The organism is Streptomyces sp. NPDC001858 (assembly GCF_053594615.1).
This window is the reverse complement of record NZ_JBSFEV010000013.1, coordinates 1-56,041: the sequence shown is the minus strand read 5'-3', so window position 1 is coordinate 56,041 and position 56,041 is coordinate 1. Positions and strand designations below refer to the sequence as shown.

Sequence of the window (56,041 nt, the reverse complement as noted above, 5' to 3'; positions counted from 1 at the left end):
GCCGGAGGGCACCCCGGCCCCCGCTGAGCTGGCCAGAATGGCGCGCTCCGGACTGGCCGCCGCGGCGCGTGTCGCCCGCTGGGCCGACAACGCCCTCGGCCCCGGCCGAGACGCCGCGACCACCGACGGCAAGGCCACGCTCTCCCACACGACCGCCGAACGGGCCGCCAGTGATCTGGGCCTGACCACGGATCGGATCCGCGCCGACTGGGACACCGCCCGCCTCGCGGGTCTCGTCGAGGTGCACGGCGACAGCGCGCGCCCCGGCTGGCGGCTGCGCGCCTGGGACCGGGACGACAGCGCCGTCCTGCGCGGCTGGGTCGCCCTGTTCGACGCCTGGTCGCTCGCCTCCCCGGAGCCCGGGGACCAGGAGCCCGCCGCGGTCGCCGAGGTCGTCTCGGCCATGCCCCAGGTGCTCTCCTTCCTCCAGCTGTCCGCCGGGCCCGTCCCCGTGGAACAGCTCCTGGACCTGCTGCGCCAGCGCGTCACCGAACTGCGCACCGAGCGCTGCGAGGTCCCCTACGGCGCCGGGTCCGAAGCCGCGACCCCGCTCGCCTCGGTCCCCGTCGCCGAGGCCGACCCCGCGGAGCCCGCGCAGGACGCCGAACTCGCCCCCCTCCTCGACTGGGCGCTGCACGCCCTCGGCTCCGTGGGCGCCCTCACCTACGGCACCGGACACGCCACCCTCACCCCGCTGGGCAGCTGGGCGGTCTGGGTCAAGCTGGAGCAGATCTGCGTCGCCGCGCAGAGCCCCGCCGGCAACATCGAGCAGTCGGCCGAGGGCATGCTCCGCGGCTGCGCCCAGCTCCGCCCGAACGCGGCCCGCGCCGAGTACCGCGCCTGGCTCGCCGCCCGCACCGTCGGCAGCGCCGTCGGCGAGCTGCTGTTCGCGGCCCGCGGTGACGACGCCCTGCTGCGCGGCCTCGCCTTCGAGGCGCTGCGCGTCGTCGGCGCCCCCGCCGAGCCCGACGTCCGCGCGGTCGTCGACGAGCCCGCCCTGCGGCCGTACGCGCTGCTGTGGCTCGCCGAACACGACGGGGTGGACCCGGAGGACGCCCACGAGGTGCTCACCCGGGAGGAGGCCACCTGGCTGTGGGTCGACACCGCCGCGGCCGTCGCCGACCACGGCGAGGCGCCGATGCTCGTACGGCACCTGGAGTCCGCGCTGCAGCCGACCGTGCCCGCCCTGCTGACCGAGGTGCGTGCCGTGGGGCACCCGCGCACGGTGCAGGTGCTGGTGGCGCTGGCCGCCGCGCATCCCGACCCGGCGCTGGCCAAGGCCGTCCGCCGGGCCGCCTTCCAGGTACACACCGGAGGCAGCTGACCGCCGGAGCCGTCACCGGAACCGTCACCGGAGCCGTCACCGGACCCGGAGCAGTAGCAGTAGCCGTGCCGTAAGCCGTGGCCGGAGAGCCCCGACGGGGCTCTCAGCCCTGTATCTCGGGCGCGTACGTGCCGAAGCTCCACAGATTGCCCTCGATGTCCCGGGCCATGTAGTCCCGGGAGCCGTAGTCCTGGTCCGTCGGGGGCATCAGGATCTCCGCGCCGTGCTCCACGGCCCGCCGGTGGTGTGCGTCCACGTCGTCCACCACGACGTACACGCCGGTCGTGCCCGCGTTCTTCATCGCCGTGTCGAAGACGCTGCCGGTGCCCTTCGAGCCCAGCATCACCGCGCCGTTGCCCTGCACCAGCTCGGCGTGCACGACCGAGCCGTCCTCCCCTTCGTAGACGGACAGCTCGGTGAAGCCCAGGGCCTCCGTGAGCTGCCGGATCGCCGCCTTCGCGTCGGCGTACAACACCGTCGGGTAGATGCTCGGACGCCCGCCGTTCGTGCCTGCCATGCCGATCACTCCCTTGTGCCCATGCCGGATCCTGCCGGATCTGTCACTTCGCCCACCTGTCGCCCAGCATGGCACCCGGCACTGACAACGACCCGTGCTCCGGGAACGCCCCCCGATCCGTGATCGAACACCTGAACCGAAAAAAGTCCTTGCATGGTCCCGTTAGACTGGCGTCATGGCCATTCTCCTCGCGCATTAGACGGCGGGAACGTCCTCAGCCGCCCATCCCGCCAACGACCCCGCACTGGAGTCTGTCCGTGATCTCCGCCTCCGGCATCGAGCTGCGCGCCGGTGCCCGCATCCTCATCGAGAACGCCTCCTTCCGAGTGGCCAAGGGCGACCGGATCGGTCTCGTCGGGCGCAACGGCGCCGGCAAGACCACCCTCACCAAGGTCCTGGCCGGCGAGGGCATCCCGGCCGGCGGCCAGGTCACCCGCTCCGGCGAGGTCGGCTACCTCCCCCAGGACCCCCGCACCGGCGATCTCGACACCCTCGCCCGCGACCGCATCCTCTCCGCGCGCGGGCTGGACACCCTGATCCGCAAGATGCGCGAGAACGAACAGCGGATCGCCAACGGCAGCGGCGCCACCCGCGACAAGGCGATGCGCCAGTACGAGCGCCAGGAGACGGAGTTCCTCACCAAGGGCGGCTACGCCGCCGAGGCCGAGGCCGCCACCATCGCCGCCGCGCTCAACCTGCCCGACCGGGTGCTCGGCCAGCCGCTGCACACCCTGTCCGGCGGTCAGCGCCGCCGCGTGGAACTGGCCCGCATCCTGTTCTCCGACGCGGACACGCTCCTCCTCGACGAGCCGACCAACCACCTCGACGCCGACTCGATCGTCTGGCTGCGCGACTACCTCAAGACCTACCGCGGCGGCTTCATCGTGATCTCCCACGACGTCGACCTGGTCGAGACGGTCGTCAACAAGGTGTTCTACCTGGACGCCAACCGCTCCCAGATCGACGTCTACAACATGGGCTGGAGGCTCTACCAGCAGCAGCGCGAGGCCGACGAGAAGCGCCGCAAGCGCGAGCGGCAGAACGCCGAGAAGAAGGCCGCCGCACTGCACTCGCAGGCCGACAAGATGCGCGCCAAGGCCACCAAGACGGTCGCCGCGCAGAACATGGCCCGCCGCGCGGACAAGCTGCTCTCCGGCCTGGAGGCGGTCCGGCAGGCCGACAAGGTCGCCAAGCTCCGCTTCCCCGAGCCCTCGCCCTGCGGCAGGACCCCCCTGATGGCCGAGGGCCTGTCGAAGTCGTACGGCTCCCTGGAGATCTTCACCGACGTCGACCTGGCCATCGACAAGGGCTCCCGGGTCGTCATCCTCGGCCTCAACGGCGCCGGCAAGACGACCCTGCTGCGGCTGCTGGGCGGGGTGGAGACGCCCGACACCGGCGAGGTCGTCCCCGGTCACGGCCTCAAGCTCGGCTACTACGCGCAGGAGCACGAGACGCTCGACCCGGAGCGCACGGTCCTGGAGAACATGCGCTCCGCCGCCCCCGACCTGGACCTGGTCGAGGTCCGCAAGACGCTCGGCTCGTTCCTGTTCTCCGGCGACGACGTCGACAAGCCCGCCGGCGTCCTGTCCGGCGGCGAGAAGACCCGGCTGGCCCTCGCCACCCTCGTGGTCTCCTCGGCCAATGTGCTGCTCCTCGACGAGCCGACCAACAACCTCGACCCGGCCAGCCGTGAGGAGATTCTCGGCGCGCTGCGTACCTACAAGGGCGCGGTCGTCCTCGTCACCCACGACGAGGGCGCGGTGGAGGCGCTGCAGCCCGAGCGGATCATCCTGCTGCCCGACGGGGTCGAGGATCTGTGGGGTTCCGACTACGCGGATCTGGTCGCTCTGGCCTGATCGAATGCGTGATCCACAGCGTTGGATCATTCGTCTGGATCATTCGGCCTACCGGTGATCCATCATCTGTGTGAGATCTCCTCGTATCGAGGTGTGTCGTACATCGATTTCTCGGCCGATCCCTTTGTCGACAAGGGATCGGCCGTTGCGCGTCTCTGACCTGCTACTTCTCGGAACAACCCGTTCGGCCCCACGAACGACACTGGGTGGAATCACAGATTCCATTTGTGGGTGTGCGCTCCTGTCGTCAAAACCATGTCGCACGGACCTTGCCGAATGGGTGGCCATCGGGCCCCGGAGGGGTGATCATGAGGGGACCAGAGCGCACTTCCCATGAGGAGGCACGGGTGGCCGAGACTCTGAAGAAGGGCAGCCGGGTAACCGGCGCCGCGCGCGACAAGCTCGCGGCAGACCTGAAGAAGAAGTACGACTCCGGTGCGAGCATCCGGGCGCTGGCCGAAGAGACCGGCCGCTCGTATGGCTTCGTGCACCGGATGCTCAGCGAGTCGGGCGTCACGCTTCGTGGGCGTGGCGGGGCGACGCGAGGCAAGAAGGCTGCCTCGTCCTGACCCCCGGGCGGCCCGCCGGCTTCGATGGTGGCCACCCGGTCGTTCTTCCGATCGGCCGGGTGGTTACTGTGCAGTCACTTAGCTGACCGCTAGCTGACCGCACCCATCGGAGGCGCCCCATGGCCACGCCCGACCAGGAACTCGTTCCCCTGCTCGACAAGGACGGCGTACGGCTCACCGTCGACGACGCGCTCGCCACGGTGACGCTGGCCAACCCTGCCAAGCGCAATGCGCAGAGCCCCGCGATGTGGCGGGCGCTCGTCGAGGCCGGGCGGCTGGTGCCGGGCTCCGTCCGCGTGGTGGTGCTGCGCGGCGAGGGCAAGTCCTTCTCCGCGGGGCTCGACCGGCAGATGTTCACGCCCGAGGGGATCGAGGGCGAGCGGTCCTTCATCGATCTCGCACGCAGTGGCGACGCCGAACTCGACGCCGCCATCGCGGAGTTCCAGGAGGGCTTCACCTGGTGGCGGCGCAACGACCTCGTGTCCATCGCCGCCGTTCAGGGCCACGCCATCGGCGCGGGCTTCCAACTGGCCCTCGCCTGTGACCTGCGCGTCGTCGCCGACGACGTGCAGTTCGCGATGCGCGAGACCAGCCTCGGCCTGGTGCCGGACCTCACGGGCACGCATCCCCTCGTCTCGCTGGTCGGCTACGGCCGCGCGGTCGAGATCTGCCTGACCGGCCGGTTCGTGCACGCCGAGGAAGCGGTGAGCACCGGGCTCGCCAACCTCGCCGTGCCCGCGCCGGAGCTCGACGCGGCCACGCGCGAGCTGGCCGCGGCCGTCCTCGCGGCGCCCCGGGAGGCCGTCATCGAGACGAAGGCCCTCCTGCGCGGCGCGGCCGACCGCACCTACGACGACCAGCGCACCGCCGAACGAGCAGCCCAGTCCCGCCGCCTGCGCGACCTGGCCGGCATCGGCGAGTAGCGCCCCCCGCATGCCGGCATCCGCGTGACCGCGTCCGGCTGCCCGCCGGTGACAGCCCTTCGCGAGCCGACGGCAGCGGCTGTGCCCACGGCAGTCAGTTCGCTGCCGTCACCAGTACCGCGACCGTCGGGTGGTCCGGCAGTGCCTCTGCGACCGCCGTGCGGACCGCTCGGGTCACGGTCAGGGCCGGGTGGTCCGCGGCGACTGTGATCTCCACGCGTGCGTGGCGGCGCGGCAGCGCGGCTGCCGTGGTCGCCACCTGGTGCTCCTCGATGCGGACGGCCCGGCCGAGGACGCCGCTCGTGCCCGTCACGCCCGGCACGGACAGTGCCGCCGCGGCCGCGAGCGCCTCGTCCCCGCTCAGCGCGGGCCCGGCCGGTACCGGCGCCGGGGACTGTTCGGGCTCGGCCGCCGGGACCTCGTCCAGAAGCGCCGTCACCTCCAGGTCCACCTCCGACACCACCAGCCCCAGCCGGTCCGCGGCCGCCGCCAACGCGTCCCGCAGCCGGGAGGCCGCCGTCGGCAGCGGCTCGGACGGCCCGGCCGCGCACTCCGCCGTCACCCGCAACGGCCCCGGCGCCAGCCCGCTCGGCGGAACCGGCACCACGGACTCGAACTCCGCCTCCGCATCCGCCGGCCCCAGCCGCAGCGTGCCCAGCCGCACGCCCGGCACCGTCCGCACCGCCCGCCGCAGCACCGCCTGCGCCGCCGCCTCCGTGATCCACGCGCCGTCGCGCGGTCCGCCCAGCGGGAGCAGCCTGCCGAGGCCAAGCTGATTCCGTACCGCGCTCGTCCATCCGTCCGCAGTCATTGCTCCAGCCTGCCGCATCACCTGAGCGCGGTCGGGCAACCGCGCTTACCGTGGTTGAAGGGACGAGAGCCGAACCGGATGTGAGGACCTACGGCGATGACCGATCAGGCGGAACAGAACCGGACGCAGACCCCCGAAGGCGGCGCCGAGCCGCTGCAGACCCGCAAGGCCGTCAGGCGCGGCGGCGGGGCACCGGCGACCCGTGGGCGGACCACCATCGCCGACGGAGTCGTGGAGAAGATCGCAGGCCTCGCGGCGCGGGACGTGCTCGGCGTCCACGCGATGGGCAGCGGGCTCAGCCGCACCTTCGGCGCCGTGCGCGACCGGGTGCCGGGCGGCTCGAAGTCCGTGACCCGAGGAGTGAAGGCCGAGGTCGGCGAGGTGCAGACCGCGCTCGACCTGGAGATCGTCGTCGACTACGGCGTGGCCATCGCCGAAGTCGCGCAGGCCGTGCGGGAGAACGTGATCGCGGCCGTGGAGCGGATGACGGGCCTGGAGGTCGTCGAGGTCAACATCGCGGTGAGCGACGTCAAGCTGCCCGACGAAGAGGACGAGGAGCCGGAGCCTCGCATCCAGTGACGCACCTACGGCCGGGTGACCGGACCGTCGAGGGGAGAGCACGTTGAGCATGGCCGTGGTCGGCATGATCGCCGGCATGGCGCTGGGCTTCGCCGGGTACTTCGGCGGGTTCGGGGCCTTCTTGCTGGTGGCGGCACTGGGCGCCATCGGGTTCGTCGTCGGCCGGTTCCTGGAGGGGGACCTGGAACTCGGCGACTTCTTCCGCACCCGCGACGACCGCCGGCGGTGACGTCCGTGACCGAGGGCAGTGCGGGGGGCGACGCCGTCGGCACCGGCTCCACCGTCGTCCCGGCGGGGCAACGCGGCGCGACCCGGATCGCCGACCGGGTCGTGGCGAAGATCGCCGCTCAGGCGGCGCGCGAGGCGGTCGGGCCGCTGCCGCCCGACGCCGGGCGCCCGCACGCCAGCGTCGTCGTGCGCCCCCACCCCCCGTCGCGTCCGGGCGGCGGGACCTCCGTCGAAGCCGCGCACGTCCGGGTCCAGCTGGAACTCGACTATCCGACCGACATCGGCGCCCGTTGCCACGAGGTGCGTCGTCATGTCACCGAGCGGGTAGGCGCGTTGGTGGGAATGGAGGTTCCGGAGGTCGCCGTCCAGGTCGAACGGCTGCACCTGACCTCGGCCCCCGGCACGGTACACGGGAGGACGCGATGAGCGAGCCCGGAAGCTTGCAGGGCAGCAACAGCGGCACGGCGCCTGTTCTGGAGAAGGAGCCGCCGCCACCGGACGACCACCACCCGGGCCGGGGCGGGCCCGCGGGCCACCGCTTCTGGTCGGCGCGCCGCGTCCCGGCCGGCATCGTCGCGGTGGCGCTGCTCGTCGTCGCGGGCGCCTTCCTCTACGACGTCGCCGCCGTCCGCGCCGACCGGGAGGCCATGGCCTGGCGCAGCGAACTCGCCCGGCAGCTCGCCGAGCGCCCCCTCGACGACATCTGGGTGCTGGTCGGCGCCGGCGTCGCGGCGGCCCTCGGCGCCTGGCTGATTCTGCTGGCCGTCACCCCGGGGCTGCGGGACGTCCTGCAGATGGACCGCCCGCAGCCCGACGTCCGCGCCGGCCTCCAGCGGGCCGCCGCCGCGCTGGTGCTGCGCGACCGGGCCATGGAGGTCGCCGGCGTGCAGTCGGTACGGGTCCGGGCCGGCCGCCGCAAGGCCGACGTCCGCGCGGTCTGCCACTTCCGCGACCTGGACGACGTACGCGCCGACCTGGACGCCGTCCTCACCCACGCGGTCCGCGGCCTGGGCCTGACCCGGCCGCCCGCGCTCTCGGTCCACGTACGGCGACCCGGGAAGAAGGGGTGAGCGCGATGCCCGCGACCGTGAACCGCGTGCTCCTCGGCCTGACCGGACTGCTGCTGCTGGCCGTCGGCGGCTCGGTGCTGGCCGTCGGCCTGGGCGCCTCCCCGCCGTCCTGGTGGATCCACGACGGCCGCCACGACGTCCTCCTCAGCACCGCCGAACGCACGCGGTGGCGCGACGAGGCCTGGTGGTGGCCGACGGTCATCGCCGTCCTCGCCCTGCTCGTCCTGCTCGCCCTGTGGTGGCTGACGGCGGTCCTGCGCCGCCGTCGGCTCGGCGAGGTCCTCGTCGACACCGGCGACGGCGCGGGAGCCCTGCTGCGGGGCCGCGCCCTGGAGGGCGTGCTCACGGGCGAGGCGGGCCGGGCGGACGGCGTCGCCCACGCGCACGTGGCGTTGACGGGCCGGCGGGAGGCGCCGCAGGCACGGGTGCGGCTCCTGCTGGAACCCCATGTGGACCCGGCGACCGTCCTCGACGAGCTCACGGCACAGGCGCTGACGCACGCCAGGAACTCGGCGGCCCTGGAGGCCCTTCCGGCCGAGGTCCGGCTGAAGGCGGCCAAGCACAAGGCGGAAAGGGTCAGTTGACCGCCGCCGCCATCGAGGGGTCGGTCAGAACCCGTGCCGCATCCCGCCGTCCACCGGCAGCATGACGCCCGTCAGGTAGGAGGCGGCGGGGGACAGCAGGAACGCCGCCGCGCGGCCGAACTCCTCCGCGGTCCCGTAGCGCCGCAGCGGGATGCGGGACTCGATCGCGGCCCGGGTGGCCGCCGGGTCGGCCGAGAGCGCGTCCAGTTCGCGCACCCGGTCGGTGTCGATCCGGGACGGCAGCAGCCCGATCACCCGGATCCCGCGCGGCCCCACCTCGTCGGCCAGCGACTTGGCGAACCCCGCGAGCCCGGGCCGCAGCCCGTTCGAGATCGTCAGCCCGGGGATCGGCTCGTGCACCGAGGCCGACAGCACGAACCCGATGACCCCGCCGGCCTCCAACTCGGCGGCGGCCGCCCGCGCGAGCCGGACCGCGCCGAGGAACACCGACTCGAACGCGGTCTGCCACTGCTCGTCCGTGCTGTCCGCGACGAACCCGGGCGGCGGCCCGCCCACACTCACCAGCACCCCGTCGAACCCGCCGAAGGCCTCCCGGGCCGCGGCGATGAGCCGGGCCGCCGTCTGCGGATCGGCGTTGTCCACGGCGACGCCGACGGCGTTCGGCCCCAGCTCGGCGGCCGCCTCGGCGGCCCGCCGGTCGTCACGGCCGGTGAGCACCACCTTCGCGCCGTCCGCGACCAGCTCGCGCGCGGCGGCGTTGCCCAGGCCGCGCGTGGCCCCGGTGACGACGTACACCCGGTCCTTCAGTCCAAGATCCATGGCCCCTATCCTGCCTCCTCGCCGCCGAACAGGGCGAAGGCGGTGTGCACCAGACCGATGTGGCTGAAGGCCTGCGGGAAGTTGCCGAGGTGCCGGCGGGCCACCGGGTCGTACTCCTCCGCCAGCAGCCCCACGTCGTTGGCCAGGCCCACCAGTCGCTCGAACAGCTCCCGCGCCTCCTGCGTACGGCCCGTCATGTGCAGCGCGTCCGCCAGCCAGAACGAGCAGGCCAGGAAGGTGCCCTCGGCGCCCGGCAGACCGTCGACGGCCGCGCCCTCCGTGCTGTAGCGGCGTACCAGGCCGCCGTGCCCGAGCTCCGCGCGGATCGCGTCGACGGTGCCGACGACGCGCGGATCTTCCGGCGGCAGGAAGCCGACGCGGGGGATGAGCAGCAGGGAGGCGTCCAGGTCGGCCGAGCCGTAGTACTGGGTGAAGGTGTTGCGCGCCGCGTCGTAGCCCTGCTCGCACACCTCCTGGTGCACTTCGTCGCGCATCGCCCGCCAGCCCGCCAGGTCGCCGCGAAGCTCCGGGCGCTCCTCCAACGCGCGGACGGCCCGGTCGGCGGCCACCCACACCATCACCTTGGAGTGCACGAACTGCCGCCGGCCGCCGCGCACCTCCCACAGTCCCTCGTCCGGCTGCCGCCAGTTCTCGCTCAGCCAGTTCATCAGCGCGCACTGCACCGCCCACATGTGCGGCTTGGTCGACATGCCGGCCGTGCGGGCCAGCGACAGCGAGTCCATGACCTCGCCGTAGACGTCCAGTTGCAGCTGGTCCACCGCTCCGTTGCCGATGCGCACGGGCCGGGAGCCGCCGTAGCCGGACAGCCAGGGCAGGTCGCACTCGGGCAGCCGGCGCTCGCCCGCCAGCCCGTACATGATCTGCAGGTCCGCCGGGTCGCCCGCGACGGCCCGCAGCAGCCAGTCGCGCCACGCCTCGGCCTCCTCGTGGTAGCCGGCGGCGAGGGTGGCGCCGAGGGTGAGGGTGGAGTCGCGCAGCCAGCAGTAGCGGTAGTCCCAGTTGCGGATCCCGCCGAGCTCCTCGGGCAGCGAGGTGGTGAGCGCGGCGACGATGCCGCCGGTCGGGGCGTAGGTGAGGGCCTTGAGGGTGATGATCGAGCGCAGCACGGTGTCCCGGTGAGGCCCGCGGTAGCGGCAGCGGGCGGACCACGCCTGCCAGTCCTCGACGCTGACGCGCAGCGCCTCCCAGGGGTCCACCAGCGGCGGGCGCGTCTCGTGCGAGGGGTGCCAGGTCAGCACGAAGGCGACCGACTCGCCCTCGGCGACGGTGAACTCCGAGAGCGTGCAGAAGTCCTCGCCCCAGGTGCGCACGGCCGGTTCGCTGCGGAACCAGGCCGCGTCCGGACCGGCGACGGCCACCCGATGCCCGTCCACCCGGCGCATCCACGGCACGACCCACCCGTAGTCGAAGCGCAGGCGCAGGATGCTGCGGACGGTGACCTCGCCGCGCAGCCCCTCCACGACGCGGACGACGTCGGGGGCCTCGTCGCGCTGGGGCATCAGGTCGGTGACCCGGATCGCGCCCTCGGCGGTCTCCCACTCGGTGTCCAGGACGAGCGTGTCGGGCCGGTAGGCGCGCCGGGTGCAGGGACCCTCGACGTCCTTGGGGGCGATGCGCCAGTGGCCGTTCTCCTCGTCGCCGAGGAGGCGGGCGAAGCAGGCCCCGGAGTCGAAGCGGGGCAGGCAGAGCCAGTCGACGGAACCGTCCGTGCCGACCAGGGCCGCGGTCTGAGCGTCGCCGATGAGGGCGTAGTCCTCGATGCGGGGGTGCATGGCATTGCGAGTTCCCGGCGGACCGGGGCGGCAATCAGGCGTGCGGCCTGGCGAGTGACGCCAGGTTTACCGGCGCGCCGGCCCGCGGGCGAGGGCCGGGCGAAGTCGGCTGCGGTGCGGCAGCGGGCCAAGGGGCGCGGGGAACTGCGCGACCGGCCACGACGGCGCATCGCGGCACGTCCAGCGGAGCGCTCAGACCGTTGCCGGTTCGGTCTCTTCCTTCGGCTGGGCGGCCGCCTGCGCACGGTCGCGGGACTCGCGGCGGACCAGGATCACCCAGCCGACGGGGACGCCCACCGAGAACAGCCACCACTGGATGGCGTACGCGTAGTTCAGGGCCGCGTCCTCGTTGCCGGGCCGGCCGAGCAGCTCCGGGCTGTCGCCCTTCGGCTCGGGCGCGGTCTGCGCGATGTAGCCGCCGAGCACCTCGACGCCGAGGCGCTCGGCTTCCTGCTCACTGTTGATCAGCATGATCTGCCGGTCCGGCAGTCCCTTGAGGTCCTTGATGCCGCTCGCCGAGGTCGTCTCGTCGGGCATCAGCCGCCCGGTGACCGTGATCCGGCCGCTCGGCGGCGCGGGGATCTTCGGGAACGCGGTCTGGCTCGGACCGTCCGCGGGGATCCAGCCCCGGTTGACCAGCAGCACCTTGCCGTCCGTCAGGACGAACGGGGTGAGCACGTGGAAGCCGACCGTCTCGTCGGCGTTGACCCGGCGCCTGACGACGACCTCGTGCGCGGTGTCGAACGCGCCGGTGGCGGTCACCCTGTGGTACCGCTCGCTGCGGGTGACGGTGTGGCCCGGAGTGGTCAGCGTCTCCACGGGCACCGGCTCGGCGCCCAGGGCGTCGGAGACCAGTTGGTTGCGCGCGGTGCGCTCGTCGTAGCGATGCATCTGCCAGAAGCCCAGCCTGATCATCGTGGGGATGAGGAGGAGGGAGACCAGCGTGAGGATCACCCACTGCCGGGACAACAGGAAGCGGTACACCCCACGACCGTACAACTCGGTCGTGGGGCGCATCAGGCCGGGTACCGGAAGCAGGCCCTCCGGGGGCGATCTTCGGATGTCTCAGGGGCCGGGTCGGCTCATACTCCGGGTCAGCTCATACTCGGTCGATGATGCCCACCCTGCCCTCCGCGCGGGCGCAGTGCGCACCGCAGTACCAGTGCCCCTCGACCTCGACGCCCTGTCCGATGATCTGGACCCGGCAGTGCTCGCAGATCGGTGCCATGCGATGAATCGCACAGGAGAAGCAGTCAAAAACATGCACAGCGCCCTGAGCGTGGACTTCGAAGGTCATACCGTAGTCATTGCCGCATACTTCGCATCTCGCCATGCGGCACAGGGTGAGCCGTCGTTCCCGCGCGGGCGAGCGGGCGGCGGGCGAGTCGCGTGCCAATCACCCGTACGTACGGGTCGCCCCCGCGCGGGTCAGTCGTCGGCGCTCTCGACATCCCGCAGGAGCTGTCCGAAGGCCGCCTCGTCCACCACGGGCGTCCCGAACTGGCGTGCCTTCACCACCTTCGACGTGCCCGAGTCGGGATCGTTGGTGACAAGAAGGCTGGTCAGTCGCGAGATGCTGGTCGCCACATGCAGCCCCGCCTCGGCGGCCCGGTCCTCCAGCAGTTCGCGCTCGATCGAGGTGTCGCCGGAGAACGCGACCCGCATGCCCTGCTTGAGCGGTTTGTCGTCCTCGTACCGGCCGGGGTTGGGATACGGACAGGCGGGCCGCTTGCGGGACGGCCGCCAACTGCTCGGCCGATAGCTGCCGTAGCCGCCCTGCCCGCCGCCAAGACCGCTCGCCTGCCGGCCGATCACGGGCGCGGGCCGGTCGGACCACTCCGTCAGCGGCCGGCACTCCAGCAGCGGCAGCCGGACACCGCCCGCCGCGGCGGCCCGCAGACTGGGCCGGAACGCCTCCGCGAGCACGCGCGCGTCGTCCAGCGCGTGGTGCGCCCGCTGCTGGACGACGCCGAAGTGGGCCGCCAGCGACTCCAGCTTGTGGTTGGGCAGCGGCAGGCCCAGCTCCTTGGACAGGGCGATGGTGCACAGCCGTTGCCGCACCGGAGCCTCGCGCTCCGCGCGCGCGTACTCGCGCGCGATCATCTGCCAGTCGAAGACGGCGTTGTGCGCGACGAGCACCCGCCCGTCGAGCCGGGCGGCGAACTCCTCGGCCACGTCCTGGAAGAGGGGCGCGCCTTCCAGCACCTGGCTCGTCAGACCGTGTATCCACACCGGCCCCGGATCCCGCTCCGGATTGACCAGCGTGTACCAGTGGTCCTCGACCTCACCGCGCGCGTCCAGCCGGTAGACGGCGGCGGAGATGATCCGGTCGTCCCGGGCCAGGCCGGTGGTCTCCACGTCAACGACCGCGTACCCCTGGGGATACGCGGTCGGCCACTCCGTGGGGGAGGACGCTGTCGTCGTGTGGTCTTCGAGCATGGTCACTGAGGATACGGGCCCCCACCGACACCTTGCCGCACCTGCCCCCGACTCAGGCCGGGAAAGCGCCGGGAAAGCGCCGAGGGAGGGCCGGGGAAGGGCCGGGGAAGGGTCGGAGAAGCCGTCGGCGTCGTACGGGAGTTCGTGGTGCGCACGCGCGCGTGTGTGAGCGGCCGTCGACTGACGGCGGGGCAACTCAGGAAGGACCGTGAACGGTTGGCCGCGGAGGGGGTCAGGGCGAGGGTCGGTGCGGGACGCGTTCCCCCCGGGATGCCATCCTCCCAGCTGTGACGGAACAAACCCACGCAGAGGCTCACGACGGCTCGCTCGGATCCCGGCTGAACTGGCTGCGGGCCGCGGTCCTGGGCGCCAACGACGGCATCGTCTCCACCGCGGGCCTCGTCGTCGGCGTCGCCGGCGCGACGGACGACCGCTCGGCGCTGCTGACGGCCGGCCTCGCCGGTCTGCTCGCCGGGTCGATGTCCATGGCGGCGGGGGAGTACGTCTCCGTGTCGACCCAGCGGGACTCCGAGAAGGCCGCCCTCGCCCTGGAGCGCCGGGAGCTGCGCGAGCAGCCGGACGCCGAACTGGACGAACTGACCGAGCTGCTGGAGGAGCGGGGCCTGACCCGGGAGGTGGCCCGGGAGGCCGCCGTCCAGCTCACGGAACGGGACGCGTTGAAGGCCCACGCGCGCGTGGAGCTCGGCATCGACCCCGACGACCTCACCGACCCCTGGCACGCGGCCGTCGCCAGCTTCTTCGCCTTCACGGCCGGCGCCCTGCTCCCCCTTCTGGCCATCGTCCTGCCCCCGACGGACTGGCGCCTCCCGGTGACCGTCCTCTCGGTCCTGACGGCACTGACCGTCACGGGCTGGAGCAGCGCCCGCCTGGGCGCGGCCGCCCCCCGCCGCGCAATCCTGCGGAACGTGGGCGGCGGCGCGCTGGCGATGGGGGTGACGTATCTCGTGGGGTCGGTGCTGGGGGCGGCCGGGGTGGGGAACTGAGCATGGATCCTGGCAACAGGACCCACTCCCGCTCGGCCCATGGCAACGGTCAGGAGGAGGCAGGACGACGCGCTCCGGGACGGACCGTCCGCCGACGCGGCTGTCGGTACGGCGCTACGAAGCGGACGACGAGCGGGCCGTGCTCGACCTGGTCAACGCCGACCGGCTCACCGGCCAGCCCGAGACCACCCGGGCGATGCTCGCCGAGACCCTGGCCGGCCGGTCGCCCGTGGACGGTGACTGGTGGGCCGAACTTGAGGCGCCCGTGGCCACGCCCGCCGACGGCGTCGAGAGGGTTTCCGGCGATCGCCGGCGGGAAGTCGCGTCACCGCTTGGGCCGGCCATTGGCGGAGATCGCCAACAAGCAAGCGCATACCGCTGCGAATACTTGTGGGTAACAACGTCTAGCCGCAGCCCACCAGCGGTTCTACGGTGCCTGCATGCCGAACCTGCCCGATGTCGTGCTGTGGTCGATACCCGCCTTCGTGCTGCTCAACGTGGTCGAGGTGATCAGCGTCCGGATCCATCCCGACGAGGACGCGGCCGGATACGAGACGAAGGACGCCGTGACCAGCGTCGGCATGGGGCTCGGGAGTCTCGTCTTCGACTTCGTCTGGAAGATCCCGATCGTCGCGATCTACACGGCGATCTACGAACTCACGCCCCTGCGCGTCCCCGTCCTGTGGTGGACGCTCCCGCTGATGCTGCTCGCGCAGGACTTCTTCTACTACTGGTCGCACCGCGGGCACCATGTCATCCGCGTCCTGTGGGCCTGCCACGTCGTCCACCACTCCAGCGAGAAGTTCAACCTCACCACCGCCCTGCGCCAGCCCTGGACCACGCTGACCGTCTGGCCGTTCTACGTCCCGCTCGTCGCCGCCGGCGTCCACCCCGCCGCGCTCGCGTTCTGCTCCTCGGCGAACCTCGTCTACCAGTTCTGGATCCACACCGAGCGGATCGACCGGATGCCCCGGTGGTTCGAGTTCGTGTTCAACACGCCCTCCCACCACCGCGTCCACCACGCCTCCCAGGGCGGCTACCTGGACCGCAACTTCGGCGGCATCCTCATCGTCTGGGACCGGCTCTTCGGCTCGTTCGTGCCCGAGGTGGACCGGCCCGTCTACGGGTTGACCAAGAACATCAACACGTTCAACCCGATCAAGGTGGCCACGCATGAATACGTCGCGATCGTCAAGGACGTGAAGACGGCGGGCAGTTGGCGAGAGCGGGCCGGACGGGTCTTCCGCGGCCCCGGCTGGCAACCCGCGCCCGCGCCCGCACTCACGTCCGCGCCCGGCGCCCCGGCTGAGGAGCCCACGTCCGCGTGACTCGACCCCGGCCCCGACCCCGGTCCCGCGCCCTCGCCGTCTCTCCCGTCCTCCTCGTCCTCTTCGCGCTCGCCGCCGTCGTCGACCTGCTCAGCCTCGCGGTCGGCTTCGACGCCGGGCATGTCGTGGCCAAGCCGCTCCTCATGCCCCTCCTCGCCGCCTGGGCGGCCCTGCGCGGCGCACCCCGGCTCCTGGTCGCCGCCCTTCTGTGCGGCTGGGGCGGCGATGTCCTGCTCCTGTCCGACGCCGACCCCGCCTTCCTCGCCGGCATGGCCTCCTTCGCCGCCGGACACCTCTGCTACCTCGCGCTGTTCGCTCGCATCGGCCGCCCACGCGCGCGTGGCGCGCTCCTCGCCCCCTGCTACGCCACCGCCGCCCTCGCCACCGTCGCCCTGCTGTGGCCCGGCCTCCCATCGGAACTGCGCCTGCCCGTCGCCGTCTACAGCACCCTGCTCACCGTCATGGCGTACGCCGCCACCACCCGGCTCGGTCCGGTCGCCGGCGCCGGGGGCGTGCTGTTCCTGCTCTCCGACACGCTCATCGCGACCGGCGTCGCCGACTGGCCGCAGCCCCCGCGCCCCGACCTCTGGATCATGCTCACGTACCTCGCCGCGCAGTTCCTGCTGGTCCGCGGCGCCCTCGGCGAGCGACGCACGCCGGCGACGACGTACCGTGAAGTGCGCTCGACCACCCTCTGAGCGCACCGGACAGCACCGATCGCACGAGCAACGAGAAGGACCCTCGTCGGTCCGGGTGTCGTGCGCCTGTGATGAACGAGCGCACCGCCCTCAAGGTGATGGTCACCACCTGACGGTCGGTCCACCTGGTCAACAGATGAGCGTCAACCATTGATCGGCAACGGCAAGGCGGTCAACAACCCCGACGCCGCGACGACCACGCCCAGCGCGACGACCTCCACGCGCGCGGGGGAGCAGGCGGCCCGCGGGTCGGGGGCCCGCCGCAGCCGGGTGCGCGCCCACAGGGCGAGCAGGGCGACCGCGCCGACCAGCAGCACCTTGGCGAGCAGCACGCGCCCGTACGCCGTCGTCGTCAGCTCGTCGAGCACCGGCCCCGACGGCAGCCGGCGCAGCGAACTGCACAGCCCGGTCGCGGTGACCCCGGCGAACAGAACGGCCGCCACGCGCGCGTAGAGCCCGAGCAGTGCGCCGCCGGCCTCCGCGTCGTCCCACCGCCGGAGCGTGCGGAGCACGTTCAGCAGTCCGCCCGCCCACAGCGCCGAGCACGTCAGATGCACCAGCGTCAGCGCGGAGCCGATCAACGGCGTGTGCTCGGTCGGCGGATGCGCGCGCAGCGCCTCCGCCAGGACCACCACGGCCAGCGGCCACAGCTGACGGCCCGGCCGACGCGAGAGGGCGCACAGCCCCGCCACCGCGAACGCGATCGCCTCCAGCAGGGCCAGGACGCCGGACCGTGAGCCGTGGCCCTGCGGCGCGAGCTCTCCGGCGGTCGCCGCGGCCGCGAACCCCACGACGGCCGCGTACGGCGCCCAGCCGCCCGGCCGGCCCGGCGGGGCCCCGGGCACCCGCCGGGCCAGCCCGGCCGCGAACACCTCGCCCACCTGCACGCACAGCGCGGCGAACAGCGCCGCTCGCAGCAGCGCGACCACTGCGGAGTCCGGGGCCGCGGCCTGCCCGGTGCCGTGCGCGGCGACGGACGGCCCGAGCAGCGGGACCAGCGCGCCGAGTCCCACCAGGACGAGCACGGCCACGGCTCGGCCGAGACCGGGACCGGGACCGGGACGGGTACGGGTACGGCGTGCGGAGCCGGAACTGGAAACGGAACCGGAGTCAGAGCCGGAGCCGGAGCCCGAACTGGAGCCGGAGCCGGAGCCCGTTGTGTTGGTCGGTCGTATGAGCGCCATGGCGGGAACCTCACCATGCGTCTCAAAGTGGGGCAAATCGGTTCGGGTTGTCCCGACCCGTGGCGAGAGGTCAGAGCCAGCGCGCCGGATCGGCCCCCCAAGCCCCCGGCGGACGCGCCCAGTCGCGCGGCCCGCCGTCGAACGACACCGGCGGCAGGGCGTACCGCAGCCGCCCGAGGGGGCTGTCGGCCTCCGTGAGCCAGGGCCGCGGGTCCACGCGCGCGTCCCCGCCGGTCCTCGGGGCCTCCGCCTTGGTCGTCCCTTTGCCCTCGGCTTCGTCCATCCGGGCGTCCTCGGTCAGCCACGCCGCGGTCCGCGCCAGCGCCAGCCGCACGAACCGGCTGCCGCCGTCGCACGACTGCTCGGTCAGCGCCCGCAGTACCCCCGCCGCCAGCAGGTAGCCGGTGCCGTGGTCGAGGGCCTGCGCGGGCAGTGCGCCCGGCTGCTCGGCCGAGCCCTCGACGGTCGCGATGCCGGTGGCCGCCTGCACCAGGCTGTCGAAGCCGCGCCGCTCGCCCCACGGCCCGTACGCGCCCCACGCGGACACCTGCGCCACGACCAGCCCGGGCCGACGCCCGGCCAGCGCCTCGGGAGAGAGCCCGAACCGGTCCAGAGCGCCCGGCCGGTACCCGGTGACCACGACGTCCGCCGCCGCGAGCAGCTCCTCGAAGACGCGCCGGTCCGCCGTCGCCGTCAGGTCCAGCAGCGCCGAGCGCTTCGCGAAGCCCGTGTCGGCGTGCTGGTCGGGCAGCTCGGCCAGGTGGGGCGCGTCGACGCGCAGGACGTCCGCGCCCAGCAGGGCGAGGGTGCGGGTGGCGACCGGCCCGGCGAGCACCCGGGTCAGGTCCAGCACGCGCAGCCCGGCGGCGGGCAGCACAGGGACGCCGTCGAGCGGCGCGAACGCACGCGTGCGTGCCCCGTCCAGCCGGCCCCGCTCGACCAAGGGGCGCGCGGCGATCGCGGCGGCCTGCTCGTGCGCCGCCCACTCCTGGGGCGTGCGCAGCGCGACGGCCAGGCCCCCGGCCGCGTACACCGCGTCCTCCACCTCCAGGGCGGAGCGCTCGCCGAGCGCGGCTGCCACGGTGGCCGGGTCGGCGTCCTCGGGCAGGCCCAGCGCCTTCAGCAGCCGCGCGCGGTGGTGCGGATAGTTGGCGTGGGTGCGCACCCAGCCGTCGGCCGTCCGCCAGAACCGGGACAGCGGGGCGAAGAGGACCGGCGCCCGCCCGTCGACCAGCATCTGCCGCTCGCTGGTGAACGCGGTGGCCACCGCCCCGTCGTCCACCCGCACCGCGGGGACCTCCGCGAGGGCGGCCCGTCGCGCCCCCAGCTCGGCGCCGGCCAGCGCGCACGCGCCCACGCAGGCCCGCGCCAGCTCCCGCACGGGGAGGCGCGCAGGCAGGGCGCCCTCCCGGACGACGGTCGACACGCGCGCGAGAAGGGCGGGATCGCCGCCCAGTTCCGCCCAGACGAACTTGATCTGAGTCATGATTTCATTGTGCAGTATTGATCCAATCAATGTATGTGATCAATATGGTGATCGATGCATGTGTCCCCTGGACGCGACGAAGGGCCGGACGGATGATCCGCCCGGCCCCTCGCGACGTGCTACTGCACGGCGCGTGCTACTTCACGGCGCGCAGCGCGTTCACGACGCCGAAGCCGAAGAAGCCGTTCACCCGCTTGCCGCCGACGCAGGTCGCGTCCACGACACCGTCACCGTTGCCGTCGTACGGCTCGGTCGGGCAGCCCGGGTTGTTCGCCTGCGCCTTGAGCAGCGCCTGCAACTGGGCCGGGGTCGCCCACGGGTGCGTCGACTTCAGCAGCGCGGCCACACCGGCCACGTGCGGGGACGCCATCGAGGTGCCCTGGAGGAAGCCGTACGCGTTGTTCGGCATCGTCGACAGGATGCGGCCGTTGGCCGACGGGGTGTCCGGTATCTGGTACCGGTCGCCGCCCGGAGCCGCGACGTCGATCGCGCCCAGGCCGTACGTGGAGTAGTACGACTTGGTGCCCTTGACGCCCGTCGCGCTCACCGTGACGACACCCGGCAGCTGGGTCGGCACGTCGAAGCACTCGTGCGGGTCGATCGTCCGCTCGACCGGCGTGGAGTCGTCCGGGCTGGAGGTGTCGACCAGGGAGTCGGCGTCCAGGTCGTGGTTGGAGTTGCCCGCCGAGGCGACGTTGAGCGTGCCCTTCTTCTGGGCGTACAGCTGGGCCCTGTTGACCGCGTCGACGATCGCCTTCTGGTCGGGGTCGTCCATGCAGTTGTAGAGCCACGGGTCGACGTAGTAGCTGTTGTTCGTGATCTCGACGCCGTGGTCGGCTGCGAACACGAAGGCGCAGACGACGCTCTCCGGGTAGAAGAGGCCGTCCTTGGGGTCGCTCACCTTGATGCCGGCGACCTTCACCCCGGGCGCGACGCCCGCCACGCCGATCCCGTTGCGGGCCGCGGCTATCTCACCGGCGACATGCGTGCCGTGGTAGTCGTCGACGGTGTACGGGCGCCACGCGCCCTCGCTGGTGTCCGCGACGCCGCCGACGCAGTTCGCCGACTGGGACGCGGAGAAGTTCGGCGCGAGATCCGGGTGGGTGTCGTCCACGCCGGTGTCGATCACGCCGACCGTGACCTTCTTGCTGCCCGGGTTGATCTCGGCGGCCTTGTCGGCGCCGATCGCGCGCAGGTCCCACTGGTCGGCCTCGAGCGGCTCGCTCTGGCCCGCGGCGTCGGACGCCTTCTCGATCTTCGCGGCCTGCGCCTGCGACAGGACCTGTGCGGCGCCCTCGTCGGTCGTCCCGGCGAGGCTCAGCGGCGCGGTACGGGTCGCGCCCGCCGACTGCACGCCGCGCACCGCGCGTATCTGCGGGCCGAAGTCGGGGTTCGCCGAATGGACGACGAGCACGCCGATCTTGTCGTAGGCCGCGACGACGGTGCCGCCGGCCGAGGCGATCGCCTTCTTCACCGAACCGATCGTGCGGTGGTCCACCTTCGTGTTGACGACGTACGCCAGGGTTCCGGCGTCGGCCGTCTGGGTGGCGGACGTCGTGACGGGGGCCGCGGTGGCCGCCGTCGGCAGGAAGCCGAGGGAGGCCGTCAGCGACAGCACGACGGGCACCGCGAGAGCGAGGCGGCGTCTGGAAGGCAGATGAGCCATGGGGTCTCCACATCATCCGGAAACGGGACCTGTCCCAAGTGCAGGTGCCGCATGGGCAGGTACATGACGGGTGGTGCTGTGCCGAAGCTATCTCCCGGACTCGCTGGCCAGCAATGACCTTTGGGGACGACTTCCGAAAGAGCCTCAGGGCGGCGACTTCCGAAAGAACCCGATCGAGTTGAACCGCCCCTCGCGCGCCGCCGTGCCCTTGTGCAGGGAGCCCGTGCACGATCGAGCCCCCGCCCGACCTGCCACCTGCCAGCACGAGGAGACTTTCGTGGCCACCGAGACACCGCCCCCTTCGAAAGCCCCTACCCAACTCCCCTCCAGCGAGGAGTTCGTCGCGGTGCAGGAGAGCGCGGAGTTCGGTGAACTGCGCAGCGCCTACCGCGGCTTCGCCTTCCCGCTGACCATCGCCTTCATCGCCTGGTACCTGCTGTACGTCCTGCTGTCCAACTACGCGGGCGATTTCATGGGCACCAAGCTGTTCGGCAACATCAACGTGGCCCTCGCCCTGGGCCTCGGCCAGTTCCTCACCACGTTCCTCATCGCCTGGTGGTACGCACGCACCGCCGCCGCCAAGTTCGACCCCAAGGCCGAAGCCATCAAGTCCCGGATGGAGGGCGGCGCATGAGCCCCGCACAGCACACCACCCTGCTCGCCGCCGGTGAGGCCGGCGAGCACCGCACACTGATCATCACACTGTTCGCGGTGTTCGTCCTGGCGACCCTCGTCATCACCGTCTGGGCCGGCCGCCAGACCAAGGACGCCGCCGACTTCTACGCCGGCGGCCGCCAGTTCACCGGCTTCCAGAACGGCCTCGCCGTCTCCGGCGACTACATGTCCGCCGCGTCCTTCCTCGGCATCGCCGGCGCCATCGCCCTCTTCGGCTACGACGGCTTCCTGTACTCCATCGGCTTCCTCGTCGCCTGGCTGGTCGCCCTGCTCCTGGTCGCCGAGCCGCTGCGCAACTCCGGCCGCTACACGATGGGCGACGTGCTGGCGTACCGCATGCGCCAGCGCCCCGTCCGCACCGCCGCCGGCACCTCCACCATCGTCGTCTCGATCTTCTACCTGCTGGCCCAGATGGCGGGCGCGGGCGTGCTGGTCTCGCTCCTGCTCGGCATCACCAGCGACGGCGGCAAGATCGGCATCGTCGCCCTGGTCGGCGTCCTGATGATCGTCTACGTGACGATCGGCGGCATGAAGGGCACCACCTGGGTCCAGATGGTCAAGGCGGTCCTGCTCATCGCCGGCGCCCTGCTGCTCACCTTCCTGGTCCTGCTGAAGTTCGACTTCAACGTCTCGGACCTGCTCGGCTCGGCCGCCTCCAACAGCGGCAAGGGCACGGCCTTCCTGGAGCCCGGCCTGAAGTACGGCGCCACCGGCACCACCAAGCTGGACTTCCTCTCCCTCGGCATCGCCCTCGTCCTGGGCACCGCCGGCCTGCCGCACATCCTGATCCGCTTCTACACCGTGCCCACCGCCAAGGCCGCCCGTAAGTCCGTCATCTGGGCCATCGGCCTGATCGGCTCCTTCTACCTGATGACCCTCGCCCTCGGCTTCGGCGCCGCCGCCCTCATCAAGCCGGATGAGATCATCGCGTCCAACAAGGCCGGCAACACGGCCGCACCGCTCCTCGCCCTGCACCTCGGCGGCGTCGACTCCAACTGGGGCGCGATCCTGCTGGCCACCATCTCGGCGGTCGCCTTCGCCACGATCCTCGCGGTCGTCGCCGGCCTCACCCTGGCGTCCTCGTCGTCCTTCGCGCACGACATCTACGCCAACGTCATCAAGAAGGGCCAGGCCTCCGAGAAGCAGGAGATCAACGCGGCCCGCTACGCCACTGTCGGCATCGGCGCCGTCTCCATCCTGCTCGGCGCGCTCGCCCGTGACCTGAACGTCGCCGGCCTGGTCGCGCTCGCCTTCGCGGTCGCCGCCTCGGCCAACCTGCCGACGATCCTCTACAGCCTCTTCTGGAAGCGGTTCACCACCTCCGGGGCCCTCTGGTCGATCTACGGCGGCCTGGTCACCGCGGTCGGCCTGGTGCTGTTCTCGCCGGTCGTCTCGGGCAAGCCCTCCTCGATGTTCCCGGACGTCGACTTCCACTGGTTCCCGCTGGAGAACCCCGGCATCATCTCGATCCCGGTCGGCTTCCTGCTGGGCATCGTCGGCACCCTGCTGTCGAAGGAGGAGCCCGACACGAAGAAGTTCGCCGAGCTGGAGGTCCGCTCCCTCACCGGCACCGGAGCCCACTGAGCACCTCCCATCAGCCACGCTCCCCCCGCGGCCGCGTCGTAGCTCCCTACGACGCGGCCGCGTCTTACCTCGTGGGATCGGGCTCTTTCGATGTCAGTGACGTCACGTAGGCTCGCAAGTGACGGAGAAACACAAGCGATCTGCTGCGAGGGAGGGGGCCCACGTGCTCATCGACACCTACGGCCGAGTGGCCACCGACCTGAGAGTCTCGCTGACCGACCGGTGCAATCTGCGCTGCACCTACTGCATGCCCGAAGAAGGCCTGCAGTGGCTGGCCAAGCCCGACCTCCTCACGGACGACGAAATCGTCCGCCTGATCGACATAGCGGTCTCCAGGCTCGGCATCGAGGAGGTCCGCTTCACGGGCGGCGAGCCGCTGCTGCGCCCCGGCCTGGTCGGCATCGTCGAGCGCGTCGCGGCCCTCACCCCCCGCCCCCAGATGTCGCTGACGACGAACGGCATCGGCCTGCGCCGCACCGCCGCCGCCCTGAAGGCGGCGGGCCTGGACCGGGTCAACGTCTCCCTCGACACCCTGCGCCCGGACGTCTTCAAGAGACTGACCCGCCGCGACCGCCACAAGGACGTCCTCGAAGGCCTCGAAGCCGCCCGCGAGGCAGGCCTCACCCCGGTCAAGGTCAACTCGGTCCTGATGCCGGGCCTGAACGAGGACGAAGCCCCGGATCTCCTGTCCTGGGCCGTGGCGAACGACTACGAGCTGCGCTTCATCGAGCAGATGCCGCTGGACGCGCAGCACGGCTGGAAGCGCGACGGCATGGTCACGGCCGGCGACATCCTGGCCTCCCTGCGCACCCGCTTCGACCTCACCCCCGAGGGCCGGGACGAACGCGGCTCGGCCCCGGCCGAACGCTGGCTGGTGGACGGCGGCCCCCACCGCGTGGGCGTCATCGCCTCCGTCACCCGACCGTTCTGCGCCGCCTGCGACCGCACCCGGCTCACGGCCGACGGCCAGATCCGCACCTGCCTCTTCGCCCGCGAGGAGACCGACCTGCGAGCGGCCCTGCGCTCCGCCGCACCCGAGGAGGAGATAGCCCGCATCTGGCGCCTGGCGATGTGGGGCAAGAAGGCGGGCTCCGGTCTGGACGACCCGAGCTTCCTCCAGCCGGACCGACCGATGTCGGCGATCGGCGGCTGAGGGCTCCGCCGGAAGCGCTGCGATGTGCCGTCGTTCCGCTGCGGCGCCGTCGTGGCCGGTCGCGCAGTTCCCCGCGCCCCTTCAGGGCGCTGCCGAACCGCTCAGCCCTGCGCTTCAGGCGCTTCCCACTCCGTAAGCGGGACGACGTCCTTCAGGAAACCCCGTACCCCGAGGAACTGGGAGAGATGCTCCCGGTGCTCCTCGCATGCCACCCACGTCTTGCGCCGCTCCGGCGTGTGGATCTTCGGGTTGTTCCAGGCGAGCACCCACACGGCGTCGACGCGGCAGCCCTTCGCGGAACAGATGGGGGTCTCGTCAGTCACAGAACCGTCTCACGTGTGCGCACAAAAAGGCGACGCCGAGCAGCCACGGGGGGAGCTGCCCGGCGTCGGTCCGTCGCTCCGACGGGGGATGCGGAGCGCGTACGAAGTATGTCACGGCCGAGCGCTCCCACGGCACTGGAACAACATGATTGATCTGAGCTTTTCCTGAGCTTGCCGCACAGCCCGGTCAAGGCGCGCTCATGGCTTCCGCTCGGCCTGACCGGGCACGAATCCCTCCCGGACGGATTCCGCGAAGCCTTCCTTTTCCGTCTCTCCCGGGGCGGACTGCGCGGCATCGTCGACGGTCCGCGGCGGCGCGATCATGGTCCGCACCGGCGCCTTCACGAACGTGGAGGGAAGCGAGGGCACGTTCTCCCGCCCCGCGTTGGCGATCACCACCGAGATATAGGGGAGAACCACCCCCAGGACCAACGCCACGACGGCCACGTGCCGTTCCACGTTCCACAACGTCGCCGCGAGGATCACCGACAACGTCCGGATCGACATGGAGATGATGTACCGCCGTTGCCGGCCCCGCACGTCATCCTGGAGACCCTGGCGCGCACCGGTGATCCGGAACACCTCGACGTGCCCGCCGCCACCCTGCTTCCGCATCACATTCCACCGTCCGCCCGCATCGGCCTCGCCTCGGCCACACTCCGCCGTCCACGACGGATCCGAGATCCGGTCCTGGACACCGTCCACGTTACGCCGCGCCTGCGCCGCCTTCGAGACCGGGTCGCCTCCCGTCCGGGCGAAGCCTCTGCGCCGTCCCGCGTACGGCCGTACCCGACGTGCGGCGTACCTCGGTCGGACAAAGACTCAAGGGCAATGCTCACGTCGAGCAGGGCCATGCTCACGTCGAGCGGTACTCGGTACGAGGAGGCAGCCATGGGCTGGTTGTGGGCGATCATCGTGGGATTCGTGCTGGGCCTGATCGCCAAGGCGATCATCCCGGGCAAGCAGCACAGCCCGCTCTGGCTGACCACCATCTTCGGCATGCTGGGCGCGATCGTGGGCAACGCGATCGCCCGCTGGGCAGGCGTCGAGTCCACGCCCGGCATCGACTGGAGCCGCCACATCTTCCAGCTGATCGCCGCGATCATCATCGTCGCCGTCGGCGACATGCTCTACATGGCCACGCTGGGCAAGCGGAAGCAGCAGGCCTGAGAACGGGTTCGGCCGCGAGCCGGCCTCCGTCAGGAGACCACCCCGCGGCCGCTGCGCAGCTCAGCCGGTGAACTCGACCGCCGCCAGGTTCTTCTTCCCCCGCCGCAGCACCAGCCACCGCCCGTGGATGAGCTCCTCCTTCGCCGGGACGGAGTCCTCCGCGGTGACCTTGACGTTGTTCACGTAGGCCCCGCCCTCCTTCACGGTCCGCCGCGCGGCGGACTTGCTCGCCACCAGGCCGACCTCGGCGAACAGATCCACGACGAGGCCGAGCTCGGCGACCTTGACGTGCGGCACCTCGGAGAGGGCCGCGGCCAGCGTCCGGTCGTCGAGGTCGCCGAGCTCGCCCTGGCCGAAGAGGGCCTTGGACGCGGCGATCACGGCGGCCGTCTGGTCGGCGCCGTGCACCAGCGTCGTCAGCTCCTCGGCCAGCGCGCGCTGAGCGGCACGCGCCTGCGGACGCTCCTGCGTCTGCTGCTCCAGCTCCTCGAGTTCCGCACGGGACCGGAAGGACAGGATCCGCATGTACGTCGAGATGTCCCGGTCATCCACATTCAGCCAGAACTGGTAGAACGCGTACGGTGTCGTCATCTCCGGGTCGAGCCAGACGGCGCCGCCCTCGGTCTTGCCGAACTTGGTGCCGTCCGCCTTGACCATCAGCGGCGTCGCCAGGCAGTGCGCCTCGGCCTCCGGCTCCAGCCGGTGGATCAGGTCGAGGCCCGCCGTGAGGTTGCCCCACTGGTCGCTGCCGCCCTGCTGGAGCGTGCAGCCGTACCTCCGGTACAGCTCCAGGAAGTCCATGCCCTGGAGCAGCTGGTAGCTGAACTCCGTGTAGCTGATGCCCTCCTGGGACTCCAGACGCCGGGCGACCGAGTCCTTGGTGAGCATCTTGTTGACGCGGAAGTGCTTGCCGATGTCCCGCAGGAACTCGATGGCCGACAGCCCGGCCGTCCAGTCCAGGTTGTTCACCATCACCGCGGCGTTCTCGCCCTCGAAGGACAGGAACGGCTCGATCTGCGCCCGCAGCCGCGTCACCCAGTTCGCGACCGTCTCCGGGTCGTTCAGCGTCCGCTCCGCCGTGGGGCGCGGGTCGCCGATCTGGCCGGTCGCCCCGCCCACCAGGGCCAGCGGACGCAGGCCCGCCTGCTGCAGCCGGCGCATGGTGAGGACCTGCACCAGGTGGCCGACGTGCAGACTGGCCGCCGTCGGGTCGAAACCGCAATAGAACGTGACGGGACCGTCCGCGAGCGCCTTGCGCAAAGCGTCCTCGTCGGTGGACAGGGCCCACAGCCCCCGCCACTTCAGCTCGTCGACGATGTCCGTCACGGTTCTCGTATCTCCTTGGATGATCTTCGGGCGGTCGAGTGACCACCGGCTACGAGGTTATACGCCCTGACTGACAGAGCTCATATTGAAGTCCGGCACCCTCAGCGCGGGCATCGCAGCCCTAGTGAACCAGTCGCTCCACTCGCGGGGCAGCGTCTTTTCGGTGCGCCCCGCCTCCGTCGCCCGGCCCAGCAGACCCACCGGCGACTCGTTGAACCGGAAGTTGTTCACCTCGCCGACGACCTCGCCGTCCTCGACCAGGTAGACGCCGTCCCGGGTCAGGCCGGTCAGCAGCAGGGTCGCCGGATCGACCTCGCGGATGTACCACAGGCAGGTCAGCAGCAGCCCCCGCGCGGTGTTCGCGACCATCTCCTCCAGGGAGCGGTCGTCACCGCCGTCCAGGATCAGGTTGTCGGTCCCGGGGGCCACCGGCAGGCCGGTCAGGGCGGCGCTGTGCCGGGTGGTCGTCAGCCGCTTCAGCTCGCCCGCACCGATCCACTCGGTGGGCCGCACCGGCAGCCCGTTGTCGAACACCGACTGATCGCCGCCGGAGGAGTGCGCGATGACGAACGGCGCCGACTCCAGGCCCGGCTCGTTCGGGTCGCTGCGCAGGCTCAGCGGCAGGTCGGTCAGCTTCTCGCCGAGCCGGGTGCCGCCGCCGGGCTTGGAGAACACCGTCCGGCCCTCGGTCGCGTCCCGGCCCGAGGCCGACCAGATCTGATAGATCATCAGGTCGGCCACCGCGGTCGGCGGCAGCAGCGTCTCGTACCGCCCGGCGGGCAGCTCGATCCGCCGCTCCGCCCAGCCCAGCCGGACGGCGAGCTCGGCGTCGAGCGAGGCCGGGTCGACGTCCTTGAAGTCCCGGGTCGAGCGCCCCGCCCACGCCGAGCGCATACGGTCCGGGGACTTGGCGTTGAGCTCCAGCGTTCCGTTCGGCTGGTCGTGCCGCAGCCGCAGCCCGGTCGAGGTGCCCAGGTACGTCGAGACCAGCTCATGGTTGGCGAACCCGTACAGCTCACGGCCGCCCGCACGCGCGCGTGCGAACGCCTCGCCCAGCGCGGGCGCGAAGTCGGCGAACACGGCGGACGACGTCTCCGCGGGCGCCTCCGTGAACTCGGGGGACCGTGCCACGCCCGTGACCAGCGGCTGCGCGTCCTCGGCGGGCGCCGCACCGCGCGCGGCGGCCTCGGCGGCCCGGACCAGGGGCTCCAGCTCGTCCGGGGTCACGGCGGACCGCGAGACGACCCCCGAGGCGGTGCCCTCCTTGCCGTCGACCGTCGCGATCACGGTGAGCGTGCGCCCGCGCGTGACGCCGTTGGTGGTGAGCGCGTTGCCGGCCCAGCGCAGGTTCGCCGTCGACTGCTCGTCGGCGATGACGACACAGCCGTCGGCCCGCGACAGCTCGAGGGCACGCTCGACGATTTCGTGCGGCTTGGTGGTACGAGCGCTCATCGACCGGCCTCCTGCGTGGTGTTGAGGATGTTGACGCCCTTGAAGAGGGCGGACGGGCAGCCGTGCGAGACGGCCGCGACCTGACCGGGCTGGGCCTTGCCGCAGTTGAAGGCGCCGCCGAGGACGTACGTCTGCGGACCGCCCACCGCCGCCATCGAGCCCCAGAAGTCGGTCGTCGTCGCCTGGTAGGCCACGTCCCGCAGCTGCCCGGTGATCCGCCCGTTCTCGATCCGGAAGAAGCGCTGTCCGGTGAACTGGAAGTTGTACCGCTGCATGTCGATCGACCAGGACCGGTCGCCGACGACGTAGATGCCGCGGTCGACGCTCCCGATGAGCCCCTCGGTCGACATGCCCGCCGGATCCGGCCGCAGCGACACGTTGGCCATCCGCTGCACCGGCACATGACCGGGGGAGTCGGCGAAGGCGCAGCCGTTGGACCGCTCGAACCCGGTCAGCTTCGCGATCCGCCGGTCCAGCTGGTAGCCGACGAGCGTGCCGTCCTTCACCAGGTCCCAGGACTGGCCCGCCACGCCCTCGTCGTCGTAGCCGACGGTCGCCAGACCGTGCTCGGCGGTGCGGTCGCCCGTGACGTTCATCAGGTCCGAGCCGTAGCGCAGCTTGCCGAGCTGGTCGAAGGTCGCGAAGGAGGTGCCGGCGTAGGCGGCCTCGTAGCCGAGGGCGCGGTCCAGCTCGGTGGCGTGGCCGATGGACTCGTGGATGGTCAGCCACAGGTTGGACGGGTCGACGACGAGGTCGTACAGCCCCGGCTCGACGCTCGGCGCCCGCATCTTCTCGGCGAGCAGCTCCGGGATCCGCTCGAGTTCGTCGTCCCAGTCCCACCCGGTGCCGGTGAGGTACTCCCAGCCGCGCCCGACGGGCGGCGCGATCGTGCGCATCGAGTCGAACTCGCCGCTGGACTCGTCGACCGACACCGCGTTGAGCGACGGGTGCAGCCGCACCCGCTGCTGGGTGGTCACCGTCCCGGCCGTGTCGGCGTAGAACTTGTTCTCGTGGACGGTGAGCAGCGAGGCGTCCACATGGTTGATCCCGCCCGCCGCCAGCAGCCGGGCGCTCCAGTCCGCGAGCAGCGCCGCCTTGTCCTCGTCGGGAACGGTGAACGGGTCGATCTCGTACGACGAGACCCATGTCTGCTCCGCGTGCACCGGCTCGTCGGCCAGCTCCACGCGCTCGTCCGACCCGGCGGCCTTGATCACCTGCGCGGAGAGCTTGGCCATCGCCACGGCCTGCGAGGCGACCTTGGCCGCGGCGTCCATCGTCAGGTCCACGCCGGACGCGAACCCCCAGGTGCCGCCGTGCACCACCCGCACCGCGTACCCGAGATCCGTCGTGTCGGACGACCCGGAGGGCTTGGCGTCCCGCAGCCGCCAGGAGGCGCTGCGCACCCGCTCGAACCGGAAGTCGGCGTGGTCCGCCCCGAGCGCACGCGCGCGTGCGAGAGCGGCGTCGGCGAGGGCGCGTAGGGGTAGGGCCGTGAAACTTTCATCGATGCTGTGGGGCACCTACGTCTCTCCCTGGTGTCGTCGCGTGTGAACGCATCGATCATGTCGCGCCCGGCGGCCCCCGGACCACACCTTTCCGCGCCGCGTACGCAAACTTTCTGTAGGGACCCCACAGACACTCCCGTGCGCCACTGTCGGTGCCCGAATGTCCGCCGGCCGAAGCGGACCGATAGGTTTCGAGGGAAGCCGCCTGCCATCCAGTGCTCGGGCGGGTGTGTCAGATCCCTATCGAAAGGGTGATCCGTTGAGCCGCTCGGTTCTCGTCACCGGAGGAAACCGGGGCATCGGCCTCGCCATCGCCCGCGCGTTCCTCGACGCCGGCGACAAGGTCGCGATCACATACCGCTCGGGTGAGCCGCCGGCCGCCCTCACGGAGCTGGGCTGCCTTGCGGTCAAGTGCGACATCACCGACACCGAGCAGGTGGAGCAGGCCTACAAGGAGATCGAGGCCGAGCACGGCACGGTCGAGGTCCTGATCGCCAACGCCGGCATCACCAAGGACCAGCTGCTCATGCGCATGTCCGAGGAGGACTTCACCTCGGTCGTCGACACCAACCTCACCGGCACCTTCCGGGTGGTCAAGCGCGCCAACCGCGGCATGCTGCGCGCCAAGAAGGGCCGCGTCGTCCTCATCTCCTCGGTCGTCGGACTGCTCGGCGGTCCCGGCCAGGCGAACTACGCCGCCTCGAAGGCCGGCCTGGTCGGCTTCGCGCGTTCCCTCGCCCGTGAGCTCGGCTCGCGCAACATCACCTTCAACGTCGTCGCGCCCGGTTTCGTCGACACCGACATGACCCGGGTGCTCAGCGACGAACTGCGAGCGGAGTACGTGGCACAGGTGCCGCTGCGCCGGTACGCGCAGCCCGAGGAGGTCGCCGCGGCGGTGCGGTTCCTCGCCTCGGACGACGCCTCGTACATCACTGGAGCCGTCATTCCCGTTGACGGCGGACTGGGAATGGGTCACTGATCACCATGAGCGGAATTCTCGAGGGCAAGCGCGTCCTGATCACCGGTGTGCTGATGGAGTCCTCCATCGCCTTCCACACCGCCAAGCTGGCCCAGGAGCAGGGCGCCGAGATCATCCTGACCGCGTTCCCGCGGCCCACGCTGACCGAGCGCATCGCCAAGAAGCTGCCCAAGCCCACCAAGGTCATCGAGCTCGACGTCACCAACGACGAGCACCTCGGCCGGCTGGCCGACATCGTCGGCGAGGAGCTCGGCGGCCTCGACGGCGTCGTCCACTCCATCGGCTTCGCGCCGCAGGACGCCCTCGGCGGCAACTTCCTCAACACGCCCTTCGAGTCCGTCGCCACCGCGATGCACGTCTCGGCGTACTCCCTGAAGTCGCTCACCATGGCCTGCCTGCCGCTGATGCAGAACGGCGGCTCGGTCGTCGGCCTCACCTTCGACGCGCAGTACGCCTGGCCGCAGTACGACTGGATGGGCCCCGCCAAGGCCGCCCTGGAGGCCACCAGCCGCTACATGGCGCGTGACCTGGGCAAGCAGAACATCCGCTGCAACCTCATCTCCGCGGGCCCGATCGGCTCCATGGCCGCGAAGTCCATCCCGGGCTTCGGCGACCTGGCCGCCGTCTGGGACGAGCGTTCCCCGCTGGAGTGGGACCTCAAGGACCCGGAGCCGGCCGGCCGCGGCGTCGTCGCCCTGCTGAGCGACTGGTTCCCGAAGACCACGGGCGAGATCATCCACGTGGACGGCGGTCTGCACGCCATCGGAGCGTGACGTCGCTGTTGTGGCACTGAGTGCCGAGTGAGTGCTGAGTGAGGGCCCGCGTCCGGTCGGACGCGGGCCCTCACGTCTCACCCGCGCCTGACTCACGCCTCACTCGCGTCTCACTCGTTCGGCCTATCCGGCCGGGCGGTGGACGGCTCCCACCAGGCACTCTGAAGTACGCGTTCCCCACGCGCTTCCCTCCCCAGCTCTGCCGAGGAGGTTCCCTTGTGCGCCTGTTCCGTAGCCTCGCCCCAGTGACCGCTGCCGTCGTCCTCGTCCTCTGCGCGTCGTACGAGGCGCTTCCCCACGCGCGCGTGGCGCACTCCGAGCGCCCCGATCCGTTCGGCGCGGAGTGCCGCACCGGCATCGAGGGCTCCCGCGTCGTCGCGTACTGCCACAACCCCTACGTCGACGTCGACCGCGTCCGGCTGCACATCGAGTGCGACCGCTGGTGGGACCTCGACACCGACGGCGTCCCCGCCGACGCGGGCCCCGCCCAGACCGTACGGCTCACCGGCCGGTGCTGGAAGGAGGTCCGCTCGGCCTGGGTCAGTCATCAGAAGGTGTGAACCGTCCGGGCCGGCACAGCAGCGGGTAGCCGGCCGCCTCCGCGGCGGCCGTCGCCGCGTCGCCCGCGCGGATCGCGTCCACCAGCCGTGTGTGGTCCATGTACGTCTCCGGCGTCAGCTCCGCGCCGACGTCTTCGCGCAGCCAGTCCCGCAGCACCTGGCCGAGATCCGCGTACATCGCCGTCATGACGTCGTTGTGGGAGGCCGCGACCACCGCCAGGTGGAACGTCGAGTCGGCCGCCACGAACGCCTCCGCGTCGCCCGACTCCCACGCCTCCTCGCGCCGCAGCAGGAGCGCGTTCAGCTGCTTGAGGTCCTTCTCCGTCCGCCGCGCGGCCGCCAGCTTCGCCGCGCTCGACTCCAGCGTGGCGCGCAGTTCGGCGATGTGCCCGGGGTTGGCGTCGGCGAAGCGGCGGTGCATCACGCCCGCCAGCTCGCTGGTCGCCACGACGTAGGTGCCCGAGCCCTGCCGGATGTCCAGGAGCCCGTTGTGCGCGAGCGCGCGGACGGCCTCACGGACCGTGTTGCGGGCGACGCCCAACTGCTCGACCAGCTCGGGCTCCGTGGGGATCCGCGAGCCGACCGGCCACTCGCCCGAGGTGATCTCGGTACGCAGCGCGGCGATGACCTGCTCGGACAACGCCGAGCGACGGGGATGGCTCAGGGGCATGGCACACCTTCGCACGGGCGGGGCGGCGGATCCGCACCCGGACCTGGACAACCAATCATCCCATGATTCTATGATGAGCGGCATGGCGAGCGAGCAGACCCGGACGACGACCACGTCACCGCCCATCCACACCTCGGGCCAGGACGAGCCCCCGCGCGGCCCCGCGACCGCGGTCACGCGCGCGTGGACGCGACGGCTGCTCGTGGTCGGCATCGTGCTGGCCGCCCTCAACCTCCGGCCCGCCATCACCAGCCTCGGCGCGCTCCTGGAAGAGGTCCGCGACGGGCTCGGCATGAGCGGCAGCGTGGCCGGGCTGCTCACCTCCGTGCCCCCGCTCTGCTTCGCCGTCTTCGGCGTCATGGCCCCCCGGCTCGCCCGCCGCTTCGGTCCGGGCGCGGTGGTCTGCGCGGGCATGGGCGCGATCGCCACGGGACTGCTCGTCCGCCCCTACGCCGCGGGCACGGCCGGCTTCCTCGCCGCGAGCGCGCTCGCCCTCATGGGCATCGCCGTCAGCAACGTCCTGATGCCGGTCATCGTCAAGAGCCACTTCCCGGACCGGGTCGGCTCCATGACCGGCCTGTACTCGATGGCCCTCGCCCTCGGCACCTCCACCGCCGCCGCGGTCACCGTGCCCATGACCGAGTCGCTGGGCGGCAGTTGGCGAACCGGCCTCGCGGTGTGGGCGGCCCTGGCGGCGGCGGCCGTCCTCCCCTGGCTGCTGCTCGCACGCGACCGGGGCACGGGCGGGGGCGGAGGCGTGAGCACGGGCGCGGGCGCGGGCGGTGCGAGGAGTGCGGACGAGCGGCCGGAGAGGCAACCCGGGAAGGCGGGCGAGCAGGAGCGGTCGGAGGCGGGGGAGGGGTCTGAGCCGGGGGAGGAGCCGCAGGCACGCGCGCGGGGGCTGCGATCCGCCGGACAGATCCACGCGCGTGGGGGACGGCCGTCCGCCGCGCAGGACGCCGCGCAGGCGCAGGACGCCGCGCAGACCCATGCGCGCGTGCCGCGGCCGTCCGCCCCGCTGCGCATCACCCGCAGCCGTACCGCCTGGGCGCTGGCCGTCTTCTTCGGTCTCCAGGCCACGGCCGCCTACATCACCATGGGCTGGATGCCGCAGATCTTCCGGGACGCGGGCGTGCCCGCGAGCACGGCCGGACTGCTCCTCGCGGTGACGATGGCGATGGGTGTCCCCCTCGCGTTCGTCATACCGCGCGTGGCCACCCGGCTGCCGCAGCAGGGCCCCATCGTGCTCGCGCTCGGCGGCTGCGGCCTGGTCGGCTACGCCGGCCTGTACCTCGCCCCCGCCGGCGGCGCCTGGGCCTGGGCCCTGCTGCTCGGCGTCGCCAACTGCGCCTTTCCGCTGGCCCTCACGATGGTCGGGATGCGCGCCAGGACCGGAGTGGGCGTCGCCCAGCTGTCGGCCTTCGCGCAGAGCACCGGCTACCTGATCTCCATCCCCGGCCCGCTCCTGGTGGGGGTGCTCTACCAGCACAGCGGCGGCTGGGGCCTGCCCCTCGCGCTGATGGCGGCGCTGATGGTCCCGCAGACGGTCGTCGGCGTCCTGGCCGGCCGCGACCGCACGGTCGAGGAGGAGGTCGCGCGCTGACCCCGGGGGAACCGTCGCGGACGCGGGGTGCGAGACTTGCCGTATGCCAGTGCTCGACCCGAACCCGCAGAACGGCCAGAAGAAGATGCTGCTCGTCTTCGGCTCGTTCTTCGCCATCTTCGTGATCATCGCCGTCATCGCGACCATCGCCTCCCCCTGACGGCCCGGCCCGTCTCCAGGGGCGGGGTGGGGTTAACCCCCCTGTCCCCTAGGGGGCCAGGGTCAGGGTCAAGTGGGTGGCGCACCGGATGGGTTGAGGGCCGCCGATTCCGTAACTTCGATGTGTGACCGCAGGACGCCGGTCACCCGCCACGGTCCACCGATCAGCGATGACGGACGACGGGCCACGGACACTCGAGGACAGCGGAGGCACCATGTCGACCCCTACGCACACCCGGCCCCACCCGGCCGCCCAGGGCGGTGTCGACGTCCGGCTGCCCTGGTGGGCCCTCGCCCTCCCGGTGCTCGCCTTCTTCACCCTCCTCCTGCTGCTCCTGCACCCCGCCGACGCCCAGGCGGCCGTCGGCGACCCGACGATCACCCATCTCGTCGAGCGCGTGCAGCAGCTGATAGCACGCTAGGACCGCTGGTGAAACCGCATGTCAACTCCCTGCGCCCCATGGCCTGTTTCATGCGAAGCTGGGACTCATGAGCGTCGCAGAACCCCGCAGGATCGTCCTCTTCCGCCATGCGAAAGCCGACTGGCCTCAGGTGACCGACCACGAGCGTCCGCTCGCTGAGCGGGGCCGTAAGGACGCGGCCGTCGCCGGACGCAGGCTGACCGACACCGGCATCCCCATCGACCTGGCCCTGTGCTCCACCGCGGTCCGCACCCGGGAGACGTGGAAGCTCGCCGTCCAGGAGTTCCCGCAGCGGCCGAAAACCGTCTACGAGGAGCGGATCTACGAGGCCTCACCGGGCGAGCTGATCGCTTTGCTCAACGAGACGGCCGACGACGTGCACAACCTGGTCCTGATCGGGCACAACCCGGGTATCCAGGGTCTCGCGGACATCGTCTCCGGCCAGGCCGAGGGCGACGCGGGGGAGCGCATGCACCGCCGGGGCTTCCCGGCCGCCGCCTTCGTCGTCCTCTCCTTCGACGGCTCCTGGAAGTCACTGGAACCGGGCGCGGCCACCCTGCTCGACTACTGGGCCCCCTCCGAGTAACCCACCCGGCATGCACGAGGGCCCGGCGCCGCAGCGGCGCCGAGCCCTCCCCGTCCGTCCGGTCTGCGCGCAGCTACTGCTCGTCGTGCGTCTCCGCGGCCTCGACCTCTTCGCGGGTGATGCCCAGCAGATACAGGACGGTGTCCAGGAACGGCACGTTCACCGCCGTGTGCGCCGCCTGCCGCACCACCGGCTTCGCGTTGAAGGCGACCCCGAGACCCGCCGCGTTGAGCATGTCCAGGTCGTTGGCGCCGTCACCGATCGCCACGGTCTGTGACAGCGGTACGCCCGCCTCGGCGGCGAACCGACGCAGCAGCCGCGCCTTGCCCGCACGGTCCACGATCTCGCCGGTGACCCGGCCGGTCAGCTTGCCGTCGACGATCTCCAGCGTGTTGGCCTGGGCGAAGTCCAGCCCGAGCCGGTCCTGAAGGTCGTCGGTGACCTGCGTGAAACCGCCGGAGACGACGCCCACCTGGTAACCGAGCCGCTTCAGCGTGCGGATCAGGGTGCGCGCCCCCGGAGTCAGCCGCACCTCGGTGCGCACCTTGTCCACGACCGAGGCGTCCAGCCCCGCCAGCAGCGCCACGCGCGCGTGCAGCGACTGCTCGAAGTCCAGCTCACCGCGCATGGCGGCCGCCGTCACCTCGGCGACCTTGTCCTCGCAGCCCGCGTGCGCGGCGAAGAGTTCGATCACCTCGTCCTGGATGAGGGTGGAGTCGACGTCCATCACGACGAGCCGCTGGGCCCGCCGGTAGAGGCCCGCGTCCACCACGGCGACGTCCACGCCGAGCGCCGCCGCGGCCGTGACCAGGGCGGTGCGCAGGGGCGGGGTCTCCACACCGGAGACGGCGAACTCGACGGCGGTGACGGGGTACTTGGCGAGCCGGAAGATACGGTCGATGTTGCCGCCGGCCTTCGTGATCTTCGCGGCGACCGCGGCGGTGGCCTCGGCGGTGAGCGGATGTCCGAGCACGGTGACCAGCGAGCGTCCGAGCCCGCGCGGCCGGTTGTCGCCGAGGCCGGAGATGATCTCCGCCTCCATCTTCATCGACTCGGCCCAGTTGTGGACCGTCGACCGCAGTTCCCCCTCGAGGCCGGCCGGCGGCTCGGTCACGAGCGCGCACAGCACCATCCGGCCTCGGGTGACGACCTGCTCGATGTCGACCACGTCGACGGAGTAGGCGGCGAGGGTGTCGAAGAGGCCGGCCGTGATGCCCGGCCTGTCCTTGCCGAAGATCTTGACTAGGAGAGTAGGGACGTCGGAGGACGAAGTCTGCAAAGCGCTCATGGTGTATCCACCGTATCCGGCACCCAGTGCCGATCGCCGCTCGGGGCCGCATGACGGACGGGGAACAGTCGATGTCAGAGAGATGAAGCAAACCTGACCGGACGGCCACGGTCCCCCACGCCCCCGCCCCCACAGGCCCGCGCCCGGCCCGCTCACCATGCCCCCTTTGCCCTGGCGGTCTCCATGGCGGTCTCCCCGACGGGGGAAAACGCCGAGCGGGCGCTGCCGGCTGCGACGTCTTCCCGGGCAGGCTGTCTTGTCGGGCGGGCTGTCTCCTCGGGCGGGCCCTCTCTCTGGGCAGGGCTTCCTCCCCTGGGGAGGCCACGGCCCCTCGGTCCGGCCCCTCACGATGCGCCCTCCGCCCCTTCGGCGACCGCGGCGGCGACCTCGCCGGGAGAGGCGGACGGATGGCGATGGCGCCGTCCCCCCTCCGGCTGGGCCTTGGCCCGCAGCCCCGGCCCGCCGACGGTGTGCCCTCGGGCCCCTCGGCGTCCTCGGCCGGGGAAGAGAGGGAACCCCCGGGTCGCTGGCCGCGGCCCCTCCTAGGGCTGGGCCTACTAGGGCTGGGCCTACTAGGGCTGGGCCTCCTCGGGCTGGACCCTGGCCCGCCGACCCGGCCCGGCGACCGTGTGCCCTCCGGCCCCTCAGCTCCCCTCGGTCCAGGGGAGAGAGGGAGGCGCCAGCACCGGCCGCGGCCCCCGCCTGGAGCCGGGCCTCCTATGACTGGGCCTTCACCCGCCGGCCCGGCCCGCCCCTCCCCCTCCCCAGCCCTCACCGTGATCCTTTCGGTCCCCTGGGTGTCGGCGGCGGGGGCGGGGGAGCCGGGGGCGGAGGCGGCGGACCCTCCTGCGGGCCCGACGGCGGCCGCTCACCGGGGCGCGGACCAGGTCCGGGCCGTCGCGGCAAGCGGGGCGGCGGTCCGATCGGCCGGACCACGGTCGGGGCGCCGTAGACGTCGTCCGGTCCCGTTGGCACGCCGGGCGGTTGCCCGCCCGGTGCTCGCGGCTCGTCCCGCCGGGAGCTCTCGTACGACCTCGACTGCCCGGCCCGGCTGCTCTGAGAAGGCCCCGGCCCCGCGTCCGCCGAGTCGCGCAGCTCTTCCGGAAGGCGCAGGTAGGGATTGGTCGCCGGATTCGGCGGCCGGTACGAGGCACTCGGCGCATACGGCCCGGTCGGCTCGCCCGGGTCCCCGGAGGACGGACGGCCTCCGCCGGAGGCATCCACCGCCGTGCTTCCCACGTCACCCCGTGCCAGCGGAGCCGCCCGCTGTCCCGCGGCCCCCGTGGCACAGGCCAGCAGCGCACCGGCGGCCCCGGCCCCCGCGCCCCACAGGGCGCCCAGCAGCAACGCCATGCCGAGCTGCCCGCGCAGCTCGATCCCGGCCCCGAACGCGTCGAAGCCCAGCACGGACAGCGAGGCGTCCACGGACACCTCGGTCAGCCAGGCGATCAACGGCAACGCCAAGGCGGTCGCGATCCCCAGCCGCACGGCACACCGCCCGACGAACCCGCCCACCGAGCCCCCCCGCCCACCAGAGCTCCCCGCCCCCTTCGGTACCCCTTCCGATACCCCCACCGGTACCGTCCGCGGTGCCCCCGCCGGTGTTCGCACCGCCGCGAGCACCCCCGCCAGCAGCATCATCAGTGCCGCCGCGACTCCCAGCAGCCACACGCGGCCGTCCAGCTCGGCCAGGCGGCTCAGCGTGACCGGTTGTTCGGTGCCGCCGCCGAGCAGGTCGTCCAGCGGGTCCGGGAGGAGGTTCGTCAGTACGCCTGTCGCCTGCCCGTCCCACGGGACGAAGAGGCCGATCGGGATGCCGAGCCACACCCCGTTCGGCGCGCCGAGCAGCGCGGCGCCCGCGATCCGCTTGGGGTGGTCGTCGCCGATCGCCGCGTACGCCGCCGCCGCGAACCCGGCCGCCACGGCCACCAGCAGCACTGTGACGACGGCGGACACCGCCGGCCGCACCACGCGGTGCACCGCCTCCCAGCCCGGCGGCAGCGGCGTGCGGCGCGAGGCCAGCAGAGCGATCAGCAGGATGCCGAGCGACCAGCCGAGGCCGCCGAGCAGCGTGGGCGCCGTGTCGACGGAGAAGCCGACCGCCGCCTTCGCGTCGACCAGGTCCCCGAGCCGGTCGGGCAGCAGCCCCCCGATGTCACCGATGCCACCGATGTCCCCGACGTCGCCCAGCCCGGGAATCTCCAGGCCGCCTCCGCCTCCGCCCCCGCCGCCGGGCAGATCGTCGAGCCCCAGCGCGCCTCCGTCGAGCGTGATGACGTCGTGCCCCGCCCAGGCCAGTCCGCCGAGCATCGCCACGAACAGCGCGACCACCGCGCCGACGCGCGCGACGAGTTCGGCCGGGGCGATCACAACTCCGGCCGTGCGCAAGGACCGTAGGAAGAGCCACGACAGCAGCAGCGCACCCACCAGGCTCACCCCCAATGGCGTGATCTCGATGGCCGTGTTCGCCTCCGCGCCCGTCAGCCCGAACGCGGACACATCGCCGGACGGAGTCACCGAACCGCCGGCCCCCAGCGCCACCGCCGCCGCCGTCATCGGGCCCAACGAGCCCGCCGCGTCCGCCCCCAGCAGATGCAGCCCGAGCGCGGCCGTCCCCGCCATTCCGATCAACGCCCAGCTCACCGCGGCGATCGCGCCCAGGAGTACGTCCATCCACGGCACGCCCCCACTACGCGCCACGTTTCCACTGCCCTCGACACCCGTGCCGGCCCTCATGCAGACCCCCCGATCCGCGGCGCGCAGCGGCGAAGATCGCCGCTTCCGTCCCCCTCGCGTGCGTTTACCACTCTCCGGCCGGGTTTCAACCCCGTCAACGGCAACGGCCGATACGCTCGCGCACGCTCTTCACAAAGCCCGACTTTCGGTCAAGGGGCCGCTACTGAAATAGTTCCCGACGATGTTCGACATCCCTAGACTCCCTGTGATGGGGGTAACTCGGGGGACTACTCAGTGGGGCATGGAGTGCCGGAACTCGTACTGGAATTGAACGGACGCACCTGGACGCTCGATCCGTCCAGGCCATACACCCTCGGACGTGATCCGCAGGGGGACATCGTGTTCGAGGACGCCAGGGTCTCCTGGCGCCACGCCACGGTCAACTTCAACGGCCGCAGTTGGGTCATCGAGGACCACGGCAGCACCAACGGCACCTTCGCGCAGGGGCAGCGGATCCACCAACTGGAGATCGGCCCCGGCTCGGCGCTGCACCTGGGCAACGCGACCGACGGACCGCGTCTGAACCTGTCGGGCGCGCAGGCGCCCGCCGGGCAGCCCCAGCAGCAGCCGTACGCGGCGCAGGGGGCGAACCCGGGCTGGGCCCAACAGGCCCCGCAGGCACCGCAGGCCCCGCAGGGCGGCTGGCAACAGCCGCAGCAGGGGCAGCAGTCGCCGTCGATCCCGCAGCAGCAGGGCCCCGGCGTCGGCGCGGGGGCGCCGCCGGTCTACGGCGACCGCAGCCCGACCACCTTCCACCACTTCTCCCTCGGCCGCGTGATGCGCATCGGCCGTGCCCTGGAGAACGAGCTGGTCGTCTCCGACCTCCAGGTCTCGCGCCATCACGCCGAGTTCCACTCGACGCCCGACGGCCGCATGGAGATCCGCGACCTCGGCTCGCACAACGGCACCTACGTCAACGGCCAGCCGATCCCCAAGGGCGGCTCGGTCCAGCTGGGCCCGACCGACATCGTCGGCGTCGGCCACTCGACGTTCCGGATCGTCGCCGACCGGCTCGAGGAGTTCGTCGACACCGGTGAGGTCTCCTTCTCGGCCCGCCATCTGACCGTCACGGTCGACGGCGGCAAGCAGATCCTGAAGGACGTCTCGTTCGGCGTTCCGGAGAAGTCGCTGATCGCGGTCATCGGACCGTCGGGTTCCGGCAAGTCGACCCTGCTCAAGGCGCTGACGGGGTACCGGCCCGCCAACGAGGGCGACGTCCTCTACGACAACCGGAACCTCTACAAGCAGTTCGCCGAGCTGCGCCAGCGCATCGGTCTGGTCCCGCAGGACGACATCCTGCACAAGGAACTGACCGTCAAGCGGGCCCTCAAGTACGCGGCCAAGCTCCGCTTCCCCGCCGACACCACGGGCGCCGAGCGCGACGCCCGCATCGACGAGGTGCTGCGCGAGCTCAAGCTGGACATCCACAAAGAGAAGAAGATCACCTCCCTCTCCGGCGGCCAGCGCAAGCGCGTCTCGGTGGCTCTGGAGCTGCTCACCAAGCCGTCGCTGATCTTCCTGGACGAGCCGACCTCCGGCCTCGACCCGGGCATGGACCGCGACGTCATGCAGCTGCTGCGCGGCCTCGCCGACGACGGCCGCACGGTCCTGGTCGTCACCCACTCCGTGGCCGAGCTCGCGATCTGCGACAAGCTGCTCGTGATGGCGCCGGGCGGTGCCGTCGCCTACTTCGGCCCGCCCGAGGAGGCGCTGAACTTCTTCGGCTACGACACCTGGGCCGATGTCTTCTCCGCCTTCGAGAACTACCGCGACTACGACTGGGCGGGCCGCTGGAAGGGCTCGCAGCACTACCAGATGTACGCCGCGGACATCGACGCCATCGCGCCGCAGTCCGTACAGATGCCGCCGATGCAGGCCATGCGGCCGCCGAAGCCGCAGGGCTGGATGTCCCAGTTCGTCACGCTGGTGCGCCGCTATGTGTCGGTGATCGCGTCCGACAAGGGCTTCCTCGCCCTCTCGGTGATCCTGCCGGTCGTCCTCGGCGCGGTCAGCCTGCTGATCGACTCCGGGAACAGTCTGCTGCCCAACCCGGTCAACCCGAAGAGCGGCCGGATCGTCCCCAACGGCACGGCGACCACCGTGCTGCTGATCCTCGCGGTCGGCGCCTGCTTCGCGGGCGCGGCGAACTCCGTCCGTGAGCTGATCAAGGAACGCGTCATCTACGAGCGGGAGCGGGCCACCGGCCTGTCGCGCTCGGCGTATCTGATGTCCAAGGTGTTCGTGCTCGGGCTGGTCACGGTGTTCCAGGGGCTGCTGATCGGCGTCATCGGCTTCTCCAGCCGGGAGATCCCCACCGAGGGCCTGGTCTTCGGCGGCGCCACCATGGTGGAGCTGTCCGTGCCGATCATGGCGCTCGGCTTCAGCTCGATGATGTTCGGCCTGGTCATCTCCTCGCTGGTGAAGACGGCCGAGAAGACCATGCCGCTGCTGGTCATGTTCGCGATCATCCAGGTCGTCTTCACCGGCTGCCTGTTCACCCTGAACGGCGCGGTCGGCGTCAACGAGTTCTCGTACCTGATGCCCTCGCGCTGGGCGGTCGCGGCGGCCGGCGCCACGCTGGAGTTCAACAAGATCAGCCCGCCCAAGGACGGCGGCGACACGGACCCGCTGTGGGAGCACACCGTCGGCACCTGGGGCCTGGACATGGTCGCCCTGATCGCGATCGGCGTGATCTGCGGCTTCCTCGTGGCCCGCTTCCTGCGCCGCCACGAGCCCGAGGTCATGCGCAAGTAGTCGCACGCACCGAGCGGGCGGCGACGGCCGTACGACGCCGGAGGGCGGCACCCCCGACGTGGGGTGCCGCCCTCCGGCGTGTGTCGGCAGCTGCTCAGTACGCGCTGTTGACGTTGTCGATCGTGCCGTACTTGTCGGCCGCGTAGTTGGCGGCGGCCGTGATGTTGGCGACCGGGTCGTAGATGTTCCAGGACGTGCCGGAGACGTGGTACGCCGCGAACGTGGGCGGGATCACCTGCAGCAGGCCCTTGGACGGGATGCCGTTGATGGCGTTGATGTCCCAGTCGTTGATCGCGTTCGGGTTGCCCGAGGACTCCCGGATGATGTTCTTGTGCAGGCCGTGGTAGCTGCCCGGGATGCCCTTGGACTTCATGATGTCCAGGGACTCCTTGATCCAGCCGTCGAGGTTGTTGGCGTAGTGCTTGGTGGCGACCTGCTTGACCGCGGCGCGCTTGGCGGACCGGCTCGCGGCCTCCTTCGCCTCGCGCGCGGCCGCGGCCTTCTTCTTGGCGGCGGCCTCGGCGGCCGCCTTCTTCTTCGCGGCGGCCTTCTTCGCGGCTGCGGCCTTCGCGGCGGCGGCCTTCTTCTTCGCGACGGCGTCCGCCGCGGCCTTCTTCTTGGCCTCGATGGCGTCGACCTTCACGCTCGCCCCGGCCAGCTGGTCGGTGACGCTGGCCTTGACGTCCTGCACCGGCTTGGAGCTGTAGGCGACCCGGGCCGAGGAGACGGCGTCCGTAGTGGTCGTGTGCGCGTCGGCCGGCACCACGGAGAAGGCGAGGGCTGCGGTGCCGAGGGTGGCAGCAGCGGCGATCGCGATCTTGTGAGTGTTCTTGGGCATGGCGGAAGGACCTCTTCGAATAGCGCGGAGGTCGCTCAATTCGTCCGACGGGGGACAGCGGATGCTTTCGGCAGGAACGCCGCGGGGAGAACCCACGGCGCTGAGCGACGAGAGCAATTCTTAGCGGCCGCAAAATGCCCAGGCAAAGGTGTGACGTACGATCCCCGGTAGTGGATCAGGTGAGGGCAAAACGGGACAGATGGAACCATCCGTCCCGTTCATCTGGGTCCCCTTTATCTCCTATTGCCCCTAGTACGTGATGTGCGCCCTATGTGCGGGCTCACACGGGGCCCCGCCCGTTCTCACCGCCAGTTGCCAAAGCAATGCTCTGTGTCAGTGCCTGCCGGGGGTCTTTCAACGCCGGGCTCTGTCGGCGTCCGCTGCCGGGAGGATGAGGTGCACATCGCCGAACTCGTGCCACAGATAGCGCCCGCGCAACGCCTCGTCGTAGCCCCGGTCGATCGCCGCCCGCCCCGCCACCGCCTCCAGCATCAGCAGATGCGAGGCCTCCGGCTCGTGCAGCCCGGTCAGCAGCCCGTCCACCGCCCGCACCCCGCGCGCGGGAGTGACGACGAGATCCGTCCACCCCGCACGCGCGCGTACGACCCCGTCGGCCCCGGTCGCGGACTCCACCGCCCGCACGGCCGTGGTCCCGACCGCCACCACGCGCCCGTCCCCGGCCCGCACCGCGTTGATCAGCCGCGCCGACGCCTCCGGCACCGCGAACCGCTCCGGATACGGCGGCTCGTGCGCCTCCGCCGAGGCGACCCCGGTGTGCAGCGTGATCGGCGCGAACTGCACTCCCCGGCTCACCAGCTCCGCCACCAGCCCCGCGGTGAAGGGCCGCGCCGCACTCGGCATCTCCGCGCTGCCCGCCCCGTCCTCCGACGGCAGCGCGAACACCGTCTGATAGACGGAGAGCGGCTGATCCCGCTCCGTGTAGGAGTAGCGAATGGGCCGCCCGTGCTCCCGCAGCAGCCCCGGCACCACCCCACCACCTCCCGCCGCGCCCCCTGCTCCGCCCCCTGCCGCCGAGCTCCCTCCTGCTCCGCTCCCTGCCGCCGAGCTCCCTCCCGCCCCGCTCCCTCCGCCTGCCGCCGAGCTCCCTGCCGCCCCGCTCCCTCCGGCCCCGCTCCCTCCGGCCCCGCCTCCTCCCTCTCCGCCGCCTGCCCCTCCGTCGGGCGACACCCGCGCCCACCACAGCCGCCCGCTGCCCGGGCTCAGCGGCTCCTCCAGGACCAGCCGCACTCCTCCGGGCAGCCGCACCCGCGCCCCTGCCGGGCCGCCCGCACGCGGGCGTGTGGTGCCCTTCCCGTCCGGGTCCCGCAGCTCGACGGCCCACCGTCCGTCGTCCCCGCGCGTGGAGAAGTGCACCACCACGCGTGCGTGCCCGATCCGCCCGTCCACGGCCGCCGCCAGCGTCCCCGAGGTGTTCACCACGAGCAGGTCCCCGGCCCGCAGCAGACCCGGCAGCTCCCGGAACGCGTGATGCGTCACATCCGTCCCCCGCGACACCAGCAGCCGCACGTCGGCCCGGTCCCGCCCCGGCCCGCGCTGCTCGGCCGGCACCCGCGCCGACAGCTCCTGCGGCACCTCCACGGCCAGCGTCATCGCCGTCCCTCCAGCAGGGCGGGCGCCCCGTAGCGCCCGCTCGCCGGACGCTCGTCCAGCAGCCGCAGGAAGGCCGGCGCCACCTCGGCCGGATCCGGCCGAGGGCCGTCGTCGTCCGGCACCGCCGCCGCGTACAGGTCCGTGGCCATGTCCCCGGGGTCCACCGCCCACACCCGCAGCGCCGGCTCCTCCGCGCCGAGCACGGCCGCGAGCTGGTCCAGGGCCGCCTTGGACGCCCCATAGCCGCCCCATGTCGCGTAGGCCTCGGCGGCCGCGTCCGAGCTGACGGTGATCACCGCGCCCTCCGGCGCGGCCCGCAGCAGCGGCAGCGCCTCCTGGACCAGCCCCAGCGCCGCCACGACGTTCACCTCCAGCGCCCGCCGCAGCCCGTCCAGGGGCAGCTCCGCCAGCCGCACCAGCGGCTCGGCGCCCAGCGCGCTCGCGTTGTTCACGACCAGGTGGCAGCCGCCGAGCTGCCAGGCCGCCGCCACCAGCTCGACCCGGTGCGCGGGATCGGCGACGTCCCCCGCACAGGCCTCGATCCGGGTCCCGTGCGCCGCCACGGCCGCCGCCGTCTCCTTCAGCGCCTCCGCCGTTCTGGCGTCCAGCACCAGATCCCAGCCCCGCGCGGCCAGCGCCTCGGCCAGCGCCCGCCCCAGCCCCTTCGAAGCCCCCGTGATGATCGCTACCGGCATGACAACCGTCCCCTCGTCCGACCGCCCCACTCGGCGGTGACCCCAACGTAGGAACCGGCCCCCCGCCCCCGCCTCGGACGCGGGACCGGGCCGGGCGGGGCCCTTCGTCGTACGCCCGAGCACCCGGTCCTTTCGCCCTGGACCGCAGGACCCGGGACCTTCGGCCTAGGTCTCCCGCCCCGCCCGGGGCCGTCACAGGTCCGATCCGCGCTGTCACACCTCGCCGGTACCGTGAGGACATGAGTCAAGGCCCCCGGTCCGGCCTCGCCGCGGTGAGCTCCGCGCTGCTGGCCATGAGCAGGCACCTGGAGGTACGCGACGTCCTCAAGACGATCGTCGCCTCCGCCCGCGAACTGCTGGACGCGCAGTACGCCGCCCTGGGCGTACCCGACGACCACGGAGGCTTCGCCCAGTTCGTCGTCGACGGCGTCACCGACCAGCAGTGGAAGGCCATCGGCCCGCTGCCCCGCCAGCACGGCATCCTCGCGGCGATGCTGCACGAGGCCAAGCCCGAGCGCCTCGCCGACGTCCGCAAGGACCCCCGCTTCGAGGGCTGGCCGGCCGCCCACCCGGAGATGTCCGACTTCCTGGGCCTGCCCATCAGGGACGGCGACGAAGTGATCGGCGCCCTGTTCCTCGCCAACAAGAACTGCCCCAAGCCCCACGGAGGCTGCGGCTTCACCGAGGACGACGAGGAACTGCTCTCGATCCTCGCCCAGCACGCCGCGATAGCCCTCACCAACGCCCGCCTGTACGAGCGCAGCCGCGAACTGACGATCGCCGAGGAACGCTCCAGGCTGGCCCACGAACTGCACGACGCGGTCAGCCAGAAGCTGTTCTCCCTGCGCCTGACGGCCCAGGCCGCCGCCGCCCTCGTCGACCGCGACCCCTCGCGCGCCAAGGGCGAACTGCAACAGGTCGCGGCGCTCGCCGCCGAGGCGGCCGACGAACTGCGCGCCGCGGTCGTGGAGCTGCGACCGGCCGGGCTCGACGAGGACGGCCTGGTCGCCACCCTGCGCACCCAGATCCAGGTCCTCGACCGCGCCCACACCGCGCGCGTGACCTTCACCAGCCACGGCGTGCGCGCCCTGCCCGCCGCCCAGGAGGAGGCCCTGCTGCGGGTCGCCCAGGAGGCCCTGCACAACGCCCTGCGCCACTCCGGCGCGGAGCGGGTCGAGGTCACCCTCCGCAGGCGCGGCCAGGACACCGTCCTGCGCGTCACGGACGACGGCGGCGGCTTCGACCCGACGACGGTCCGCCGGGCCGGCCGCCACCTCGGCCTGGTGTCGATGCGGGACCGGGCGAACGGCGTCGGCGGCACGCTCACGGTGGAATCGGCGCCCGGCAAGGGCACCACGATCGAGATGGAGGCTCCCGGTGGCTGACGCAATCAAGGTGCTGCTCGTCGACGACCATCAGGTCGTCCGCCGGGGCCTGCGCACCTTCCTGGAGGTGCAGGACGACATCGAGGTCGTCGGCGAGGCCGCCGACGGCGCGGAAGGAGTCGCCCTCGCCACGGAACTGAAGCCCGACATCGTCCTGATGGACGTCAAGATGCCGGGCATGGACGGCGTCGAGGCCCTGCGCAAGCTGCGCGAAGCGGCCAACCCCGCGCGCGTGCTGATCGTCACCAGCTTCACCGAACAGCGCACCGTGGTCCCCGCCCTGCGCGCGGGCGCCGCCGGATACGTCTACAAGGACGTCGACCCCGAGGCCCTGGCCGGCGCCATCCGCTCGGTGCACGCCGGCCACATCCTGCTCCAACCGGAGGTCGCCGACGCCCTGCTGTCCCGGGACGAAGCCAACTCGGGCCAGGGGAGAGGCGGTTCGCTCACCGAGCGGGAGCGCGAGGTGCTCGGCCTGATAGCGGACGGCCGCTCCAACCGCGAGATCGCCCGCGCCCTGGTCCTCTCCGAGAAGACCGTCAAGACGCACGTCTCCAACATCCTGATGAAGCTCGACCTCGCGGACCGCACCCAGGCCGCACTCTGGGCGGTACGCAACGGCGTGGCCGGCTGAGGCAGGACTGAGGCCGGTCCACCGAGGCCGGGCTGAGGCAATACGGAGGGTTAACTTCCGATCCGAGATTCATACTGTCGTGGGAATGTCCCACGGACGGCGCACCCTTCTTGGATCCGGACCGTTCTCCCATGCGTGCCGCGGCGACTGCCGCGGTCATCGCGAGGAGGGCTCAGAAGTGAAGAACCTGAAGAAGGCAGCGGCTGTGACGATGGTGGCCGGCGGCCTGGTCGCCGCGGGCGCCGGAATGGCCTCCGCCACCGACGGCGCCACCGCCCTCGGCGAGGCCAAGGGCTCGCCGGGCGTCGTCTCGGGCAACCTCGTCCAGGCCCCGGTGCACGTCCCGGTCAACGTGGTCGGCAACAGCGTGAACGTCATCGGCGTGCTGAACCCCGCCTTCGGCAACCTGGGCCTCAACCACTGAGGTCGGGCCCGCACCCGCAGTGACCTCCGGCCTCCCCCGGCCCCCACCGGGGGAGGCCGGTCTGCTTGTCGCCTGGTCGCTCCAATGATCCGAACGAGCAGTCCTGCGTTCACTTCCCGCATCGTCCCCGATCACCCCGCGTTGGTCAGCGCACGGCCCGCGGCCGGGTCGGACACGCGAACGCAGGAGGAGCACAACCCATGAACATCGCCAAGAAGGCTGCCGTGGCCCTCACCGTCGCCGGCATCGCCGCGGGCGCCTCGGCCGGTGCCGCCGTCGCCGACGCGGACGCCGAGGCCGCGGCCGTGAAGTCGCCGGGCGTCGGCTCGGGCAACGTCATCCAGGTCCCGGTCAACGTCCCGGTCAACCTGGTCGGCAACACCGCCAACCTGATCGCCCTCCTGAACCCGGCCTTCGGCAACGCGGGCGTCAACAAGTGAAGTAGCCGCAGCAGCGAGAAGCCGCAGCGAGAAGGGGCCCCGCGTCGAGGACGACGAGGGGCCCCTTTTCACGCCCGGTACCGGTACCCACCAGCCCGTCCGGCGTTTGAGGACGAGGCCCGTTCAGGGCCGAACGGGGGCCTGGGGGCAGAGCCCCCAGGAACACTCAGGAACGCTCACCGCACCCCCCGCTCCCGCTCCTCCACGACGGAGTCGTACGCCGCGACCAGCGCCCGCCGAGCGGTCCGCTCCACCGGCCGCAACGCCTCGGCCCGCGCCGCCATCTCGGCGGAGCTGACCGCCCCGCCGTGCCCGTGCTCCGACGCGAGGGTCACCAGCAACCCCACCCGCTGCGCCAGCTCCAGCACCCGCACCGCCCGGGGCGGATACCCCGGCGCGAGCACCTCCCGCCCCGCGTCGGCCCGAGCCCGGTACGCCTCGATCGCCGCCTCCGCCACCGGCCCGGACCCCGCCACGTCCAGCTGCGTCAGCACCGCCGTGGCGTCCCGCAACGCCTCCGCCAGCTCCCGCTCCGCCTCGCCCAGCGACGGCACATCGGCCGGCGGAGCCTCCCGCACCGGCAGACAGTGCCAGACGACCTCGACATGCACATCGCCCTCGGGCCCGGCCTCGTACACCTTCGGCACCAGCCCGTACCCGGCGCCGTGGCAGACCACCGCCTCCGCCGCCTCCAGCGCCCGCGCGTTGAACTCCGGCGGACCGCTCAACCCGAGCGGATGCCCCGGCGCGGGCAGCGCCACCCGCAGTCCGCTCACCCCCAGCGCCCGCAGCCGCCCCAGCGCCAGCGTCAGCCCGACGGGCGCCGCTTCCCCGGGCAGCCCCTCCACCCGGTGGACGGCGTCCTCCCCGACGATCGCGAGGACGGCGTCGTCCGGCGAGACAAATCCGGCCAACAGGGCGTTTCCCCAAGCGGCAAGGCGACCAGAGCGCGGTTCCGAGAGCATGCCCCCACCCTAAGGACCGGACCGATGGAACGGGTCGCCCGACCGGTGGCGTAGATTTTCCCGAGGGGGCCGCGCCCACCCACGCGCGGCGGTCCGAGCCACCGGCGTCCACGACAACCGACCGGCCACACTGCAAGGGGAGACAACGCGCTCATGAGCGATGTTCTGGAGCTTCAGGACGTATCCGTGGTCCGCGAGGGCCGGGCTCTTGTGGACCAGGTCTCCTGGTCGGTCAAGGAAGGCGAGCGCTGGGTCATCCTCGGTCCCAACGGGGCCGGCAAGACGACCCTCCTGAACATCGCCTCCACCTACCTCTTCCCGAGCGCCGGCGACGTCTCCATCCTCGGTGAGCCCCTCGGCAAGCCCGGCACCGACGTCTTCGAGCTGCGCCCGCGCGTCGGCATGGCCGGCATCGCCCTCGCCGACAAGCTCCCCAAGCGCCAGACCGTCCTGCAGACCGTGCTCACCGCCGCCTACGGCATGACGGCCGGCTGGCAGGAGGAGTACGAGGACGTCGACGAGCAGCGCGCCCGCGCCTTCCTCGACCGCCTCGGCATGAGCGACTACCTCGACCGGAAGTTCGGCACCCTCTCCGAGGGCGAGCGCAAGCGCACCCTGATCGCCCGCGCCCTGATGACCGACCCCGAACTCCTCCTCCTCGACGAGCCCGCCGCCGGCCTCGACCTCGGCGGCCGCGAGGACCTCGTCCGCCGTCTCGGCCGGCTGGCCCGCGACCCCATCGCTCCGTCGATGATCATGGTCACGCACCATGTCGAGGAGATCGCCCCCGGCTTCACCCACGTCCTCATGATCCGCCAGGGCAAGGTCCTCGCCGCCGGCCCGGTCGAGCTCGAGCTCACCTCCCGCAACCTTTCCCTCTGCTTCGGCCTCCCCCTCGTCGTGGAACAGGTCGGCGACCGCTGGACGGCACAGGGCCTGCCGCTGTCCTGACCGCTCCTTCTGCGCCCTGTCGGAGGCGGGACCCCCGGCCCTACCATGACGGTGTGAACGACATCGACGCATGGGTGTGGTGGCTCGTCGGCGCGGCAGCGCTCGGTATCCCGCTCGTGATGACCGCGATGCCCGAGTTCGGCATGCTCGCGGTCGGCGCCGTGGCCGCCGCGATCGTGGCAGGCCTGGGATTCGGCGCCGTCGCCCAGGTGCTCGTCTTCATCGTCGTCTCCGTCGCCCTCATCGCCGTCGTCCGCCCCATCGCGACCCGGCACAGCAAGCAACGACCCCAACTCGCCACGGGCATCGACGCGTTGAAGGGCAAACAGGCCGTCGTACTGGAACGGGTCGACGGCTCCGGCGGCCGTATCAAACTCGCCGGCGAAGTCTGGTCGGCGCGCGCACTCGACACCGAGCGCGCCTACGACGTGGGGCAGGAGGTCGACGTCGTCGAGATCGAGGGAGCCACGGCGATCGTCATCTGACCTTGTACAACTCCCGCACCACGTAAGTGAACCGAACACCTCGCGAGCCGCACGACGGTCTGACACACTCGACCAGCAAGATCTTCAACAGACATAAGATCTTCCGAAAGCGCTGAGGCGGAGAAGGGTACGGGGAGCCGACGATGGAACCGGTCATCATCGTCCTGGTCATTCTGGTGGTGTTGGTCTTCATCGCCCTGATCAAGACGATCCAAGTCATCCCGCAGGCCAGTGCTGCCATCGTGGAGCGCTTCGGCCGTTACACGCGCACGCTGAATGCGGGACTCAACATCGTCGTTCCGTTCATCGACACCATCCGCAACCGCATCGACCTGCGCGAACAGGTCGTGCCGTTCCCGCCGCAGCCGGTGATCACCCAGGACAACCTGGTCGTGAACATCGACACGGTCATCTACTACCAGGTGACCGACGCCCGGGCCGCCACCTACGAGGTCGCCAGCTACATCCAGGCCATCGAGCAACTCACCGTCACCACGCTGCGCAACATCATCGGCGGCATGGACCTGGAGCGCACCCTGACCTCCCGCGAGGAGATCAACGCGGCCCTGCGCGGCGTCCTCGACGAAGCCACCGGCAAGTGGGGCATCCGCGTCAACCGCGTGGAACTGAAGGCGATCGAGCCCCCGACCTCCATCCAGGACTCGATGGAGAAGCAGATGCGTGCCGACCGGGACAAGCGCGCCGCGATCCTCACCGCGGAAGGCGTCCGCCAGGCCGCCATCCTCACCGCCGAAGGCGAGAAGCAGTCCCAGATCCTGCTCGCCGAAGGTGAGGCCAAGGCCGCGGCCCTGCGCGCCGAGGGCGAGGCCCAGGCCGTCCGCACGGTCTTCGAGGCGATCCACGCCGGCGACCCGGACCAGAAGCTGCTCTCCTACCAGTACCTCCAGATGCTCCCGAAGATCGCCGAAGGCGACGCCAACAAGCTCTGGATCGTCCCCAGCGAAATCGGCGACGCACTCAAGGGGTTGTCCGGCGCGATGGGCAACTTCGGCCCCTTCGGCGGCAATTCAGGCGGCAACAGCGGCAACAGCGGCAACCGAGGCAACGGCGACGGCAACGAACGCCGCGAGAAGCCATCGATCGACTGACCGCTACCACCCCGCGCCCCGAAGGGGCGCGGGGAACTGCGCGCCCAGCCACAACGGCGCCGCAGCAAACCAACGACGGCACATCACGGCACCTCCAGCGGAGCGCCTACGCGGCGTCCACCGTCAGCCACTCCGGCAGCGCGGCCAAGTCGTCCTGCCCCAGCGCCAGCAACATCGCGTCCGCCGGCGTCGGCTCGAACGGCTGCCGCAGCAACGGCATCTCCGCCTGCTCCGGAGTCCGGTCCGCCTTACGGTGGTTGTCCTCCGCGCACGAGGCGACGGTGTTCAGCCACACGTCCTGACCGCCCTGCGCCCGGGGCACCACGTGGTCCACGGTCGTCGCCCGACGACCGCAGTACGCGCACCGGTGCCGGTCCCTGACCAGCACACCCCGCCTCGACCACGGCGCTTGTCTTCGGAAAGGCACCCGTACATACCTGCACAGCCTGATCACCCGGGGCGCGGGAATGTCCAACTCCGCGCCACGCATCCGCAGTTCGGGGTGGGCCTGCTCGACGACGGCCTTGTCCTGAAGCACCAGAACGACGGCTCGGTTCAACGTCACCGTCGACAGCGGCTCGAAGCTCGCGTTCAGTACCAGCGTGTCCCGCATACCAGCCCACCTCCTGTGTGCACCGGCCCACCCCCTGGCGGGCTGGGACCAACTCTGGCCGGGCACGCCGAGATGGACAACGCAATATCTGCTGCTCCACGAGGGGTGACCCCCGCGACCCCCGGCAACAAAATGCCCGCCCCTGATCACTTCCAAGACCAGAGGCGGGCAAACGTTCAATGAACGATGAGCTGACTCATCCCTCCTTGGGATGTTCGTACTCACCGATCAGCTGAGCACGGCCGATCGCATGAAAGCGCAGGTTGAAGCCCACGACCGCAGGCGAGGCGTCCGCGTCCGGACCGAGCTTCTCCTGATCCACCGCGTACACCGTGAACACATACCGGTGCGGCCCGTCCCCGGGCGGCGGCGCGGCCCCGCCGAACTCCTTGCCGCCGTAGTCGTTGCGCGCCTGGACGGCCCCCTTCGGCAGCCCGTCGAACGCCCCGCTGCCCGCACCGGCCGGCAGCTCGGTCACCGAGGCCGGGATGTCGAACAGCACCCAGTGCCAGAACCCGCTGCCCGTCGGGGCGTCCGGGTCGTAGCAGGTCACGGCGAAACTCTTGGTCCCGGCCGGGAACCCCTCCCACCGCAGCTGCGGCGAGACGTTCCCCGCCGCGTGGACCTGGGCGTCCTTGAGCGTCGCCCCCTCCTGCACATCCTCGCTCGTGACCGTGAACGACGGCACCGGCGGATGGAAATCGTGGGGCAGCGGCCGCCTCTTCAGCTCGGTCACCTCGACACCTCCAGCTAGATCGGAAAGGCACTCCATGCCTGTATCCGGAGCCTACGACCTTGGGACAGCCCACGACTCACGACCTCCACACCGTCACCTACCGTTGCCCGAGGCCCTATCGGAGATCGTTCACCCACCGGGGACGCCGCAACACCCTGGCCGCCGTCCTGCTGTCCGTGGCCACCACCCTCGTCGCCGCACCCACCGCGGACGCGAGCGGCACCCGGACCTCCGACGACAGCCTCGTCGGCACCCAGCAGACCCTCTTCCGCTCCGGCACCGGCGGCTACGGCTGCTTCCGCATCCCCACCCTGATACGCACCAAGGCAGGCACCCTCCTCGCCTTCGCCGAAGGCCGCCACTCCCCGTCCTGCGCCGACCGCGGCCCCATCGACCTCGTCTTAAGACGCTCCACCAACGACGGCCGCACCTGGGGCCCGATCAGCACCGTCCTGGCCGGCAGCCCCACCGACCCCGAAGCCGTACACCCGCGACAACGCCACCCCCGTCGCCGACGAGACCACCGGAGACGTCTTCCTCGTCTCCACCGGCGAACCCGCCACCCGCGGCACCCGCCTGCCCTACGTCCAGAAGAGCACCGACGACGGCCTCACCTTCGACGCCCCACGCGCCCTGCCCCGGCTCAGCGGCAGGACCAGCGGCTGGTTCGCCACCGGCCCCGCACACGGCATCCAGCTCCGGACCGGCCCCCAAGCCGGCCGCCTCGTCGTCAGCGCCTACGAAAGCCCCGACGCCACCCCGGACGCCAACGACGCCTACCTCACCGGCGGCACCGCAGCCGTCACCGGCAGATTCCGGCAGGCCCTCGACTTCCCGGCCCCCGGCGGTCACGCCGACCTCCCCTACAGCCCCACGCTCGACCCCGGCTCCGACGACGTCACCTACTCCCTCTTCTTCAACCACCAGGCCACCCCCACCACACCCCAACCCGCCCTGCTCTGGGCCTACGGCCACAACTCCGCCGCCCCACAGCTGTGGATCCGCGCCATCCCCAAGGACAACCGGATCACCGCCTGGATCCAGGGCTCCGGCACCCGGGTCAGCCTCACCCTCCAGGCCCCGGACGGCTCCGCGGCCTACGGCGACGGCACCTGGCACCACCTCACCCTGGTCCGCTCCGGCAGCCAGGTCCGCCTCGCCGTCGACGGCGCCACCGTCACCGGCACCGGCCTGACCGGCACCCTTGCCGCACCCCGCGCCGCCGGCGTCGACGGCATCCGCCTCGGCGCCAAACCCGACGCCACCGCCGGCGACACCTTCACCGGCGCCCTCGACGAGTTCCGCCTCTACCGCACCGCCCTCACCGACGCCCAGCTCACCGAACTGCGCACCGGCAACACCACCGCCTGTGGGCCTACGGCTCCACCACGGGCCAACCCTCCCTCTGGATCCGCGCCCGCCCCCAGAAGGACGAGCTCTACGCCTGGGCCGAAACGGACCAGGGCAAGGTCAACTTCTCCCTCCCCGACCCCGACACCGCCCGCACGGCCTTCGGCGACGACCAGTGGCACCTGCTCACCGCCACCCGCGCCGGAACCACCCTCACCGTCTCCGTCGACACCACCCACACCCAGCACGCCGACGGCCTGACCGGCTCCTTCACCGCCGGCCGCACCACCGTCCCCGGCCTGCGCCTCGGCTCCCGCCCCGGCGCCACCGAGATCCTCACCGGCACCCTGGACGACTTCCGCCTCTACGACCGCGCCCTGACGGACACCGAACTCGCCAAGATCGCCGCCCCGGCCTCGGGCACCGGCGCCTACCCCGCCGACAGCAGGATCTGGTGGTCCATGGAGAACGGCACCACCCAGTCCCACGACGTCAAACGCCCCACCACCGGCCCCGCCACCCCGGACGCCTCCGCCCACTGCAACCACGCCTACGTCCGCGGCAACCCCACCCTCACCGCGACCTCGGGCGCCTTCGGCGGCGGAATCGACCTCGACGGAACCGACGACTCCGTCGACCTCCCGTACACCGCCTCCAAGGCCCTCGGCGCCGGCGACTTCACCCTCGGCACCTGGCTCCGCTACGACGCCACCACGGCCACCGGCACCCCGGTCCTCGCCTGGGCCTACGGCCAGGGCGCCACCGAACGCCAACTCTGGCTCCGCGCCGAACCGGGCTCACAACGCCTGGCCGCCCTCATGCAAACCGAGAACGCGGCCACCACGGCCTACGCCCCGGACACCGCGTTCCGCACCGGTGCCGAATGGCACCACGTCGTCCTCCAACGCCAGGGCACCCGCCTCACCCTCTCCGTCGACGGTACGACCGGCACCCCCGGCACCGTCCCCACCGGCTCCCTCACCTACGGCGACGCCTTCGACGTGACCGGAATGCACCTCGGCGTCCGCCCCGACGGCGCGGCCTCCACCCGCCTTAGGGGATCCCTCGACGAGTTCCGCCTGATCCGCCGCGCCCTCACCGCGGCCGAGCTCACCGCCCTGCGCGAGACGAACACCGACCCTGCCGACCGGTCCACGGTCGTCCGCCTCTCCTTCGAGAAGATCACCGCGCAGGGCTACGCCCGCATGTGACAGAGCGGGGGGCCCGGATTGCCGTACGGCGTACGTG

Annotated in this window: 55 protein-coding genes and 2 pseudogenes (1 of these 57 cut by a window edge); 33 read left to right on the top strand and 24 right to left on the bottom strand. The window is 71.8% G+C overall.

The annotated features are described in order from the left end of the window. On the top strand, nt 1-1,324 hold the 3' portion of the coding sequence (locus tag ACWCPF_RS20460) for a hypothetical protein (protein WP_451046460.1). Its footprint begins 113 nt before the window's first position; the window shows 1,324 of its 1,437 coding nt (coding positions 114-1,437); its start codon lies off the left edge, out of view; the stop codon is at nt 1,322-1,324. Nucleotides 1,325-1,427: 103 nt separating this feature from the next. Here ACWCPF_RS20460 and ACWCPF_RS20455 read toward each other — a convergent pair whose 3' ends face one another. After that, complete coding sequence (locus ACWCPF_RS20455) at nt 1,428-1,841, bottom strand: VOC family protein (RefSeq protein ID WP_358806651.1); 414 nt, start codon at nt 1,839-1,841, stop codon at nt 1,428-1,430. A gap of 257 nt (nt 1,842-2,098) precedes the next feature. Here ACWCPF_RS20455 and ACWCPF_RS20450 point away from each other — a divergent pair, with 257 nt between their 5' ends. From ACWCPF_RS20450 to ACWCPF_RS20440, 3 genes are all read left to right on the top strand, one after another. Continuing rightward, nucleotides 2,099-3,697 (top strand): ABC-F family ATP-binding cassette domain-containing protein, encoded by a 1,599-nt coding sequence (locus tag ACWCPF_RS20450; RefSeq protein ID WP_451046459.1) that lies wholly within the window; start codon nt 2,099-2,101, stop codon nt 3,695-3,697. Nucleotides 3,698-4,044: 347 nt separating this feature from the next. Beyond that, a complete protein-coding gene (locus ACWCPF_RS20445) occupies nt 4,045-4,266 on the top strand; it encodes a helix-turn-helix domain-containing protein (protein ID WP_004002281.1) in 222 nt (73 codons plus the stop codon). A gap of 119 nt (nt 4,267-4,385) precedes the next feature. After that, nucleotides 4,386-5,189, top strand: coding sequence for an enoyl-CoA hydratase/isomerase family protein (locus ACWCPF_RS20440; RefSeq protein ID WP_451046458.1), 804 nt, complete (start codon nt 4,386-4,388; stop codon nt 5,187-5,189). A 94-nt stretch (nt 5,190-5,283) separates the two neighbouring features. On the opposite strand, the gene ACWCPF_RS20435 is transcribed toward ACWCPF_RS20440, so the two are convergent. Then, entirely contained in the window at nt 5,284-6,000 is a 717-nt protein-coding gene (locus ACWCPF_RS20435; RefSeq protein ID WP_451046457.1) for a nucleopolyhedrovirus P10 family protein, read from the bottom strand. 96 nt (nt 6,001-6,096) lie between these two features. On the opposite strand from ACWCPF_RS20435, the gene ACWCPF_RS20430 reads away from it, so the two are divergent. The 5 genes from ACWCPF_RS20430 to amaP are packed head-to-tail and all read left to right on the top strand — an operon-like array spanning nt 6,097 to nt 8,461. Then, the gene (locus tag ACWCPF_RS20430) at nt 6,097-6,579 is read left to right on the top strand and encodes an Asp23/Gls24 family envelope stress response protein (RefSeq protein ID WP_451046456.1); all 483 of its coding nucleotides are present in this window, start codon (nt 6,097-6,099) and stop codon (nt 6,577-6,579) included. 43 nt (nt 6,580-6,622) lie between these two features. Beyond that, complete coding sequence (locus ACWCPF_RS20425; protein WP_351764570.1) at nt 6,623-6,808, top strand: hypothetical protein; 186 nt, start codon at nt 6,623-6,625, stop codon at nt 6,806-6,808. A 5-nt stretch (nt 6,809-6,813) separates the two neighbouring features. Next, the gene (locus tag ACWCPF_RS20420) at nt 6,814-7,233 is read left to right on the top strand and encodes an Asp23/Gls24 family envelope stress response protein (RefSeq protein WP_451046455.1); all 420 of its coding nucleotides are present in this window, start codon (nt 6,814-6,816) and stop codon (nt 7,231-7,233) included. Further along, nucleotides 7,230-7,877, top strand: a complete 648-nt coding sequence (locus tag ACWCPF_RS20415) for a DUF6286 domain-containing protein (protein ID WP_451046454.1) — start codon at nt 7,230-7,232, stop codon at nt 7,875-7,877. The genes ACWCPF_RS20420 and ACWCPF_RS20415 overlap by 4 nt, the downstream gene beginning before the upstream one ends. A 5-nt stretch (nt 7,878-7,882) precedes the next feature. Next, nucleotides 7,883-8,461, top strand: coding sequence for an alkaline shock response membrane anchor protein AmaP (amaP, locus tag ACWCPF_RS20410; RefSeq protein ID WP_451046453.1), 579 nt, complete (start codon nt 7,883-7,885; stop codon nt 8,459-8,461). 24 nt (nt 8,462-8,485) lie between these two features. Here the strand turns inward: amaP and ACWCPF_RS20405 are convergent, their stop codons facing one another. The 5 genes from ACWCPF_RS20405 to ACWCPF_RS20385 all read right to left on the bottom strand — a co-directional run bounded on the left by ACWCPF_RS20405 (nt 8,486) and on the right by ACWCPF_RS20385 (nt 13,473). Beyond that, nucleotides 8,486-9,241: an SDR family oxidoreductase gene (locus ACWCPF_RS20405; protein WP_451046452.1), complete on the bottom strand. Its 756-nt coding sequence runs from the start codon at nt 9,239-9,241 to the stop codon at nt 8,486-8,488. Nucleotides 9,242-9,246: 5 nt separating this feature from the next. Further along, nucleotides 9,247-11,034: a glycoside hydrolase family 15 protein gene (locus ACWCPF_RS20400; RefSeq protein WP_451046451.1), complete on the bottom strand. Its 1,788-nt coding sequence runs from the start codon at nt 11,032-11,034 to the stop codon at nt 9,247-9,249. Nucleotides 11,035-11,226: 192 nt separating this feature from the next. After that, nucleotides 11,227-12,018: an SURF1 family cytochrome oxidase biogenesis protein gene (locus tag ACWCPF_RS20395; protein WP_451046569.1), complete on the bottom strand. Its 792-nt coding sequence runs from the start codon at nt 12,016-12,018 to the stop codon at nt 11,227-11,229. A 115-nt stretch (nt 12,019-12,133) separates the two neighbouring features. Further along, nucleotides 12,134-12,367, bottom strand: a complete 234-nt coding sequence (locus ACWCPF_RS20390) for a hypothetical protein (RefSeq protein ID WP_451046450.1) — start codon at nt 12,365-12,367, stop codon at nt 12,134-12,136. A 95-nt stretch (nt 12,368-12,462) separates the two neighbouring features. Continuing rightward, nucleotides 12,463-13,473: a DEDDh family exonuclease gene (locus tag ACWCPF_RS20385; RefSeq protein ID WP_451046449.1), complete on the bottom strand. Its 1,011-nt coding sequence runs from the start codon at nt 13,471-13,473 to the stop codon at nt 12,463-12,465. A gap of 287 nt (nt 13,474-13,760) precedes the next feature. Between ACWCPF_RS20385 and ACWCPF_RS20380 the strand changes: the two genes are divergently transcribed. From ACWCPF_RS20380 to ACWCPF_RS20370, 3 genes are all read left to right on the top strand, one after another. Continuing rightward, on the top strand, nt 13,761-14,477 hold the full coding sequence (locus ACWCPF_RS20380) for a VIT1/CCC1 transporter family protein (RefSeq protein WP_451046448.1): 717 nt from the start codon (nt 13,761-13,763) through the stop codon (nt 14,475-14,477). A gap of 440 nt (nt 14,478-14,917) precedes the next feature. Continuing rightward, entirely contained in the window at nt 14,918-15,805 is an 888-nt protein-coding gene (locus ACWCPF_RS20375; RefSeq protein ID WP_451046447.1) for a sterol desaturase family protein, read from the top strand. Next, nucleotides 15,802-16,503: a lysoplasmalogenase gene (locus ACWCPF_RS20370; RefSeq protein WP_451046446.1), complete on the top strand. Its 702-nt coding sequence runs from the start codon at nt 15,802-15,804 to the stop codon at nt 16,501-16,503. Before ACWCPF_RS20375 ends, ACWCPF_RS20370 begins: the two co-directional genes overlap by 4 nt. Nucleotides 16,504-16,646: 143 nt before the next feature. Here ACWCPF_RS20370 and ACWCPF_RS20365 read toward each other — a convergent pair whose 3' ends face one another. The 3 genes from ACWCPF_RS20365 to ACWCPF_RS20355 form a co-directional block, all read right to left on the bottom strand. Beyond that, nucleotides 16,647-17,534 carry a CopD family protein gene (locus ACWCPF_RS20365; RefSeq protein ID WP_451046445.1) on the bottom strand — a complete coding sequence of 296 codons (888 nt, stop codon included), beginning with the start codon at nt 17,532-17,534 and terminating at the stop codon, nt 16,647-16,649. Between the two features lie 223 nt (nt 17,535-17,757). After that, nucleotides 17,758-19,173: a CoA transferase gene (locus ACWCPF_RS20360; protein WP_451046444.1), complete on the bottom strand. Its 1,416-nt coding sequence runs from the start codon at nt 19,171-19,173 to the stop codon at nt 17,758-17,760. Between the two features lie 136 nt (nt 19,174-19,309). Continuing rightward, on the bottom strand, nt 19,310-20,839 hold the full coding sequence (locus ACWCPF_RS20355; RefSeq protein WP_451046443.1) for a S8 family peptidase: 1,530 nt from the start codon (nt 20,837-20,839) through the stop codon (nt 19,310-19,312). Between the two features lie 277 nt (nt 20,840-21,116). On the opposite strand from ACWCPF_RS20355, the gene ACWCPF_RS20350 reads away from it, so the two are divergent. From ACWCPF_RS20350 to moaA, 3 genes are all read left to right on the top strand, one after another. Then, complete coding sequence (locus tag ACWCPF_RS20350; RefSeq protein WP_451046442.1) at nt 21,117-21,473, top strand: DUF485 domain-containing protein; 357 nt, start codon at nt 21,117-21,119, stop codon at nt 21,471-21,473. Then, nucleotides 21,470-23,098, top strand: a complete 1,629-nt coding sequence (locus ACWCPF_RS20345) for a solute symporter family protein (RefSeq protein ID WP_451046441.1) — start codon at nt 21,470-21,472, stop codon at nt 23,096-23,098. Before ACWCPF_RS20350 ends, ACWCPF_RS20345 begins: the two co-directional genes overlap by 4 nt. A gap of 163 nt (nt 23,099-23,261) precedes the next feature. Next, nucleotides 23,262-24,251: a GTP 3',8-cyclase MoaA gene (gene moaA / locus ACWCPF_RS20340; RefSeq protein WP_451046440.1), complete on the top strand. Its 990-nt coding sequence runs from the start codon at nt 23,262-23,264 to the stop codon at nt 24,249-24,251. A gap of 101 nt (nt 24,252-24,352) precedes the next feature. On the opposite strand, the gene ACWCPF_RS20335 is transcribed toward moaA, so the two are convergent. Continuing rightward, nucleotides 24,353-24,574, bottom strand: a complete 222-nt coding sequence (locus ACWCPF_RS20335; protein ID WP_451046439.1) for a hypothetical protein — start codon at nt 24,572-24,574, stop codon at nt 24,353-24,355. A gap of 198 nt (nt 24,575-24,772) precedes the next feature. Then, the gene (locus ACWCPF_RS20330) at nt 24,773-25,189 is read right to left on the bottom strand and encodes a DUF3099 domain-containing protein (RefSeq protein WP_451046568.1); all 417 of its coding nucleotides are present in this window, start codon (nt 25,187-25,189) and stop codon (nt 24,773-24,775) included. Nucleotides 25,190-25,465: 276 nt separating this feature from the next. On the opposite strand from ACWCPF_RS20330, the gene ACWCPF_RS20325 reads away from it, so the two are divergent. After that, on the top strand, nt 25,466-25,744 hold the full coding sequence (locus ACWCPF_RS20325; RefSeq protein ID WP_451046438.1) for a GlsB/YeaQ/YmgE family stress response membrane protein: 279 nt from the start codon (nt 25,466-25,468) through the stop codon (nt 25,742-25,744). A gap of 60 nt (nt 25,745-25,804) precedes the next feature. On the opposite strand, the gene tyrS is transcribed toward ACWCPF_RS20325, so the two are convergent. The 3 genes from tyrS to ACWCPF_RS20310 are packed head-to-tail and all read right to left on the bottom strand — an operon-like array spanning nt 25,805 to nt 30,042. After that, nucleotides 25,805-27,070 carry a tyrosine--tRNA ligase gene (gene tyrS, locus ACWCPF_RS20320; protein WP_451046437.1) on the bottom strand — a complete coding sequence of 422 codons (1,266 nt, stop codon included), beginning with the start codon at nt 27,068-27,070 and terminating at the stop codon, nt 25,805-25,807. Nucleotides 27,071-27,127: 57 nt separating this feature from the next. Further along, nucleotides 27,128-28,522 (bottom strand): metallopeptidase TldD-related protein, encoded by a 1,395-nt coding sequence (locus tag ACWCPF_RS20315; RefSeq protein WP_451046436.1) that lies wholly within the window; start codon nt 28,520-28,522, stop codon nt 27,128-27,130. Further along, nucleotides 28,519-30,042 carry a TldD/PmbA family protein gene (locus ACWCPF_RS20310; protein WP_451046435.1) on the bottom strand — a complete coding sequence of 508 codons (1,524 nt, stop codon included), beginning with the start codon at nt 30,040-30,042 and terminating at the stop codon, nt 28,519-28,521. The genes ACWCPF_RS20315 and ACWCPF_RS20310 overlap by 4 nt, the downstream gene beginning before the upstream one ends. 244 nt (nt 30,043-30,286) lie before the next feature. On the opposite strand from ACWCPF_RS20310, the gene fabG reads away from it, so the two are divergent. The 3 genes from fabG (at nt 30,287) to ACWCPF_RS20295 (ending at nt 32,339) form a co-directional block, all read left to right on the top strand. Beyond that, nucleotides 30,287-31,006: a 3-oxoacyl-[acyl-carrier-protein] reductase gene (gene fabG, locus ACWCPF_RS20305; protein ID WP_451046434.1), complete on the top strand. Its 720-nt coding sequence runs from the start codon at nt 30,287-30,289 to the stop codon at nt 31,004-31,006. 5 nt (nt 31,007-31,011) lie between these two features. Further along, nucleotides 31,012-31,779, top strand: coding sequence for an enoyl-ACP reductase FabI (gene fabI, locus ACWCPF_RS20300; RefSeq protein WP_351908261.1), 768 nt, complete (start codon nt 31,012-31,014; stop codon nt 31,777-31,779). Nucleotides 31,780-31,997: 218 nt separating this feature from the next. Next, the gene (locus ACWCPF_RS20295; protein ID WP_451046433.1) at nt 31,998-32,339 is read left to right on the top strand and encodes a hypothetical protein; all 342 of its coding nucleotides are present in this window, start codon (nt 31,998-32,000) and stop codon (nt 32,337-32,339) included. On the opposite strand, the gene ACWCPF_RS20290 is transcribed toward ACWCPF_RS20295, so the two are convergent. Beyond that, nucleotides 32,320-33,009, bottom strand: coding sequence for a FadR/GntR family transcriptional regulator (locus tag ACWCPF_RS20290; RefSeq protein WP_451046432.1), 690 nt, complete (start codon nt 33,007-33,009; stop codon nt 32,320-32,322). The two genes, ACWCPF_RS20295 and ACWCPF_RS20290, sit on opposite strands and share 20 nt — an antisense overlap. 82 nt (nt 33,010-33,091) lie before the next feature. On the opposite strand from ACWCPF_RS20290, the gene ACWCPF_RS20285 reads away from it, so the two are divergent. From ACWCPF_RS20285 to ACWCPF_RS20270, 4 genes are all read left to right on the top strand, one after another. After that, nucleotides 33,092-34,612, top strand: a complete 1,521-nt coding sequence (locus tag ACWCPF_RS20285) for a CynX/NimT family MFS transporter (RefSeq protein WP_451046431.1) — start codon at nt 33,092-33,094, stop codon at nt 34,610-34,612. A gap of 43 nt (nt 34,613-34,655) precedes the next feature. After that, entirely contained in the window at nt 34,656-34,772 is a 117-nt protein-coding gene (locus ACWCPF_RS20280; protein WP_105974872.1) for an SGM_5486 family transporter-associated protein, read from the top strand. A 214-nt stretch (nt 34,773-34,986) separates the two neighbouring features. Next, a complete protein-coding gene (locus ACWCPF_RS20275) occupies nt 34,987-35,193 on the top strand; it encodes a hypothetical protein (protein WP_451046430.1) in 207 nt (68 codons plus the stop codon). Between the two features lie 67 nt (nt 35,194-35,260). After that, the gene (locus tag ACWCPF_RS20270) at nt 35,261-35,779 is read left to right on the top strand and encodes a SixA phosphatase family protein (RefSeq protein ID WP_451046429.1); all 519 of its coding nucleotides are present in this window, start codon (nt 35,261-35,263) and stop codon (nt 35,777-35,779) included. A gap of 73 nt (nt 35,780-35,852) precedes the next feature. Here the strand turns inward: ACWCPF_RS20270 and serB are convergent, their stop codons facing one another. Together serB and ACWCPF_RS20260 are read right to left on the bottom strand one after the other, a co-directional pair. Further along, nucleotides 35,853-37,067, bottom strand: coding sequence for a phosphoserine phosphatase SerB (gene serB, locus ACWCPF_RS20265; protein ID WP_451046428.1), 1,215 nt, complete (start codon nt 37,065-37,067; stop codon nt 35,853-35,855). 771 nt (nt 37,068-37,838) lie between these two features. Then, a complete protein-coding gene (locus tag ACWCPF_RS20260) occupies nt 37,839-39,803 on the bottom strand; it encodes a streptophobe family protein (RefSeq protein ID WP_451046427.1) in 1,965 nt (654 codons plus the stop codon). Nucleotides 39,804-40,049: 246 nt separating this feature from the next. Here ACWCPF_RS20260 and ACWCPF_RS20255 point away from each other — a divergent pair, with 246 nt between their 5' ends. Continuing rightward, complete coding sequence (locus tag ACWCPF_RS20255; protein WP_451046426.1) at nt 40,050-42,557, top strand: FHA domain-containing protein; 2,508 nt, start codon at nt 40,050-40,052, stop codon at nt 42,555-42,557. A gap of 94 nt (nt 42,558-42,651) precedes the next feature. Here ACWCPF_RS20255 and ACWCPF_RS20250 read toward each other — a convergent pair whose 3' ends face one another. The 3 genes from ACWCPF_RS20250 to ACWCPF_RS20240 form a co-directional block, all read right to left on the bottom strand. Next, entirely contained in the window at nt 42,652-43,395 is a 744-nt protein-coding gene (locus ACWCPF_RS20250) for a transglycosylase SLT domain-containing protein (protein WP_451046425.1), read from the bottom strand. A gap of 354 nt (nt 43,396-43,749) precedes the next feature. Further along, on the bottom strand, nt 43,750-45,006 hold the full coding sequence (locus ACWCPF_RS20245; RefSeq protein WP_451046424.1) for an S-adenosylmethionine:tRNA ribosyltransferase-isomerase: 1,257 nt from the start codon (nt 45,004-45,006) through the stop codon (nt 43,750-43,752). Further along, on the bottom strand, nt 45,003-45,701 hold the full coding sequence (locus ACWCPF_RS20240; protein WP_451046423.1) for an SDR family NAD(P)-dependent oxidoreductase: 699 nt from the start codon (nt 45,699-45,701) through the stop codon (nt 45,003-45,005). Before ACWCPF_RS20240 ends, ACWCPF_RS20245 begins: the two co-directional genes overlap by 4 nt. A 239-nt stretch (nt 45,702-45,940) precedes the next feature. Here ACWCPF_RS20240 and ACWCPF_RS20235 point away from each other — a divergent pair, with 239 nt between their 5' ends. The 4 genes from ACWCPF_RS20235 (at nt 45,941) to ACWCPF_RS20220 (ending at nt 48,584) form a co-directional block, all read left to right on the top strand. Further along, complete coding sequence (locus ACWCPF_RS20235) at nt 45,941-47,086, top strand: GAF domain-containing sensor histidine kinase (protein WP_451046422.1); 1,146 nt, start codon at nt 45,941-45,943, stop codon at nt 47,084-47,086. Next, nucleotides 47,079-47,720 (top strand): response regulator, encoded by a 642-nt coding sequence (locus tag ACWCPF_RS20230; protein ID WP_451046421.1) that lies wholly within the window; start codon nt 47,079-47,081, stop codon nt 47,718-47,720. The genes ACWCPF_RS20235 and ACWCPF_RS20230 overlap by 8 nt, the downstream gene beginning before the upstream one ends. Before the next feature lie 178 nt (nt 47,721-47,898). Further along, nucleotides 47,899-48,144, top strand: a complete 246-nt coding sequence (gene chpE / locus ACWCPF_RS20225; protein ID WP_351908232.1) for a chaplin ChpE — start codon at nt 47,899-47,901, stop codon at nt 48,142-48,144. Nucleotides 48,145-48,344: 200 nt separating this feature from the next. Beyond that, nucleotides 48,345-48,584, top strand: a complete 240-nt coding sequence (locus ACWCPF_RS20220; RefSeq protein ID WP_451046420.1) for a chaplin family protein — start codon at nt 48,345-48,347, stop codon at nt 48,582-48,584. 176 nt (nt 48,585-48,760) lie between these two features. Here the strand turns inward: ACWCPF_RS20220 and ACWCPF_RS20215 are convergent, their stop codons facing one another. Further along, nucleotides 48,761-49,549: a hypothetical protein gene (locus ACWCPF_RS20215; protein WP_451046419.1), complete on the bottom strand. Its 789-nt coding sequence runs from the start codon at nt 49,547-49,549 to the stop codon at nt 48,761-48,763. 153 nt (nt 49,550-49,702) lie between these two features. Here ACWCPF_RS20215 and ACWCPF_RS20210 point away from each other — a divergent pair. The 3 genes and pseudogenes from ACWCPF_RS20210 to ACWCPF_RS20200 all read left to right on the top strand — a co-directional run. Next, nucleotides 49,703-50,233: pseudogene (locus ACWCPF_RS20210) on the top strand (ABC transporter ATP-binding protein); the annotation flags it as partial. Nucleotides 50,234-50,553: 320 nt separating this feature from the next. After that, nucleotides 50,554-50,985 carry an NfeD family protein gene (locus ACWCPF_RS20205; RefSeq protein ID WP_451046418.1) on the top strand — a complete coding sequence of 144 codons (432 nt, stop codon included), beginning with the start codon at nt 50,554-50,556 and terminating at the stop codon, nt 50,983-50,985. Nucleotides 50,986-51,128: 143 nt separating this feature from the next. Continuing rightward, on the top strand, nt 51,129-52,094 hold the full coding sequence (locus ACWCPF_RS20200; protein ID WP_451046417.1) for an SPFH domain-containing protein: 966 nt from the start codon (nt 51,129-51,131) through the stop codon (nt 52,092-52,094). 106 nt (nt 52,095-52,200) lie between these two features. Here the strand turns inward: ACWCPF_RS20200 and ACWCPF_RS20195 are convergent, their stop codons facing one another. After that, complete coding sequence (locus ACWCPF_RS20195; protein WP_451046416.1) at nt 52,201-52,707, bottom strand: HNH endonuclease; 507 nt, start codon at nt 52,705-52,707, stop codon at nt 52,201-52,203. Nucleotides 52,708-52,903: 196 nt separating this feature from the next. Beyond that, nucleotides 52,904-53,443 (bottom strand): YbhB/YbcL family Raf kinase inhibitor-like protein, encoded by a 540-nt coding sequence (locus ACWCPF_RS20190; RefSeq protein WP_451046415.1) that lies wholly within the window; start codon nt 53,441-53,443, stop codon nt 52,904-52,906. A gap of 576 nt (nt 53,444-54,019) precedes the next feature. Between ACWCPF_RS20190 and ACWCPF_RS20185 the strand changes: the two are divergent. Beyond that, nucleotides 54,020-54,721: pseudogene (locus ACWCPF_RS20185) on the top strand (LamG-like jellyroll fold domain-containing protein); the annotation flags it as partial. 89 nt (nt 54,722-54,810) lie between these two features. After that, a complete protein-coding gene (locus tag ACWCPF_RS20180; protein WP_451046567.1) occupies nt 54,811-56,004 on the top strand; it encodes a LamG-like jellyroll fold domain-containing protein in 1,194 nt (397 codons plus the stop codon). Nucleotides 56,005-56,041 lie beyond the last annotated feature (37 nt).

Coding starts and splice junctions, on each gene's coding strand:
- ACWCPF_RS20435 (WP_451046457.1), bottom strand. CDS start 6,000: ATGACTGCGGACGGATGGACGAGCGCGGTACGGAATCAGCTTGGCCTC.
- ACWCPF_RS20315 (WP_451046436.1), bottom strand. CDS start 28,522: ATGAGCGCTCGTACCACCAAGCCGCACGAAATCGTCGAGCGTGCCCTC.
- ACWCPF_RS20415 (WP_451046454.1), top strand. CDS start 7,230: ATGAGCGAGCCCGGAAGCTTGCAGGGCAGCAACAGCGGCACGGCGCCT.
- ACWCPF_RS20220 (WP_451046420.1), top strand. CDS start 48,345: ATGAACATCGCCAAGAAGGCTGCCGTGGCCCTCACCGTCGCCGGCATC.
- ACWCPF_RS20200 (WP_451046417.1), top strand. CDS start 51,129: ATGGAACCGGTCATCATCGTCCTGGTCATTCTGGTGGTGTTGGTCTTC.
- ACWCPF_RS20215 (WP_451046419.1), bottom strand. CDS start 49,549: ATGCTCTCGGAACCGCGCTCTGGTCGCCTTGCCGCTTGGGGAAACGCC.
- ACWCPF_RS20390 (WP_451046450.1), bottom strand. CDS start 12,367: ATGGCGAGATGCGAAGTATGCGGCAATGACTACGGTATGACCTTCGAA.
- amaP (WP_451046453.1), top strand. CDS start 7,883: ATGCCCGCGACCGTGAACCGCGTGCTCCTCGGCCTGACCGGACTGCTG.
- ACWCPF_RS20355 (WP_451046443.1), bottom strand. CDS start 20,839: ATGGCTCATCTGCCTTCCAGACGCCGCCTCGCTCTCGCGGTGCCCGTC.
- ACWCPF_RS20325 (WP_451046438.1), top strand. CDS start 25,466: ATGGGCTGGTTGTGGGCGATCATCGTGGGATTCGTGCTGGGCCTGATC.
- ACWCPF_RS20240 (WP_451046423.1), bottom strand. CDS start 45,701: ATGCCGGTAGCGATCATCACGGGGGCTTCGAAGGGGCTGGGGCGGGCG.
- ACWCPF_RS20290 (WP_451046432.1), bottom strand. CDS start 33,009: ATGCCCCTGAGCCATCCCCGTCGCTCGGCGTTGTCCGAGCAGGTCATC.
- ACWCPF_RS20280 (WP_105974872.1), top strand. CDS start 34,656: ATGCCAGTGCTCGACCCGAACCCGCAGAACGGCCAGAAGAAGATGCTG.
- ACWCPF_RS20360 (WP_451046444.1), bottom strand. CDS start 19,173: ATGACTCAGATCAAGTTCGTCTGGGCGGAACTGGGCGGCGATCCCGCC.
- ACWCPF_RS20285 (WP_451046431.1), top strand. CDS start 33,092: ATGGCGAGCGAGCAGACCCGGACGACGACCACGTCACCGCCCATCCAC.
- ACWCPF_RS20235 (WP_451046422.1), top strand. CDS start 45,941: ATGAGTCAAGGCCCCCGGTCCGGCCTCGCCGCGGTGAGCTCCGCGCTG.
- ACWCPF_RS20375 (WP_451046447.1), top strand. CDS start 14,918: ATGCCGAACCTGCCCGATGTCGTGCTGTGGTCGATACCCGCCTTCGTG.
- fabI (WP_351908261.1), top strand. CDS start 31,012: ATGAGCGGAATTCTCGAGGGCAAGCGCGTCCTGATCACCGGTGTGCTG.
- ACWCPF_RS20270 (WP_451046429.1), top strand. CDS start 35,261: ATGAGCGTCGCAGAACCCCGCAGGATCGTCCTCTTCCGCCATGCGAAA.
- ACWCPF_RS20385 (WP_451046449.1), bottom strand. CDS start 13,473: ATGCTCGAAGACCACACGACGACAGCGTCCTCCCCCACGGAGTGGCCG.
- ACWCPF_RS20400 (WP_451046451.1), bottom strand. CDS start 11,034: ATGCACCCCCGCATCGAGGACTACGCCCTCATCGGCGACGCTCAGACC.
- ACWCPF_RS20195 (WP_451046416.1), bottom strand. CDS start 52,707: ATGCGGGACACGCTGGTACTGAACGCGAGCTTCGAGCCGCTGTCGACG.
- ACWCPF_RS20260 (WP_451046427.1), bottom strand. CDS start 39,803: ATGAGGGCCGGCACGGGTGTCGAGGGCAGTGGAAACGTGGCGCGTAGT.
- ACWCPF_RS20275 (WP_451046430.1), top strand. CDS start 34,987: ATGTCGACCCCTACGCACACCCGGCCCCACCCGGCCGCCCAGGGCGGT.
- ACWCPF_RS20430 (WP_451046456.1), top strand. CDS start 6,097: ATGACCGATCAGGCGGAACAGAACCGGACGCAGACCCCCGAAGGCGGC.
- ACWCPF_RS20345 (WP_451046441.1), top strand. CDS start 21,470: ATGAGCCCCGCACAGCACACCACCCTGCTCGCCGCCGGTGAGGCCGGC.
- ACWCPF_RS20330 (WP_451046568.1), bottom strand. CDS start 25,189: ATGCGGAAGCAGGGTGGCGGCGGGCACGTCGAGGTGTTCCGGATCACC.
- ACWCPF_RS20405 (WP_451046452.1), bottom strand. CDS start 9,241: ATGGATCTTGGACTGAAGGACCGGGTGTACGTCGTCACCGGGGCCACG.
- ACWCPF_RS20440 (WP_451046458.1), top strand. CDS start 4,386: ATGGCCACGCCCGACCAGGAACTCGTTCCCCTGCTCGACAAGGACGGC.
- serB (WP_451046428.1), bottom strand. CDS start 37,067: ATGAGCGCTTTGCAGACTTCGTCCTCCGACGTCCCTACTCTCCTAGTC.
- ACWCPF_RS20250 (WP_451046425.1), bottom strand. CDS start 43,395: ATGCCCAAGAACACTCACAAGATCGCGATCGCCGCTGCTGCCACCCTC.
- ACWCPF_RS20245 (WP_451046424.1), bottom strand. CDS start 45,006: ATGACGCTGGCCGTGGAGGTGCCGCAGGAGCTGTCGGCGCGGGTGCCG.
- ACWCPF_RS20455 (WP_358806651.1), bottom strand. CDS start 1,841: ATGGCAGGCACGAACGGCGGGCGTCCGAGCATCTACCCGACGGTGTTG.